General features: G+C 66.5%; 46 protein-coding genes (2 of these 46 cut by a window edge). 18 read left to right on the top strand and 28 right to left on the bottom strand.

Features of this window, described 5'->3' with window-relative positions:
• The 3 genes from VGK20_12270 to VGK20_12260 form a co-directional block, all read right to left on the bottom strand.
• A protein-coding gene (locus tag VGK20_12270; protein HEY2774813.1) for an alkaline phosphatase family protein crosses the window boundary here: on the bottom strand, positions 1–398 show its 5' portion. Its footprint begins 991 nt before the window's first position; 398 of the gene's 1,389 nt are visible here — the first part of the coding sequence; it begins with the start codon at positions 396–398; the stop codon falls past the left edge of the window.
• A 126-nt stretch (positions 399–524) separates the two neighbouring features.
• A complete protein-coding gene (locus tag VGK20_12265; protein HEY2774812.1) occupies positions 525–1,253 on the bottom strand; it encodes a dienelactone hydrolase family protein in 729 nt (242 codons plus the stop codon).
• A gap of 9 nt (positions 1,254–1,262) precedes the next feature.
• Entirely contained in the window at positions 1,263–2,609 is a 1,347-nt protein-coding gene (locus tag VGK20_12260) for a YHYH protein (protein HEY2774811.1), read from the bottom strand.
• A gap of 234 nt (positions 2,610–2,843) precedes the next feature.
• Between VGK20_12260 and VGK20_12255 the strand changes: the two genes are divergently transcribed.
• A complete protein-coding gene (locus VGK20_12255; GenBank protein HEY2774810.1) occupies positions 2,844–3,257 on the top strand; it encodes a hypothetical protein in 414 nt (137 codons plus the stop codon).
• A 23-nt stretch (positions 3,258–3,280) separates the two neighbouring features.
• Positions 3,281–4,318 carry a zinc-dependent alcohol dehydrogenase family protein gene (locus tag VGK20_12250; GenBank protein ID HEY2774809.1) on the top strand — a complete coding sequence of 346 codons (1,038 nt, stop codon included), beginning with the start codon at positions 3,281–3,283 and terminating at the stop codon, positions 4,316–4,318.
• 65 nt (positions 4,319–4,383) lie between these two features.
• Here the strand turns inward: VGK20_12250 and VGK20_12245 are convergent, their stop codons facing one another.
• The gene (locus tag VGK20_12245) at positions 4,384–5,553 is read right to left on the bottom strand and encodes an outer membrane protein transport protein (GenBank protein ID HEY2774808.1); all 1,170 of its coding nucleotides are present in this window, start codon (positions 5,551–5,553) and stop codon (positions 4,384–4,386) included.
• Positions 5,554–5,903: 350 nt separating this feature from the next.
• Here VGK20_12245 and VGK20_12240 point away from each other — a divergent pair, with 350 nt between their 5' ends.
• Positions 5,904–7,562 (top strand): lipase maturation factor family protein, encoded by a 1,659-nt coding sequence (locus tag VGK20_12240; protein HEY2774807.1) that lies wholly within the window; start codon positions 5,904–5,906, stop codon positions 7,560–7,562.
• A gap of 151 nt (positions 7,563–7,713) precedes the next feature.
• Positions 7,714–8,130 (top strand): hypothetical protein, encoded by a 417-nt coding sequence (locus VGK20_12235; GenBank protein HEY2774806.1) that lies wholly within the window; start codon positions 7,714–7,716, stop codon positions 8,128–8,130.
• Between the two features lie 69 nt (positions 8,131–8,199).
• Here VGK20_12235 and VGK20_12230 read toward each other — a convergent pair whose 3' ends face one another.
• On the bottom strand, positions 8,200–10,242 hold the full coding sequence (locus VGK20_12230) for a hypothetical protein (GenBank protein ID HEY2774805.1): 2,043 nt from the start codon (positions 10,240–10,242) through the stop codon (positions 8,200–8,202).
• A complete protein-coding gene (locus VGK20_12225) occupies positions 10,242–10,757 on the bottom strand; it encodes a hypothetical protein (GenBank protein ID HEY2774804.1) in 516 nt (171 codons plus the stop codon). The genes VGK20_12230 and VGK20_12225 overlap by 1 nt, the downstream gene beginning before the upstream one ends.
• Before the next feature lie 577 nt (positions 10,758–11,334).
• Between VGK20_12225 and VGK20_12220 the strand changes: the two genes are divergently transcribed.
• Positions 11,335–11,991: a hypothetical protein gene (locus VGK20_12220; GenBank protein ID HEY2774803.1), complete on the top strand. Its 657-nt coding sequence runs from the start codon at positions 11,335–11,337 to the stop codon at positions 11,989–11,991.
• A gap of 41 nt (positions 11,992–12,032) precedes the next feature.
• Positions 12,033–13,805 (top strand): DUF389 domain-containing protein, encoded by a 1,773-nt coding sequence (locus VGK20_12215; protein ID HEY2774802.1) that lies wholly within the window; start codon positions 12,033–12,035, stop codon positions 13,803–13,805.
• A gap of 12 nt (positions 13,806–13,817) precedes the next feature.
• Here VGK20_12215 and VGK20_12210 read toward each other — a convergent pair whose 3' ends face one another.
• From VGK20_12210 to VGK20_12170, 9 genes are all read right to left on the bottom strand, one after another.
• Positions 13,818–14,816 (bottom strand): HAD family hydrolase, encoded by a 999-nt coding sequence (locus VGK20_12210; GenBank protein ID HEY2774801.1) that lies wholly within the window; start codon positions 14,814–14,816, stop codon positions 13,818–13,820.
• Positions 14,817–14,881: 65 nt separating this feature from the next.
• A complete protein-coding gene (locus tag VGK20_12205) occupies positions 14,882–15,877 on the bottom strand; it encodes a hypothetical protein (protein ID HEY2774800.1) in 996 nt (331 codons plus the stop codon).
• A 34-nt stretch (positions 15,878–15,911) separates the two neighbouring features.
• Complete coding sequence (locus tag VGK20_12200; GenBank protein HEY2774799.1) at positions 15,912–17,450, bottom strand: efflux transporter outer membrane subunit; 1,539 nt, start codon at positions 17,448–17,450, stop codon at positions 15,912–15,914.
• Positions 17,447–20,641: a multidrug efflux RND transporter permease subunit gene (locus tag VGK20_12195; GenBank protein HEY2774798.1), complete on the bottom strand. Its 3,195-nt coding sequence runs from the start codon at positions 20,639–20,641 to the stop codon at positions 17,447–17,449. The genes VGK20_12200 and VGK20_12195 overlap by 4 nt, the downstream gene beginning before the upstream one ends.
• Before the next feature lie 3 nt (positions 20,642–20,644).
• On the bottom strand, positions 20,645–21,874 hold the full coding sequence (locus tag VGK20_12190) for an efflux RND transporter periplasmic adaptor subunit (GenBank protein ID HEY2774797.1): 1,230 nt from the start codon (positions 21,872–21,874) through the stop codon (positions 20,645–20,647).
• Between the two features lie 123 nt (positions 21,875–21,997).
• Positions 21,998–22,903 carry a polyphosphate kinase 2 family protein gene (locus VGK20_12185; GenBank protein HEY2774796.1) on the bottom strand — a complete coding sequence of 302 codons (906 nt, stop codon included), beginning with the start codon at positions 22,901–22,903 and terminating at the stop codon, positions 21,998–22,000.
• A gap of 132 nt (positions 22,904–23,035) precedes the next feature.
• On the bottom strand, positions 23,036–23,689 hold the full coding sequence (locus VGK20_12180; protein ID HEY2774795.1) for a VIT family protein: 654 nt from the start codon (positions 23,687–23,689) through the stop codon (positions 23,036–23,038).
• Between the two features lies 1 nt (position 23,690).
• Positions 23,691–25,025: a DUF4056 domain-containing protein gene (locus VGK20_12175; protein HEY2774794.1), complete on the bottom strand. Its 1,335-nt coding sequence runs from the start codon at positions 25,023–25,025 to the stop codon at positions 23,691–23,693.
• A gap of 48 nt (positions 25,026–25,073) precedes the next feature.
• The gene (locus tag VGK20_12170; protein HEY2774793.1) at positions 25,074–26,597 is read right to left on the bottom strand and encodes an NAD(P)/FAD-dependent oxidoreductase; all 1,524 of its coding nucleotides are present in this window, start codon (positions 26,595–26,597) and stop codon (positions 25,074–25,076) included.
• 155 nt (positions 26,598–26,752) lie between these two features.
• Between VGK20_12170 and VGK20_12165 the strand changes: the two genes are divergently transcribed.
• Together VGK20_12165 and VGK20_12160 are read left to right on the top strand one after the other, a co-directional pair.
• Positions 26,753–27,400, top strand: a complete 648-nt coding sequence (locus tag VGK20_12165; GenBank protein ID HEY2774792.1) for a TetR family transcriptional regulator — start codon at positions 26,753–26,755, stop codon at positions 27,398–27,400.
• Positions 27,401–27,488: 88 nt separating this feature from the next.
• Complete coding sequence (locus VGK20_12160; GenBank protein HEY2774791.1) at positions 27,489–28,214, top strand: Coq4 family protein; 726 nt, start codon at positions 27,489–27,491, stop codon at positions 28,212–28,214.
• Here VGK20_12160 and VGK20_12155 read toward each other — a convergent pair whose 3' ends face one another.
• Entirely contained in the window at positions 28,215–28,712 is a 498-nt protein-coding gene (locus VGK20_12155) for a DUF1043 family protein (GenBank protein ID HEY2774790.1), read from the bottom strand.
• A 325-nt stretch (positions 28,713–29,037) separates the two neighbouring features.
• Between VGK20_12155 and VGK20_12150 the strand changes: the two genes are divergently transcribed.
• Together VGK20_12150 and gluQRS are read left to right on the top strand one after the other, a co-directional pair.
• Entirely contained in the window at positions 29,038–29,565 is a 528-nt protein-coding gene (locus VGK20_12150) for a phosphatase PAP2 family protein (GenBank protein HEY2774789.1), read from the top strand.
• A 26-nt stretch (positions 29,566–29,591) separates the two neighbouring features.
• Complete coding sequence (gene gluQRS, locus VGK20_12145) at positions 29,592–30,623, top strand: tRNA glutamyl-Q(34) synthetase GluQRS (GenBank protein HEY2774788.1); 1,032 nt, start codon at positions 29,592–29,594, stop codon at positions 30,621–30,623.
• A 9-nt stretch (positions 30,624–30,632) separates the two neighbouring features.
• On the opposite strand, the gene VGK20_12140 is transcribed toward gluQRS, so the two are convergent.
• Positions 30,633–31,463 carry an enoyl-CoA hydratase gene (locus VGK20_12140; GenBank protein ID HEY2774787.1) on the bottom strand — a complete coding sequence of 277 codons (831 nt, stop codon included), beginning with the start codon at positions 31,461–31,463 and terminating at the stop codon, positions 30,633–30,635.
• Between the two features lie 253 nt (positions 31,464–31,716).
• Here VGK20_12140 and VGK20_12135 point away from each other — a divergent pair, with 253 nt between their 5' ends.
• Both VGK20_12135 and VGK20_12130 read left to right on the top strand, forming a co-directional pair.
• The gene (locus VGK20_12135) at positions 31,717–32,280 is read left to right on the top strand and encodes a GNAT family N-acetyltransferase (protein HEY2774786.1); all 564 of its coding nucleotides are present in this window, start codon (positions 31,717–31,719) and stop codon (positions 32,278–32,280) included.
• 648 nt (positions 32,281–32,928) lie between these two features.
• Positions 32,929–33,435, top strand: a complete 507-nt coding sequence (locus tag VGK20_12130) for a hypothetical protein (GenBank protein ID HEY2774785.1) — start codon at positions 32,929–32,931, stop codon at positions 33,433–33,435.
• A gap of 301 nt (positions 33,436–33,736) precedes the next feature.
• Here VGK20_12130 and VGK20_12125 read toward each other — a convergent pair whose 3' ends face one another.
• On the bottom strand, positions 33,737–35,461 hold the full coding sequence (locus VGK20_12125; GenBank protein ID HEY2774784.1) for a HAMP domain-containing sensor histidine kinase: 1,725 nt from the start codon (positions 35,459–35,461) through the stop codon (positions 33,737–33,739).
• 16 nt (positions 35,462–35,477) lie between these two features.
• Positions 35,478–36,365: a PhnD/SsuA/transferrin family substrate-binding protein gene (locus tag VGK20_12120; protein ID HEY2774783.1), complete on the bottom strand. Its 888-nt coding sequence runs from the start codon at positions 36,363–36,365 to the stop codon at positions 35,478–35,480.
• A 222-nt stretch (positions 36,366–36,587) separates the two neighbouring features.
• Here VGK20_12120 and VGK20_12115 point away from each other — a divergent pair, with 222 nt between their 5' ends.
• Positions 36,588–37,607, top strand: coding sequence for a hypothetical protein (locus VGK20_12115; protein HEY2774782.1), 1,020 nt, complete (start codon positions 36,588–36,590; stop codon positions 37,605–37,607).
• A gap of 101 nt (positions 37,608–37,708) precedes the next feature.
• Here VGK20_12115 and VGK20_12110 read toward each other — a convergent pair whose 3' ends face one another.
• A complete protein-coding gene (locus tag VGK20_12110; GenBank protein ID HEY2774781.1) occupies positions 37,709–41,092 on the bottom strand; it encodes a DUF4215 domain-containing protein in 3,384 nt (1,127 codons plus the stop codon).
• Between the two features lie 321 nt (positions 41,093–41,413).
• On the opposite strand from VGK20_12110, the gene VGK20_12105 reads away from it, so the two are divergent.
• Positions 41,414–42,553 carry a CaiB/BaiF CoA-transferase family protein gene (locus VGK20_12105; protein ID HEY2774780.1) on the top strand — a complete coding sequence of 380 codons (1,140 nt, stop codon included), beginning with the start codon at positions 41,414–41,416 and terminating at the stop codon, positions 42,551–42,553.
• A gap of 2 nt (positions 42,554–42,555) precedes the next feature.
• Positions 42,556–42,963 carry an OsmC family protein gene (locus VGK20_12100; protein ID HEY2774779.1) on the top strand — a complete coding sequence of 136 codons (408 nt, stop codon included), beginning with the start codon at positions 42,556–42,558 and terminating at the stop codon, positions 42,961–42,963.
• A gap of 159 nt (positions 42,964–43,122) precedes the next feature.
• On the opposite strand, the gene VGK20_12095 is transcribed toward VGK20_12100, so the two are convergent.
• From VGK20_12095 to VGK20_12065, 7 genes are all read right to left on the bottom strand, one after another.
• Positions 43,123–43,788 carry an HAD-IA family hydrolase gene (locus tag VGK20_12095; GenBank protein ID HEY2774778.1) on the bottom strand — a complete coding sequence of 222 codons (666 nt, stop codon included), beginning with the start codon at positions 43,786–43,788 and terminating at the stop codon, positions 43,123–43,125.
• 63 nt (positions 43,789–43,851) lie between these two features.
• Positions 43,852–44,496 (bottom strand): LON peptidase substrate-binding domain-containing protein, encoded by a 645-nt coding sequence (locus VGK20_12090; protein ID HEY2774777.1) that lies wholly within the window; start codon positions 44,494–44,496, stop codon positions 43,852–43,854.
• A gap of 80 nt (positions 44,497–44,576) precedes the next feature.
• The gene (locus tag VGK20_12085; GenBank protein HEY2774776.1) at positions 44,577–45,365 is read right to left on the bottom strand and encodes a DNA-binding domain-containing protein; all 789 of its coding nucleotides are present in this window, start codon (positions 45,363–45,365) and stop codon (positions 44,577–44,579) included.
• 54 nt (positions 45,366–45,419) lie between these two features.
• Positions 45,420–46,310: a DUF692 domain-containing protein gene (locus tag VGK20_12080; protein ID HEY2774775.1), complete on the bottom strand. Its 891-nt coding sequence runs from the start codon at positions 46,308–46,310 to the stop codon at positions 45,420–45,422.
• Between the two features lie 7 nt (positions 46,311–46,317).
• The gene (locus tag VGK20_12075) at positions 46,318–46,596 is read right to left on the bottom strand and encodes a hypothetical protein (GenBank protein ID HEY2774774.1); all 279 of its coding nucleotides are present in this window, start codon (positions 46,594–46,596) and stop codon (positions 46,318–46,320) included.
• A gap of 270 nt (positions 46,597–46,866) precedes the next feature.
• Positions 46,867–47,595, bottom strand: a complete 729-nt coding sequence (locus VGK20_12070; GenBank protein HEY2774773.1) for a hypothetical protein — start codon at positions 47,593–47,595, stop codon at positions 46,867–46,869.
• Between the two features lie 137 nt (positions 47,596–47,732).
• Positions 47,733–48,872, bottom strand: coding sequence for a hypothetical protein (locus VGK20_12065; protein ID HEY2774772.1), 1,140 nt, complete (start codon positions 48,870–48,872; stop codon positions 47,733–47,735).
• A gap of 356 nt (positions 48,873–49,228) precedes the next feature.
• Here VGK20_12065 and VGK20_12060 point away from each other — a divergent pair, with 356 nt between their 5' ends.
• From VGK20_12060 to VGK20_12050, 3 genes are read left to right on the top strand one after another with little or no spacing between them, the layout of a single operon-like run.
• Positions 49,229–52,573, top strand: coding sequence for a transglutaminase family protein (locus VGK20_12060; protein HEY2774771.1), 3,345 nt, complete (start codon positions 49,229–49,231; stop codon positions 52,571–52,573).
• Between the two features lie 50 nt (positions 52,574–52,623).
• Positions 52,624–55,239, top strand: a complete 2,616-nt coding sequence (locus VGK20_12055; protein ID HEY2774770.1) for a circularly permuted type 2 ATP-grasp protein — start codon at positions 52,624–52,626, stop codon at positions 55,237–55,239.
• Complete coding sequence (locus tag VGK20_12050) at positions 55,236–56,108, top strand: transglutaminase family protein (protein HEY2774769.1); 873 nt, start codon at positions 55,236–55,238, stop codon at positions 56,106–56,108. Before VGK20_12055 ends, VGK20_12050 begins: the two co-directional genes overlap by 4 nt.
• A 6-nt stretch (positions 56,109–56,114) precedes the next feature.
• Here VGK20_12050 and VGK20_12045 read toward each other — a convergent pair whose 3' ends face one another.
• On the bottom strand, positions 56,115–57,671 hold the 3' portion of the coding sequence (locus VGK20_12045; GenBank protein ID HEY2774768.1) for a hypothetical protein. The gene runs 69 nt beyond the window's last position; the window shows 1,557 of its 1,626 coding nt (coding positions 70–1,626); the start codon falls outside the window, past its right edge; the stop codon is at positions 56,115–56,117.

Genomic DNA, 57,671 nt, shown 5'->3' with positions numbered 1-57,671 from the left:
TACTCACCCGAAGTGCACATCGTGTTTCCTGCCGACGGCAGATCCTCCGAGTAGCCCGTGAACGTGAAGCTCGCGCCAATGAGCAGGCTGCCGAGGTTGTCGGTCGCGAACGGCCCGACGGAACAGGTATCGCTGGTGACGCCCTGGTTCGAGCCGGAGAACAGCCACAGGTAGTTCGGCTCGCTCGGATGCGTGATCGCGTGCGAAGAAGTCATCACCGCCGATCCGGCTACCAGCGAATTGATGTACGGCGCGTCCGAAGATCCGATGATCGAGGAGTACGAATGGTTCTCCATGATCGCGATGACGACGTGATCTGGTGGGGAAGCCGGCGCCGCCACGGCGGTCATCGAGAACAGCACTGCGAACGCGACAAAAACGAAGTTCCGTCTGATCAAGGCTGGTCCCCTCCCCGGGCATGAGCGCTGCACCGATTGCCTGGCACACGCGCGGCATTCAGCCTACTCCCTGCGCTGTCCTTGCGGCAAGGGGCCATCGGAGGCGCCCATCCTGTCCGGCGCCGTTCAGGCCCGGAAGATTTCGTCGAGGAAGTATTCGAGCGCGGCAAACGAGCGCCGGTCGGCGTTCGCGTCGTAGACCGCGCCCATTGCCGGGTTGTTCGCTCCCGCCGTCGTGAATGCGTGAACGGTGCGCCCGTAGGCATGGAGCTGCCAGTCGGCGCGGGCTTCGGTGAGCTCCGCCGCCAGGCCCACCGTCGCAGGGACGGGTGTGAACGGATCGTCCCAGCCATGGCAGACGAGCACCTTGGCGCGAATCGGCTCCTGCTGGCCGAGACCCGGCGGGGCATAAATGCCGTGAAAGCTGACGGCGCCGATCAGACCCGGTGCGTTGGCCCTTGCAAGGTCGAGCGCACACAGTCCTCCGAAGCAGAAACCGATCACGGCCAGGCGCTGCGCGTCCACTGCCGGATGGGCAGCGCATGCAGCCACTCCAGCCAGCAGGCGGCGGCGAAGCCGCGCACGGTCAGCGAGCAGAGGATTGATGAGCGCCGAATTGTCGGCTCCCTGCTGGCCGCGCTTCCCCTTGCCGTAGACGTCGAGCCCGAATCCGACGTAGCCGCGCGCCGCCATCTGCTCGGCGCGATTTCGCGTCGGCTCGAGGAGCCCGGTCCAGTCGGATGCGATCATCACCGCCGGGGATTTCCTGCCGGCGGCTGCGTCCCACGCGACGAATCCTTCGAATGTCTGTCCGTCGTCCGGGTAGTCGGCGTTCGAGGTTCGAATGTCTGCCATGCGTGATCCTCAGCATCCTCCGGTGCATGTGCCCGGTGATGCATGCCAGGTTCCCGTCGTCAGGAACCACTGATGGTCGGAGGAATTCGCAGGATCGACCTGCTCGTTGACGTGGTAGTGGTAGACGGGCGTCGACGGGCTGTCGACCGTGACGCCGGTGTGACCTCCCTGCGCGTCCAGCGTCGGCAGCGAGTTGTCCGGGTCGCGGCGCCCGTACACCGGATACCCGTCACGCATCACGCCGATGAAGTTCGAGTCGTCGTACGAGATCGCGTACGGCTCGCAGTGGTAATGGTAGATGCCGCTCATCTGCGGATGGGCACCGCAGCGGTCGAACGTCTGCGCCTCCTGGAAAATGTCGTCGCCCGGTGCCGCAAAGTTGCCGAAGATCGGCACGCCGTTGAGCGCCAGCCCGACGACGGCGTGCATCTGCATCGACGTGGCAGAGCCGCTGGGCGTAACCGGAAATCCGACCGTGAAGCTCTGCGCGGCGATCAGGTTCGGGTTCTGGATCGCGCCCGTGTACGTCTCGTGGCACGGATCCGACGTCGCGAAATAGTTGCTGACGTAGTCCGGCTGCCCGTCCGTGTGCGCCGTCACGACTCCTGCGGACAGCGTCAGCGAAACCCGGCACGAGAACTTGAGCCAGTAACCGTCAAGCCCCTGGCTCTGGCGCGCAGACTGGCAGGCGCTGGTGTCGCGGTCGCGCACCGCGCAGCCGGCAGGATTGACATCCGCGGTCAGCGTCGTGTTGTCGTCAAGCGTGCAGGTAGGCGGAGCGGCGTCGGGGATGATCGTCGGGATGCAGCTGTCGACGAGGGCCTCGAGATTGGCCTCGGTGTCGGTGCAGGTGCCGGCGGCGTCGGCAGAAGTGACGGCATCGTGAAATTTCGTCTCGGCGGTCGCGAGGCATCCGGAATCCGCATTGGATCCCGACGTCAGGCCCTTCTGCCAGCATTTCGCTTTCGCGTACGCCTTCTTCCCGACCGCTTTCATCTTGGCCGCCGCACATTTGGCATCTCCACTGATCGCCGAGTCGAAGTTCGAGATGCACGCATCTACCGCCGTCTGCGTCGATCCTTCGTCGCCCGTCGTCGTGCAGCCGCCGGCGTTGTCCGCCTTCGTGTAGGCACTGGAGAGCTTCGCGTCGGCGCCGTCGACGCAGTCCTGGCTGGTGGTCGTCGCGCCTGAAATGGCTTTCTGCTCGCATTTCGACCGTGCCGACACCGCTGCGCCCGCGGCCTTGGCCTTGGATGCCACGCACTTTTCGGCAGGTGTCGGCGAAGCAGCCGCCAACGATGCGATCGAGAGGATCGCGGTCACGACGACCTGAAGAACCAGAGTAGTAGACGTCATGGCAACTCTCCCGCGGACGCGCGCTCCGGCGCACCCGGACCGGTTGCCTAGAGGAGCGGCGTCCGCACGTCAAGGGTACGCGCGGAAACCACGCGTACGTCTCGGCGGCCACCCGGGAATGCGCGGGTCCGGCGCTGCCCGCTCCTGCGCGCGCGCGTCTCGGCCGCGCAGCCCTTCCTGGCCACGTGTGAACTCGCACGCCGATTCATGGCATGGTCGGCATGGAGTGCGCCGATGACCGTCAGCGAGATCGCCCGCAAGACACCGGTCCACGTCGGATCTGCCGTCGTCATCATGGGATCGTGGGCGTTCTTCACGAACCACGCAGCCGGGACTGCGGCTGCGATGAAGGCCGCAGCGGTTCAGGCCTGCGCGTCGGCGCTGTTCACGTTCACGCTCAAGCGCTCGCTCGAATGGATGTCGCAGCGCATGCAGGGAATCGCGGCTTACATCGTGCCGCCGGCGGCCTGCAGCCTTCTCGTGCTCGCGATCCTGCTCGCCGCGCACTGGCTCGCCGGCACCCCGCGCATCTGGGCGACGATTTCCATTCCGTATGTGGCTTCCGCATCGTACGCGTGGATCTACGCCGCCATCGTCGCGTCGTCGCGTCGCGCCGGACAGGCCGGAGCGCCGGCGACTGGGAAGTGAACCGGCGCGCCAGCAACTGGGAAATGAACAGGCGGGACGGCGAAAGGGAAGTGAAAATGCTCGCGATGCAGCTCGAGACGAATGCCGACCTCTCGGCGCGCCCGCTCCGGCTCGTCGAGATTGCGTCGCCGCAGCCGCGCGCGGGAGAGATCCTCGTACGCGTCAGCGCCTGCGGCGTCTGCCGCACCGACTTGCACGTCATCGAAGCGGAGTTGGCTCCGCAGAAGCTCCCGCTCGTTCCCGGGCACCAGGTGGTCGGAACAGTCGAGACGATCGGAGAAGGCTGCAGCCGCTTCCACGTCGGGGACCGCGTCGGCATCGCATGGCTGCGTCACACCTGCGGGGCCTGCGAATTCTGCCGCAGCGGGCGCGAGAACCTTTGTGCGGCCTCGCGCTATACCGGGTACCACGACGACGGCGGATATGCCGAGCTGGCCGTGGTTCCCGAAACGTTTGCGTACGCCATTCCCGATGCCATCGGCGACGTCGAGGCCGCGCCGCTGCTGTGCGCGGGAATCATCGGCTACCGCGCGCTGACCCTCGCGTCGGTGCCAAGCGGCGGAAGCCTGCTGCTGTGCGGTTTCGGATCCTCGGCCCACATCGTGCTGCAGATCGCGCGTCGCCGCGGCCAGCGCGTGCTGGTGGCGACCCGCGGCGCCGGGCACCGCGAGCTTGCGCGAAGTCTCGGCGCCGAGTGGGTCGGCGAGGCCGTCGAAGCGCCGCCGCACCACGTCGATAGCGCGATCGTGTTCGCGCCGTCCGGCGACATCGTCCCGGCAGCGCTGAAAGCGCTCAAGAAAGGCGGCACCTGCGCGCTGGCGGGAATCTACATGACGCCGATTCCGCCGCTCCCCTACGAGGAGTGCGTGTTTCACGAGAAGATCCTTCGTTCGGTCGAAGCGAACACGCGCGCCGACGGGGAAGGGCTGTTTCGCGAAGCCGCAGCAGCAGGCATTCACGCTTCGACGGTGACGTTCCCTCTGGAGCAGGCCAACGAAGCCCTGCAGATGCTCAAAGGCGACGGCATTCGCGGAAGCGCGGTCCTGCTGCCGCCGAAATAGCCGCACAGGCATGCGACGCCGTGCGCAATTCTCGCCGCTCGCTGCCGCGCGCAATGCACGCGCCTTCAGAATTTACGCGTCAGCAGGATCGACAGCAGGTAGGCCGGTTTGGAGTTGTAGCCTCCCGGCATCATCAGCGCCTGGTCGGCCGTCACGTGGTGCGACTCGGCAAAGATGTACGCAAAAGAGCCGTCGATCACCCACCGCTCGGTCTTGCGGCGCGCGCCGATCGACAGGCGCACGTCGTTCTGGGAATCGTAGCTGAGCGGTGTGACACCGCGGTTTCCGACGATTCCATTCGCCCACGACAAGCCGCCGAACACCTTGACGGCATCGGACCACGCATAGTCGATGCCGAGCGCGTGGTGCCATTCGTCACGCGCGTCCGGAAGGAACGGCGAGTTTGCAGACGGCGTCTTCTCGTAACGCATGTAGGACGTTGCCAGCACGCTGGTCTGCACGAAGCTGGCGCCGTAAGTGAGCGCCCAGCGCGGCGTGATGCGGTCCTTGACGCCGACGGAAACGGCCATCGGCCATTCGAGGTCGAGGTCGACGTTCTGTTTTTCGCCCTGGAACTCCGTGTTGCCGTCCGTCCAGATGCGGCCCGGCGGCTTGACGCTGAGTCCGAACGACCAGGACTCGACCGGTCTCCACGTAATCCCCACCATGCCCTGGACACCGAGACCGGAAACCGTGTAGCGGAAGTACGTCGGCGCGGCCGGCGCCTCGGCTACCGTTTCGTCGAAGCGAAGATGCGTCGATCCGTAAAGGGGGCTGATCTCTGCGCCCAGCCACAGCGTGTCGCTCAGCCGGTACGCGGCGCCGATCGGCACTGCGAAGATCGACGACTCGGAGAAAAAACCCTTGTCGATGCCGACCGCCGGGCGCGGGCCGTAGTCGAAGCGCGCTCCCGACGTTCCCATCACGCTGACGCCGAAGGTCCATCGTCCCCACGGCAGGACGGCGAACCCGTCGAGGAACGGAACGATGACGGAGTTGTCGGCGTGGTATTGTCCCGCGCCGGTCTGCGCAGAGACGACGCCGCGCCCGTACGCGAGGCCGAGCCCGCTTCCGGCGGCAGTCTCGCCGAAGCCGGCGAGGCCGGCGGGATTGGCGAATTGGGCTTCGAGCGGCGAAAGCGGTTCAGCGACCGTCGAACCGGCGCATGCAACGTCGGGCGCACCCGATGCCGGGACCACCAGCGAGGAGCCCGCTACCGGACGCGCGACGAGCATGCTTGCGAGAAACAGCAGGCCCGCAGCGAGCGTTCCAGCAGGTTGCGGAAAAACCCCGTACCGCCGGGAAGGGGTTTTCCGCAGCCTGCTCGCGCGCTTTTCGCAGGACTCGCCTGCAGCCGTGCGCGCCTCGGTCGGATGCCGGTCTCGCATCGCATTACCTGCATCCGGGGGGTTGCAAACACCGTGCCCTCGGAATCCCCTGCAAAAACGCGTCGAAATTCGCAGGAACGGAGACGGTGCGGCGGCGTCCTCCCAGAAACCGGAAAATCGCCGAAACGCTCAAATGGACCGCTCGTCCAGACGCGCTTCTGACTGCCTTTCGCACCTGTGCCAGACTCGACGCAGCGATGACGGCAGCGCCCTCGGCAGCAGCGGCTACGCCGCGCCGTGAACCCGGCTCCTGGTCTCCGTGGTGGAGGCATGCCGCCGGCCTCGATCCGGTAGCCGGTGACGGCACGCGCAGCTACCACCTCTCGCGTTTCCTGATGCTCAGGCTGCTCGGCCTCGTCTACCTGACGGCGTTCGTGATCTTCCTGCGCCAGGGCATGCCGCTCCTCGGCTCGCGCGGGCTGCTGCCGATTGCAGACTTCACGTCGCGCGTCGTCGCGCATCTCGGCTCGGAATCGGCCGCGTTCTGGCGGCTGCCGAGCGTGTTCTGGCTCGGCAGCTCCGACGTCGTGCTCATGGCGACAGCGTGGTGCGGCGCATTTCTTTCGCTGCTCGTGCTTCTCGGCGTCACCAACGCCGTCGTGATGGCCCTGCTGTGGGCGCTGTACATGTCCTTCGTGCACGTCGGCCAGGACTGGTACGGCTATGGCTGGGAAATCCAGCTGCTGGAGACCGGTTTCCTTGCGATCTTCCTCGCGCCGGTGTCGTCGATCCGTCCGTTTCCCGCCAGGCGTCCGCCTCCGGTCGTGATCGGCCTGATGCGCTGGCTGATCTTCCGCATCATGCTCGGAGCCGGGCTGATCAAGCTGCGCGGCGATTCGTGCTGGCGTGATCTCACGTGTCTCGAGTATCACTACGAAACGCAGCCCAACCCGAATCCGCTGTCGCGCACTCTTCATTTCGCGCCGCACTGGTTCTCGATGGCCGGCGTGGCGCTCAATCACGCAACCGAAGTCGGCATGCCGTGGCTGATGCTGACGGGGCGACGCACGACGCGGATCGCCGGGATGTTCTTCGTCGCGTTCCAGGTGGTCCTGATCAGCAGCGGCAACTTGTCGTTCCTCAACTGGCTGACGATCGTGCCGGCACTGGCGTGTTTCGACGACGCGTTCCTTGCGGGGATCCTGCCGGCGCGCCTTGCGCGCGCAGCCACGGCCGCCGAGCAGGCCGCGGCGCAGCATGCGGCGTCCCGGCGCTGGAGCATCGATCTTCGCGCGATCCTGCTGGCCGTGCTGCTGGTCACGATCTCGCTGCTGTCGATCCCGGTCGTCGCGAACCTGCTTTCGGGCTCGCAGGTCATGAACACGTCGTTCGAGGCGTACGACCTCGTGAACACGTATGGCGCATTCGGCAGCATCGGGCGGGAGCGGCGCGAGATCGTATTCGAAGGCACCAGCGATGCAGTCGCCGACGAGCACGCGACGTGGCGCGAGTACCAGTTTCCGTGCGCTCCGTGCGACCCCGCTCGCCGCCCCTGCCTGATCTCGCCGTACCACTACCGCCTGGACTGGCAGATGTGGTTCGCAGCGATGTCGCGACCCGAGCGCTACCCGTGGACGCTGCGGCTCGTGTGGAAGCTGCTTCACAACGACGCGCCGGCGCTGTCGCTCATGGACGGCAATCCCTTCCCGGATGCACCGCCGCGATTCGTGCGCGCGCGCCTGTACATCTACCGCTTTGCGCCGCCGGATTCCGGGCGCTGGTGGGATCGCGAGCTCGTCGGGGACTGGATTCCTCCGCTTTCGGTGGACGACAGTCGCCTGCGGTCCTTCCTCACGTCGTACGGGTGGCTCGACTCCGACTCGTCTGTGCCCGCGAAGGTACCCGGCAATCGCTGAATCCCCGTTCGCGGGATCCTCGTACGGGGAAATCCACAGCCATCGTCGATAATCCATCCCCATCGCGCCAGAAGCTCGTAGGCACGAGAGCCGATGTCTGCGAGCCTTTTTGCTGCGCCGAGCGACTCAGACGCTCGCGAAGGAGACCGTTATGAAGACCGTGAAACTGGCTTCCGTCGTGCTCGCAGGCATCGCCGTCGGTTTTCTCGTGCAACAGACACCGAAGGGCTTCGCCGACGAGACCGTGACGACGACGACCAAGACGACGACTTACTCCGGCGTCGTATCCGAGATCGATCCGAACGCCTCGACGATCATCCTCAAGTCCGAAAGCGCGCCGGCACCGGTGACGTACAAGTACACGAAGGAAACGACTTTCGTCGACAGCAACGGCAATGCCGTCTCGTACGAAACCGTGCGCAACGCGCCGGTGACGATCGAGTACGCGCCGGGCGAAGGCGGCCAGATGATCGTCCGCAAGGTGATCGAGACCGGTCCGCCGGTAGCCGTGCCCGCGACGCCGATGATGCACCGCGAGACCACGACCCACACCGAATCGACGCACTGACGCGCATTCCGATGTGTAATGGGGTCAGGCACCAGAGGAATAGTGCCTGACCCCAAATCGACAAATCGATCAGGGCATCGAGCAGCGCACGGCCATGGCGCTCGCGGTGCAGGCGAGGTCCACTGCGAGCACGTCATCGTTGTCGAAAGGAGCTTCGCCCCCGATCGACATTGCCAGATGCGCGCTGCCGCCGGCGACGTCCGCCAGGCCCGCGCCGCCCGCGCGGATGACGCCGCGGAACGTGATGCCCGTGCGCTGGCGAATCTGCACCAGCGTGACGCCGCCCTGGCTGCCCGCGGGGTCCTGCAGTTCGTAGAACGCCGGATCGTGCACCGGATCGCGCGCGATCGACGAGACGTCGGCATGGAACCCGCCGTGACCGGCCTGGGTCAGCGCAAGCGACGCAGTGAGGGAATCGGGAACTTCGGAAGCTGCGTCGAGCAGCGAGAACGCGACCTTGAGCGCCAGCGAATCCGGGCGCCCACTGTTGCCGCGACGCATCCGCAGCTTGACCGATGAGATCGACCCGACCGGCGGCGGTACCGCCGGTGCGCACTCCGCGCAGCCCGTCAGCTCGGGATGCACGAGACACACTCCGTCGCAGCAATCACCAATGCCGTTGTGGTCGCTGTCGAGCTGGCTCGGATTCGTCATGTTCGGGCAGTTGTCGTCGCAGCCGCTGCCGGCGCCGTCACACGGCTTGTCGCTACCGAGGCCGCTTGCGCTGCCGTCGTCCGGCACGCCGTCACCGTCGGTGTCGGCCGCCGCTCCGGCGACGAATGGCAGCGAAGCCACGACCACTCCGCCGACGACCACGTCGATGCGGCCTCCATCGTTGCCGGTCGCGCCGATGGTCACGTCCATGCCGTGCGCATCCGTGAGCGACAGGCTTTCTGTCATCGGGTCGGAGTTGGTGTCCGGCGAGACGATCGCGAGCTCGCCGCTCGCGCGAAGCGTGACCGGCATCGACGATGCGAGGTCGGCGACGTTGCCGAAACGGTCGACCGGAAGAAGACGAAGCGTGCGCTGCGAAGAGACATCGGCCAGCACGACGCGCTCGGGAGCAATGACGACCTGGCGGCCGGGGCCCGACGGCGCCGGCGCGACGCGTGCGATCGTCGAGTGTCGGGCGCCGAACGTCGCATTGGCGGCGGCGACGAAGAAAGCCGCAGAGACTGCCGGACCGCTGTCGACGACCACGTGATCGGTGGTCGGGTCGCTGCCGTCGAGCGCGATCTTGAAGGCATTGCCCAGCGCCGCGTCATCCGGCGGGGGCAGGTACTGCTCGCCGATGTCGAACTCGAGCTGGCTCGGGAAGTTCGGATCCGGCGGATGCGGGTTGGTAAGGTCGAGCACCTTGTTCGGATCCAGCGGAGGCAGGAACGGCCAGTGCGTGAGGATCAGCGTCCCGTCGCTGTCGAGCACGGCGTTGTTGTTGCCGGTGTACGCGCCGGCAACCAGCACGACACCGAGTCCGCCGACGCTGGCAGGCGCCGCGAGCTCCAGCCCGATCGAGGCCTGCAGTCGCGACTGCGAGAACACGCCTACCTGGCGTCCCGCGAACGCCGTCGTCTCCTGCTCTTCGATGTGTCCTTCGGCGGCGTGGTCGGCGAGCGTCGGCCCGATGAACCCGTCGCCGTCGAGATCGGCGAATGCGTAGACGGCCACCGGCCGCGCGTCGAGCTCGGTGTTGGTGATCGCGTTTCCGTAAGTGCCGCTGCCGTCGCTCAGGATGACCGTGAACGGAACTTCGGCTCCCTGACCCGTATCGCCGCCGCCGGCGACGGTGGTCAGCACCGACGCTCCGCCCGGCGGAGGCAGCGTCCCCGGCGCGATGATCCCCGCACGCACGACGATGTCGACGTCGCCGGTGATCGATTTGTCGACCACGTCATCGCCGGTGCCGAACGTCTTGTCCGGCCCCGGCAGCAGCAGCGGAAGACCGGGCATGACCGGATAGGCAAGGCTGGTCGACGGATCGACGGGATCGCCCGCGAAAACCTGCAATGCCGATGCATTGCACGGCGCGAGGACGAGCAGGACAGCCGCAGCGGCGACGGCGCCGAAACCCGTCCGCAATCCACGCGTCATTCCGGTGCGCAGCGAAGTCATCAGGAACCACCGTCGGGAGTCGATTGGGTCCGGTTGCTGAACAGGATCCCCTCGCGCTGCAGCTTCGCGTACATCACGACGGTGACCGGTCCGGGCAAGAAGATCGGCGGAAGCGCCAGCGTCATCTGGTGCGCCGTGAGCTTGACGAGCGACGAGGAGGAATCGGCGCTGCCCGAAGCCTCGAGGTTCGGCACTTCCTGCACCGTCAAACCGTCGGAGAGTCCTGCGAAAGATCCGGAGATGCCGGACGCGGAACCGACGGAGTAACGCACGAACACTTCGCCCTGGCTCACGACGACGTTGAGAGGAAAGTCGACCTGGAGAATGTCGTCGAAGCTCCACGCCCCGACCAGCGACAGCAGCGTCGGCCGCGCCTGTCCCGTCGAGATCGCCTGCCCGATGACGAGGACCGGATCGTACGATCCCGCCTCGGCGCGCCGGGCACCGCCGGCGCCGAGCACGAGCGCGGCGGCAAGCGCGATGCGCGCGACCGTCACGGCGAAACCATTGCTCACGAACGTGTCTCCATCGCGCTGCAACCCGAACGAGTGGATAGGCAGCCGGCGCGCAGTGTCAACGCGCTTTCGCCCGTTTCGCGACAAGCACGCAGGCGGCAACGAAGATCACTGTCGCTGAGAATTCTCATCCCCGAACTCCCGCTTCGGCGCCCGAGGCGCCACGACGATTCGCAATTTGCCCGACGCCGCTGCGCCCGTCGCTGCGATCTCTCGCGACGACGACGTGCCAGCGCCGTGAAAACCCATACTCGATCCCGGGCTTTTACGGCAGCATGCGCAGCGGCCTGCAGGGCTTCCACAGCAAGAACGGGTCCAACCGACCGTGGGCGGGAAACTGGCGTCAATCCGTGCGGTCGGCGCGGCGCAATTCCCACCGGCGGGAGGGATTTTCCCGAATCCGGCAGAGAAGCCCGCGTTCCGGCGCGGGGGAATTCGCGCGCGGGAGCGCGCCAAACGCCGCGGTGCGGGCAGGCGGCATGTTGCAGGCGGGCGAGAATTGACCTTGCGGGGACGTTCGTGGAATAGCCGGTTCTCCCGGAGGTCACGCTCCCCTTTGTTTCGACTGCCCCGCGCCATGCCGCGCTCGACCGTCCACACGGGCGCGCGCGTTTCCCAGCCCGTGCTCGCCGGCCTGCTCGCCGTCGCCGTCGCCGTCGCCGTCGCCGTCGCCGGCTGTTCGGCCCAGGACAGGCCGACGTGGCTCGGCGGGTCGTCGAAGCAGGATTCGAAAAGCGGCGCCGTCATGTACGCCGCCCAGGACGGGCTCAGCGTTCATGCGGATGCGAGCACGTCGTCGAGGACGATTGCCCGCCTCAAGCAGAACGAGAAGATCGTTCGCCGCAACCAGAAGGGCGCGTTTTCGCTGATCGAGGCACGCGGTGGAAGCGTGCAGGGATGGGTCAGCAGCGGCGGCCTGGTCGCTCGCGGCCGCAGCGCGGCGCGTCCTGCAGCGTCCGCTGCCGACTCGGGACAGGGCGACGGTTCCACGCAGGCAACGGCAACTGGCGGCGAAGGCGTCGAGGCGGCAGAGCCCGCACAAGCGCCGCGACCGGAGCCCGTCGATGAGGCGGAGCCGCAACCGGTCGAGGTTCCCGAGCCGAAGCCTGTCGAAGTTCGCCAGCCCGAGCCGGTGCCGGCCGCCGAGCCTCAGCCCGGGCCTGCCCCCGCGCAGCCTGCCAAGGCGCCGTCCTCCAAACGAAAATCCGGCGCGTCGGTCTTCGATCCGTACTGACGCGCGTCGCAAAGGCGTGAGCGTCATCCACCGGGGAATCCTTGACCGAACAGCTTTCCGAGAATTCCGGTGCCTCCCGTCCTTCGGGCGGCGATCGCGCACACGCACGCGACCACTCCTGGCTCGCCGCCGTCTATCACGCGCTCCGCAATCTGACGTCCGTCTCGGTCGAGAGACGCAAGGAGGTACTGGTCGAGACTCAGGAAGGATCGCTTCCGACGCCGATTTATTACGTGCTGCTCGGCCTTTCGGAGTTGATCGCCGGCTTCGCGCTGATGATCAACAGCGATGCGACCTTGATCGGAGCGAACGTCGTCGCGCCGCTGATGACTCCGATCTTCGGCGTCTCGCTCGGGCTCATGCGCAGCGATCTGCGGTTGCTGCGCAACGCCCTCCTTGCCGAATTCGGAGGAGCGCTTCTCGGCGTCGCGCTGTGCTTCGTGCTCGGACTGCTTCCGTTCGCGTTCGAGCCGTCGGCCACGCTGCTGGCGCAGACCAAGCCGACGCTGATCGACCTGGCGGTGGCAGCGCTGGCCGGGTTCGCCGGCGGCCTTGCGATGATCGACGAGCGCGTCAGCCCCGCGCTGCCCGGCGTCGCGATCGCTACCGCGCTCAATCCGCCGATCGCTGCGATCGGATTGTGCCTGGCCTACGGAGCCTACGACGCCGCGTGGGGAGCGACGATCCTTTTCCTGGCCAACGTGCTCGCGATCATGGCGGTAGCCGCGGCGCTGTTCCTCGTCGCCGGGTTCGTCACGCGCGAGGAAATCGGCTCGGTGCGAGGCCTGGCACGCCGCTTCCTTCCGGCAGCGATCGGGCTGGCCGCGGTCACGTTCCTGTTGACCGGGTATCTGCTGGCGATGGTGCGCGATCTTCGCACCACCCGCACGGTCAACGGCGTGATGAGCACGGAGCTGGCGCACGAGCCGGGAACGGCGCTCGTCGGCATCGACACGGTTCGCCGGGACGGGCGACTCGACGTGCTGACGACGGTGCGAACGCCGCGCGTGCTGAGCCCGGACCACGTTGCCGCGATGCAGGACAAGCTGTCCACGGCACTGGGGACGCCGGTGCGGTTGTTTCTTCGCTGCGGGGTTACCAGCGACGTCATCGCCGCGGGCTCCAGGGACTTGAGTCCATTCGTCGGCCTGGCGTCGACGGAGAACCAGCCGACGATGTCTGCCGAGACTCTGCTGCTACAGGAAGCGGAGCAGATTGCACGCGAAGCGGTTTCGGCCCGGCCGGACATCTCGCTGAAGGACGTCGAGCTGCTGTCGCTCGCGACCGGGCCGGTGCTGGTCTTCTCGATCGAGACCCCGCGTGATCCGTCGCCGGCGACGGTGCAGCAGTTCGAGGAGAGGCTGCAGCAAAGACTCGATCGACCCGATGTCCGAGTGGTCGCGCGCACGACGGAGTCCAGCGACACGACCACCAAGGGCCGCATTCTCTTCGGAGAAGCGCACTTCGGCGACCTCGACCGCGAAGACGAGAAGACCCAGGAGCGCATCGAGGAGTCGGTGCGGACCAGCCTCCAGCAGCTTCCGGACGTGTTCGTGTCCGCGGTCGACGCCATCGTTCGCGACGAAGGGTGGACCGTGCGCGCCGAAGCGTCGGCGCCGAAAGCGCTGACACCGCAGGAAATCCAGGCCGCCGAACAAGCGGCAGCGAAGGACTCGGGACAACGGGTGTCGCTGTTCGTCAGGACGCGTGTGGACCTGATGGTCAGCAGCAGCGGTTATCAGCCGCTGGGCGCGCCGGTGGCGGGCCCGGCAGCCGCTGCGACCGAGCCGGCAGTTCCGCCGGCAGCGCACTGACACCGCAGCCTGCTAGTCCGCTTTGTCGTGCCGCGGCCCGAATACCGTCTTCCAGTCGGACTTCATGTCCACGACGGTCCAGCGGCGAGTCTTCGCTTCGTCCAGCCCCTTGTCGAGGCGGCCGATCTTCGACGTGCGGTCGTACGCCCATTCGCGCGCGGCGTCGGTGTGATGGATGTAGACGCAAAGCTCGGGCGCCGCGCCGTCGCAGGTGTACTGCAGCATCGCGAGGTCGCCGTCGGAATTGCCGAAGGCGAGGATCGGGTGGCGGCCGATCGCAAGATAGATGCCCACGGGCTTGCCTCCCTTGTCGTCGGTGAACGCAATCTCGCCTGCGTTGACGATCGCCGGCTTGCCGCCGCGCATCTCGAACTGCAGGCGGTTCGTGCTTCCGACCACCTGCTCGGGAGGGATGCCGTAAAGCTGCTCGGCAAACACGCGCATGAACTCGATGCCGCCGCCGGAGACGATGTAAGTGCGAAACCCGTTCGCCCTGAGGTAACGCAGCACCTCGAGCATCGGCTGGTAGACCATCTCCGAAAGCAGCCGGCCGGTCGTCGGATGACGGGCGCTCGCGAACCACTCGCGGACGCTTTGTTCGAATTCCGGGATCGTCAGCCCCGCCTGGCTCGCCATCGCGATTTTCAGCTCGGGGTCCGGGGTCGATGCGAAGGCCGCGGCAACGTCGCCGCGGAGCAGGGACGCGAACGGCTCCTGCTGCTTCCACTCGGGGTGAGCCGGCGCCAGTGCCTTGATCCTTTCGATCGAGAACATCAGCTGGAAGTACATGGGCTGCTCGGCCCACAGCGTCCCGTCGTTGTCGAATACCGCGATGCGTGCAGGCGGCGGCAGCAAATCCGGACCCGGTGTCGTCACCCGCGAGACCAGGGAGACGATGGCCTTTTTCGCCGCGCCGTCCTTCCACGACGGCATCTGGTCGTCCGCTGCTCCGCGCGAGGCGCCGAAGCAGGTCGCCACGAACACTGCAGCAACGGCCGCTCGGCGAAGCATCGGCAGCGAGGCGATGGAACGCGACGGCGAGCGATGCGCAGTCGGCCTGATGGGCGTCACGAGGCTCAGTGCTCGACCTTCTTCTTCTGCTTGTCGAAGATGGCGCGCAGCTTGCTCTCCATCATGCGCCGCCCGATACCGCGCTTGGCGGATCCGCCGAATCCTGCGACCTGGTCAGTGAAAGTGTGGTTGTTGTACAAGACCACCGTGCCCTCGGCCACCGGCAGAAATCCCGCAACTGCCTGACCGGCGTTGTACCCCGTGCTCACGTAGTACTGACGGTTGACGACCGCGCGCGCATCGCCGTCGGCGACGACCATCGCGTGCGAGAGCACGTACGTTTCGGTGCCGTCGATATCGTACTTGATCCAGCGCATCGTCTGCTGGACACCGGGCGACGTCGCCTGCGGATATCGCGTCACCAAGTTGTAGAACGACGGCAGATACTTCTTCAACCCTGCCGTCGCTTCGGCCGCGGTTTTAAGGTCGGCGCCGGGATCGCTCCTGGAGCCGCCGCGGTCGTACGGAGCGATGCCCGCCAGTCCCGACGTGCGGTAGGCCTGGTAGCGCGCCAGCAGCATCCTCTGCAGCTGGGCCTGCACGCTGGCGACCTCGCCCGCCTTCAGCTGGGACAGCGCGGCGATCTCGGGCGTGGCAAGGTTGAGCGAGCTGCCCGCGCTGGCGCCAGCCAAGGTCTTGGCCGCTGCGGCGTCGATCGTGAGGCCGGCAAGGTCGGCGATCGAGCCTGCGTCGGAGAAAATGCCCGTCTTCTTCACCTGCGAGTCGACCTTGATCAGGTCGCCGGAAGCCACCTGCTTGGCCAGGGAATCGGGGGATGCCTTGACGAGGAACGCGATCGAGACCGACAGGTCCCGGTCGTTCAGCGTTTTCGCATCGTGAGAGACGTACTGTCCGGCAAGCACCTGCTTCTGGTCGTCCGCCGAGAGATTGAGAGCCGTCATCACTTCCGCCGCGGGCGGCAGCGCGAGAGCAGGCATCGCCCGGCCGACGAGAACGACGGCGAGAGCGAGAATTCGAAGCAGGCGAGTGTGGATTGGCATGTGTCTTTCCTTTCTCCGGGGAGTTCGACTCCGCTCAGCTCGAAGCCGGTACGGCGGCGGCAGGGGCCAGGGCGGGGACGGCCGGTGAAGAAGCGTGCGGTGGCGCAGAGTGAGCGTGCGCAGTCGCCGGCGACGTCGCCGCAGCGTTCGCCGGCTCCTCGCCGGCCGGCCAGCCGCCGCCGAGCGCCTTGTAGAGCTGGATCAAGGAAACCATCTGCTCGCCGATCGCGTCGACTTCGTCGAGCTCGGCCGAAAACAGCGACCGCTGGGCATCGAGCACTTCGAGATAGTCGGCGACACCGCCCTCGTAGCGCGCGGTAGCAAGATCGACGACGCTTCTCTCGGCCTGCACGCGCTGGTGCTGCGCAAGGCGCTGCTCGCCCGTCTTCTGATAGCCGATCAGCGCGTCCTCGACTTCGCGGAATGCCTCGAGCATCGACTGCTCGTAGCCGTACAGCGACTGGCGCATCTGCGACTCGGCGATCTCCACTCGGCGCCGGTTGCGGCCGGCATTGAAAATCGGCTGCAGCACTCCCGCCGCCACCGACCATGCCTGCGCGGAGCCACTGAACAGCGAGTTCAGCTCCGTGCTGGACGTGCCGATGTCGGCGGTCAGTGCAAAGCGCGGGAACAGCAGCGCCTTTGCCGCGCCGACGTCGGCGGTCGATGCGTGAAGCTGCTCTTCGGCCGCACGAACATCGGGACGGCGGTCGATGAGCTCGCTCGGGAGTCCCGCGGGGACCGCCATCGACATCGGCGCATCGGCGATGCTCCCGCCGCGGGCAATGTCGCCGGGAATCCGGCCGATCAACGCCGAAATCTCGTTTTCCTTCTGGCGCACCAGCTGCTCGAACTGTTTCACCGTGGCTTCGACGCGGCGATACTCGGCTTCGGCCTGGCGGAAATCCATCTCGGAGGCCACGCCTCCCCGGAAAAGCGAGCGCGTCAGGTCGACCGACTTCGCGCGCGAGTCCAGCGTGCGCCGCGAGATCTCCAGCCGAAGATCGAGGTCACGAAGCTCGGTGTAGGTGCGCGCCACCGATGCGACCAGCGAGATCGTCACCGCGCGCCGGCCTTCGTCGGTGGCCACGAGAATGGCGCGTTCGGCTTCGGTTGCGCGCCGGATGCGGCCGAACACGTCGAGCTCCCACGTGAGGTCGCCGGCGATCTCGTACAACTCGGCGTGCCGGTCGGCAGGCTCGCTCAGGTGTGGAAACGCTTTTCGACTGGCTTCGAAGCTGCTGGCGTTCACGCCGAGGTCCAGCTGCGGAAACAGCGCCGAGCGCACCACTCCGACGCGCGCCTGCTGCTCAATCACGCGCTCGGCGGCGATGCGAAGGTCCTGGTTCCCGGCAAGCGCAATGCGGATCAACTCGTCGAGCGCAGGATCGCGGAACAGATCCCACCACGGCGTATTGGCGATCGTTTCCGCGTCTGGCACCGGCGCGTCGCGCCATGCCTGCGGAACCTCCAGCTGCGGCCGTTTGTAATCGGGACCGAGAGTGCAGCCGGACGCCATCGCGGCCAGCAGCGCCACGCCCGCGGCGACGCGCATCGAGCGCGCTGCGATCATTGGTGGGCACCCGGCGATGGTGCGGAGGTCGCAGCATGGGTGGGCAGCGCTGCGTCAGCGGCGGCCGATGCGGCAGCATGTTTCTTCGCACCGCTTCGCCCTTCGATCAGCACGAAAAACGCGGGCGTCAGCAGGACGCCGACCAGCGTCGCCACCGACATTCCGGCGACCACCGCCGTTCCCATCACCTGGCGCGAGGCCGCACCCGATCCGCTCGCGATCGCCAGCGGAACGCAGCCCATGATGAACGCGAAGGCCGTCATCAGGATCGGCCGAAGGCGCAGCCGCGAAGCTTCGGTCGCGGCCGTGACGACGTCCTCGCCGCCTTCGTAGCGAGCCTTGGCGAACTCGACGATCAGGATCGAGTTCTTCGCCGCCAGGCCGATCAGCGTGACCAGGCCGATCTGCACGTAGACGTTGTTGTCGAGGCCGCGCAGCCACGCCCCGAGCATCGCGCCGAGCACGACGCCGGGCGTTCCGAGAAGGACGGCGAACGGCAGCGACCAGCTTTCGTACATCGCGGCGAGCAGCAGGAACACGAAGACGACGGCCATCACGAAGGTCGGCGTCGACGACGGCGCCGTCTTCTCCTGGTAGGACATGTTCGAGTACGCGTAGCCCATCTCCCGGGGCAGCACTTCGGCTGCGACCGACTCGAGCGCGGCCATCGCCTGGCCCGACGAATAGCCCGCAGCGGGAACGCCGCTGATCTCCACCGAGCGGAACAGGTTGAAGCGGTTGGTGATCTCCGTGCCGGCCACCGGCGTGATCGTGAGCAGCGTGGACAGCGGGATCATTTCCTTGGTCGTCGTGCTGCGCACGTAGAAGGAACCGATGTCCTCGGCCTTCTGGCGGAACTCGGGCTCGGCCTGCACGTAGACGCGGTACAGGCGCCCGAAGCGGTTGAAGTCGTTGACGTACGAGCCGCCGAGGATGGTCGCCAGCGCCGAGAATACCTCGTTGACCGGCACGCCGAGCTTGCGCGCCTTCTCGCGGTCCAGCTCGACACCGAGCTGAGGCACCGTCGGATCGAAGGACGTGAAAAGGTTCGCGAGCTCGGGACGCTTTCGACCCGCTTCGATGAACTCGCGGGTGTACTGCCCGAGATCGGCGACTGTCAAGGTGCCGCTGCGGTCCTGCAACAGGATGTTGAAGCCTCCGGCAGCGCCGAAACCGGAGATCGTCGGCGGCGCGAACGGGAACGCAACCGCTTCCGGGATCGCGGCCAGCTCCTGTTGGAGCTTGCGTGCGATGCCCTTGAGCTGCAGGTCCTCGCTCTTGCGCTCGTCCCAGGGCTTGAGCCGGCAGAAGAAGCTGGCGTAGTTCGAGTTGAACGAGTTCGTCAGCATGCCGAGGCCACCGATGGCATTGCAGCTGTCGATTCCCTCGGTCTTCGCGAGGATGCCCTCGATCTTCGAGACCACCCTGTCGGTGCGCTCCAGCGACGAGGCGTTGGGGAGCTGCACGTTGATCAGGAAGATGCCCTGGTCCTCGTCGGGGACGAATCCGGCCGGAAGCGACTTGCCGAGCAGGCCGCCGCAGACGGCTACCCCCGCGATGGCTGCCAGGGCAAGCACCGTGCGCCTCGTGAAGATGCTCGCCAGCGACACGTAGCCCGTCGTCGTGCGTTCGAAGCCGCGGTTGAACCCGCCGAAGAAGCGCCCGAGCAGACCCTTGCTCCCGCCGGGCGGCGAGGGCTTCAGCAGCATCACGCACAGGGCCGGTGACAGCGACAGCGCGCTGAACGCCGACAGCAACACCGAGATCGCGATCGTCAGCGCGAACTGCTGGTACAGGCGGCCGGTCAGCCCGCCGACGAACGCGACCGGGACGAACACCGCGGAGAGCACGAGCGCGATGCCGATGACCGCGCCGGAGACCTCGTCCATCGCCTTCATCGTCGCTTCGCGCGGCGCCATGCCGTGCTCGATGTGGTGCATGACCGCTTCGACGACGACGATCGCATCGTCGACGACGATGCCGATGGCGAGCACCAGCCCGAACATCGACAGCGTGTTGACCGTGAACCCGAGCATCGGGAAGAAGATGAACGTGCCCATCAGCGACACGGGCACCGTCAACAGCGGAATCAACGTCGCGCGCCAGTTCTGCAGGAAGACGAAGACGACCAGGATCACGAGCACGACCGCTTCGAGCAAGGTGTGCAGGATGCCTTCGATCGAAGCCTCGACGGCAGGCGTCGTGTCGTACGTGATCTTGTACGCCACATCCTCCGGGAAGGAGTGCGAAAGCTCCTCGACGAGGTGGTAGATGCCTTCGGCAGCCTCGAGCTGGTTGGCGCCCGGCAGGAGATAGACGGCCAGCACGCCGGCCGGCTTGCCGTCCAGGCGCGCGAAGGACTTGTAGTTCTCGCCTCCGAGGTCGACCCGGCCGACGTCGCCGATGCGGACGACCGCGCCGGTATCGGAGGTCCTGAGCTGGATGTTCGCGAACTCCTCGGGAGTGGCGAGCTTGCGCGGCGCGGCTACGGTGTACGTGAACTCCTGGCCCGGCGGCGACGGCGGCGCGCCGATCTGGCCGGCCGGCGCCTGGATGTTCTGCTCCTTGATCGCGCTGATGACGTCGGCGGGAGTGAGCCCGAGCTTGGCGAGCTTGTCCGGGCGGATCCAGACGCGCATGCCGTACTCGGCGCCGCCGTAGAGGTCGACCTGGGCCACGCCGGGCACGCGCAGCAACGCGTCGCGCACGTTGATCGTCGCGTAGTTGTTGAGGAACAGAGAGTCGTAGGTGCCCTTCGGCGAATACAGTGACAACACCAGCAGGATGCTCGGATTGAGCTTCTTGACGGTGACTCCCTGCTGGTTGACCTCCTGCGGAAGACGCGAGGTGGCCTGCGAGACGCGGTTCTGCGTCAGCACGTTGGCGGTGTCCAGGTTCATTCCGACCTGGAAGCTGACGTCGAGCAGCATGCGGCCGTCGCTCGTGTTGAGCGACTTCATGTAGATCATGTTGTCGACGCCGTTGAGCTGCTGCTCGATCGGCGTCGCCACCGACTGCTCGACCACTTCGGCCGATGCGCCCTGGTACGTGGTCTCCACGCGCACGGTCGGCGGCGCCAGTGCCGGATACTGTTCGATCGGCAACTTGGACAGCGCAGCGAAGCCGATCAGCACCGCGAGGATCGCGATGACGATGGCGACGATCGGGCGGCGGATGAAGAAATGCGCCACGGGCTATTCCTTGGCGGATCCCGAAGCGGCAGCAGCCGGCGCAGCGGCCGCCGGGCGGGCGCCAGGAGGGGGGGCGGATGCCGGCGCAGCAGCGGCGGCATCGTCGGCGATTGCCACCACCGCCGGCTTGACCGTCATCCCGTCGCGAACCTTCTGCAGCCCTTCGACGACGATCTTGTCGCCGGCCGCAAGTCCGGATTCGATGATCCACAGCGAGCCGATGCGGGCGCCGGGCTTGACGGTGCGCATCTGCACCTTGTCGTCCGCGCCGACCACCGCGACGCTGTAAGTCGCCTGCAGCTCCTTCACCGCGCGCTGCGGGACCAGGATCGCATCTTTTCGCGTATCGACTGCGACGCGCACTCGCCCGTACTGCCCGGGCAACACGAGCCGGTCGGGATTGGGAAACGTCACTTCCACGAGCAGCGTTCCCGTCGTGGCATCGACGGCGTTGTTGGTGAACACGAGGTCTCCGCGTTGGGGAAGCACACTGCCGTCGGCGAGCACGAGCTCGAATCGGTACTGCTGCGCGCGTTCGGGTTTTTCGGCCCTTGCCCGCGAGTATTTCAGGTAGTCCTGCTCGCTGATCGAAAATCGCACGTGAATGGGATCGACGGCGGCCACTTGCGTGAGCAGCGTGTTCTGGCCGCGGCCGACCAGCGTTCCGACCTTCACTTCCGTCTTGCCGATCAGCCCGTCGATCGGCGCATAGATCTTCGTGTACTCGAGATTGGCGGTCGCGTTGTCCACCGAGGCCTGGGCGGCGTCGACGAGAGCCTGCGCGGCGATCTCCTGCGCAACGGCGGTGTCGTACTGCTGGCGCGGGATCGCGTTGATCGCGACGAGCGGCTTGTAGCGCGCGACGTCCTGCGTGGTGCGCGCGTGATCGGCCTTGGCCTTGGCGAGCTGCCCCTGCGCCTGGGCGAACGCGGCCTGCAGGTTCCTCGGGTCGATCGTGTAGAGAAGGTCTCCCTTCTTGACGAGAGCGCCTTCCTTGAACTCGATGGTTTCGAGGAATCCTTCGGTGCGGGCGCGGATCTCGACTTCGCTCGACCCGAGAGTCTGGCCGATGCCCTCGACCATGATCGGAACGTCACGCTGCAGGACGGTCGCGACCTGGACGGCAGGCGGCGCAGGAGGCGGCGCTTCGCTCTTGCTGCAACCCGCCGCGACGGCGGCAGCAAGGACCAGCGTGAGAATGCGAGCGGGGAAGATCAGATAGCCATTTGTCACGCGATCCCCCAGTGCCCGGTGCGCAGCGTTAGAAAGCAGGCGAAGTGTTCCCTTCCCACTCGCCGCAGTCAAAGCGCTGCTGCGCCCTCGATCACCGCGCCGGCCGGCGTTCGTGCAGCACCGTCACTTCTCGGCGCGCAGGGTCTTTTCCGCTTCGGCAAGTCCCGCGCGCTTCTCGTCGCTGACTTTCGGATACTCGAGGTCGAGGCGGTCGAGCGTCTCGATGACCGCCGCGGCGACGACCACGCGGGAGAACCACTTGTTGTCGGCCGGCACGACGTACCACGGCGCGTCCTTGGAAGCCGTGCCGCGGATCATGTCCTCGTAAGCTTCCATGTACTGCTTCCAGTACGAACGTTCCTTCGCGTCGTTCGCCGAGAATTTCCAGTTCTTCTCGGGATTCGTCAGTCGCTCGAGGAACCGTTTCTTCTGCTCGTCCTTCGAGACGTGAAGGAAGAACTTGCAGACCGCGACGCCATTGCGCGCAAGGTAGCTCTCGTAGCTGCGGATGTCGTGGAAGCGATCCTTCCAGATCGATTTCGTCACCAGCTCGGCCGGAATCTTCTGCCCGGCCAGAAGCTCGGGATGCACCCTCACGACGAGGGTTTCCTCGTAGTAGCTGCGATTGAAGATCCCGATGCGGCCGCGCTCGGGAACATAGCGCACGCAGCGCCACAGGTAGTCGTGGTCGAGCTCTTCGGGGCTGGGAGCCTTGAACGAATAGACCTGGCAGCCCTGGGGATTGACGCCCGACATCACGTGCTTGATCGCGCCGTCCTTGCCTGCGGCGTCCATGGCCTGGAAAATCAGCAGCACGGCCCAGCGGTCCTGGGCGTAGAGCCTGTCCTGCAACTCGGCGAGCACCGAGATTCCCATCTCGAGCGCTTCTTTCGCCCGCGGCTTGTCCTCGGACGTCAGGTCGAGGGTATCGCCGGGATCGACGTCCTTTAAGCGGAAGCCGTCGCCGTCGGTGATCCGGAATGGTTTCGCGAAAGTGCGGGCCCTCTTGATCAGCTCTGCAGGCTTCATTTCCGGTTGCCTCCGATGACAGGGCGACCGCAGCGGTCGCACGACACGATCGACAGTGACACGCACCGCGAGGGGAAGGAACCGCTACAGAGACTGCCTGTCGGAACGAGCGGCGAAGCCGAACGCGGCGCATCAACCGCCCAGAGCCACGGCAATCAGCACGAGCACGATGCCGGCGCCGGCCAGAAGGGCGCCGATTCGCAGCGGGTTTCTGCCGACGCTTCTCCCCCAGGCCACGCCGAGCAGGAACAGCATGCTGACGCTGACTCCGTTCGAGACGCGAACCGCGATGTTCGCGCTGGCGAACACCAGAAACGGCGCAACGACGGGAAGAGTCGCCACGACGATCACGAGTGCCACGGCGCCGGCGCTCAGAAGGTCGGAGCGGCGGATGCGCACGTCGACAGGGCTCGCCTGCTGGACGATCGCCAGGATGCGGCGGGCGAGGTCGTCTCGGCCCGGATCCCCGGCGACGAACGGCATTCGTTCGTCCATCTCGGTCGAAACCAGGGCAAGCGCCGCGTCTTGCGAGCGAGCGGCATGCACGTCGCGGACCAGGCGCGCCGCACGCCCGCGCTCGAACAGCTCGGTCATGACGTAGAGGGCGGCATCGATGATGGCCCACGCCACGTTGCAGCCGAGGATCCCGACGAACAACTCGCGGTGATCGGCTTCACCCAGGCCGAGGCGCACCGAGGCCGTGAACCCGAGGGCCATGATCAGCGCGAACAGGATTTCACCGAGACGGACCGACGGATCGAGGTGACGGCGGATGAACGCGAACACTTCAGCCCCGGCCCTGGTCGGGCTTCTGCCCGTAACGGCTGCTCTCCCCGGGCCGCGCTGCCGGTTTCGCGACGCCGGGTCCAAGTTCTTCGTCCGCAGCCTTCGCGATCGCGTCGACGATCGACTGGAAGTCTTCCGGAGTCACGAGGTCGCTGCCCGATTCGAGCGGGATCCCGTTGTCGGTCACGACCTTGGCGGGCTTGATCTCCAGCGTTGCCATGTCGCGAAACGCGGCGCCGCCGATGCGATTGGCGACCGAGAGCGGCAGCGGGCTCCAGTCGCCGTGGCACGCGACGTCGAACTCCTTCGCGTCGCGCCGCAGCACGTCCGAGCTCTGGGCGTCGATCAGCTTCCACGGGCGCAGGAAAGGACCGAGGTCGAGGTTTCGGTGCCGCACCAGCAGGTTGTCGGGAACACGCTTGGTGGAGTCCCACCAGATCCCGTCGACGTACTCGAACGCACGGCGGCTGGCATCCTTCGGCAGCGCGCCGAGCTTGTCGATCGCGTCGTGCAGAAGCGAAGTGACCGACCGGTCGTAATCGATCTCGCTCGCCGCCGACTGGCGCCGGATCGCGATGCCGGCAATCCTCACGCCGAGCAGGTTCGAGTACAGGTCTTCGGGTGAGAACGCCGACGGACGCTCCGAAAAGCCGGTGGCCGACCAGCCGTACCACGTCGCGATCTCGTGCCAGACCGAGAGCTGGTAGTCGAGCCATTCCGCAAGCGCCGCGCCCACCTCGCGAAGTCCGAACTTCTCGACGAGCGCCGGATCGAGCGGTCGCAGGAGAATGTGGCGCTCGCCGCCTTCGTCCGAGAGATGGATCTCGCCGCCGGAGGTGGCCAGGCGTGCGATGCGCGAAACCAGGAACAGCGTGCGGTCGGCGTTGTCGCGCACGTGCGCAATGTCGATGAAGCCGCCGCGGCACGTGTAGAGGATCCCGGACTTTTCGTCAGCGACGATTCCGTCGCCTCCTCGCGGCTGCAGAGCGACAGCGCCGTGGTTGTAGTGGTGGGTGCCGAGCTCGTCGACGCCGATGACGCTTCGCACCTCGTAGCCGGGAACCGTGTACGAACCGACCTGGACGCCGACGTCGTTGGCGAAGATGCAGCAGGGCCTCAGGCTGGCCGGTTCGGGTATGTCCGGCACGATCTCGGAATCGAGGCCGGCGAAGAACTCCGCCTCCAGTGCCTTGTCCTCCGCCGGCCGCGCCGTGATGTCCCATTTCTGGCGGCAGCCGGCACCGAGCGTCGCGAGGGCGAGCACCGCCGCCACGACGGTGATCCGCAACAGCGGGGAACGGCGAAACGAGACCGATGCGAGGGACGGCGCGGCCATGCGCCGCATCTCTTAGCAGCGGCGGCCTTGCGAAGCAGCTTTCGCGGCTCAGGCCGCCCGCGATGCCGGTTCGGCCACGCTCTGGGCGCCGCGTCCCGGCGCAGGAGCCAGCTCGAGCACGCCGTCTTCGAGGCGGCCGTAGCGGATCATCGCAAGGTCGCGGGCATAGTTCTGGTGCAGGCGCCACGGCGCGCGCTTGCCCTGCTTCGGGAACTTTTCCATCGCGCGCACCACGTAGCCCGACGTGAAGTCGAGCCACGGCGCCGTCTCCTGGTCCGGATCGTCGACGCGGGGCGTGGCCGACGCGTATCCGAAGCGTCGCATGTGGCCGAGCAGGCGGCAGACATACTCGCAGGTCAGGTCGCACTTGAGCGTCCACGACGCGTTGGTGTAGCCGAAGGTCGACGCCATGTTCGGCACGTCGCTGTACATCATTCCCTTGTACGAAAGCGTCTTGCTGAAATCGACGTCCTTGCCGTCGACTGCCACCGTCATGCCGCCGAGAAGCTCGAGCACGAGGCCCGTCGCGGTGACGACGATGTCCGCCTGCAGCTCGCGACCGCTCTCCAGGCGAAGGCCGGTCGCAGTGAACGTCGCGATGCGATCGGTGGCGACCGAGGCGGCGCCGCTCCGGATCGCGTCGAACAGGTCGTCGTCGGGAACCAGGCACAGGCGCTGGTCCCACGGGTTGTAGCGCGGCGTGAAGTGCGTCTCGACGTCGTAGTCGGGCCCCAGCGCTTCGCGCACCCGCGCGATGAGCCCTTCCTTGACCTTTTGCGGCCGCTTGCGCGCGAGGTTGAAGAAGAAGAGCTGCAACAGCACGTTCTTCCAGCGCGTGATCGCGTAGGCGGTCTTCGACGACACGTGCTTGCGCAGCCAGTTGGCGAGGCGGTCGTGGCCCGGCCGCGAGACGACGTAGGTGGGCGAGCGCTGCAACATCGTCACGTGCGCCGCGTCCTTCGCCATCGCCGGCACCAGCGTCACGGCAGTAGCGCCGCTGCCGATCACGACGACGCGCTTGCCGCTGTAGTCGAGGTCCTCAGGCCAGTGCTGGGGATGCACGATGCGGCCTCCGAAAGATTCCACACCGGGAAAGTCGGGCGTGTAGCCGGCCGAGTAGCGGTAATAGCCCGAGCACATCAGCAGGAACGAGCACGTGATGCGCACCGGCTTTCCGTCGCGTTCGGCATGCACCGTCCACTGCGCAGCGGCGCTCGACCATTCGGCGCGCGTGACGCGATGGCGAAAACGGATCTTGCGGTCGATGCCGTTCTCTACGGCGGTCTCGCGCACGTACTCGAGAATCGAAGGACCGTCGGCGATGGCCTTGGCGTTCTCCCACGGCTTGAACGCGTAGCCGAGGGTGTACATGTCGCTGTCGGACCGGATGCCGGGATAGCGGAACAGGTCCCAGGTGCCTCCGATCGCCTCGCGCGCCTCGAAGATCGCGTAGCTGGTGCCCGGACAACGCTGTTGCAGGTGCCACGCTGCGCCGATGCCGGACAGGCCGGCACCGACGATGAGGACATCGACGTGCTCTGCTGGCGCGAACGAGCGGGGCATCGGTTGCATCGGCACCTCGGGCGTCGCGGGCTGCCGGGCTCCGCGCGCGCAGGACGGACGCTTGCGCAAGCGCGCCGTCCGGTTTACATAGCGAGACTACGTATACTCCCGCAACGGACCTGTCAACGGCCCATGGCCTCCGTTTGCGGGAACTGGCCTTGCCGATGCCCCGCCGAAGCGCCGCCGACGCCGCCCGCACTCGAAGCGACATTTTGCGCGCCGCGCGCAAGCTGTTTGCCGACCAGGGCTACGCCGCGACGACTACCGGCGAGATCGCCGAGGCCGCCGGCGTCACCGCCGGTGCGCTGTTTCACCATTTCGACGGCAAGACCGCGCTTTTCCGCAGCGTCTGCGAAGCACTCGAGAGCGAGATGGATGCTCACGTACGCGAGGTCGCCGGCGAAACCGGGGGCCTCGAGACGTTCCTTTCCGGTTTTCGCGCCTGGCTCGAGTTCGCGCGCCGCCGTGACTTCCACCGCATCGTGATGTTCGAGGGGCCGGTGGTGCTCGGCGAGGCCGAGTGGCGCGCGATGGGAAGGCGCGTCGGCGCCACCACCCTGATGGAGGGTCTCGAGCTGCTCGTCGCCGAGGGCGTCATCGAGAAGAGGCCGCTTCACCCGCTCGCCCTTCTCCTGCTTGGCGCGATGAGCGAGGCCGGCTTCGCGGCAGCGCGCGGCGGATCCCGCCGCGAAGTCGAGACGCTGGTCGATTCCCTCGTCGATGCGATGCGCTACCTGCTCACGCCGCACCTGCGAAATCGCGAGCAGCCTGTGGGCGCGGCCACAGCGCGCAAGCGCACGCGTCGGGAATAGATTGACAGAAGGCGGGCACGTCTATACATAGCGGCACTATGTATACGCCACGGGACGACTTCGATGCCGTCCGGTTGGAGGTCGTCCGATGAGCCAGCGCGGCGTCGTTTCCCGTCCGGTCCAGCCTCTTGTCGCCCTGCGTGCGGTCCGCCGCCTGCTGGCCCATCCCGATGAGACGGCGCTCGTCTTCCAGATCATTCGCGCGCTGTCGGGCAAGAGCTTCGAGCGTCTCTACCAGCGCGTCCTTCGCGACCCCACGGGATCCGTGGTGCTCAACGAGAGGCGCAATCTCCTGCCCTTGCTGCAGGACCGCGAGCGCCTGCGCGCGCTGCCGGCCGGGACTCTCGGTCGCGAGTACGCGCGCTTCCTCGACACCGAGAACATCAGCGCCGAGGGTCTCGTCGAGGCGAGCAACGACGCGGAAGACGGCGCCGTATTCCTCGACGACCGGGCCCGCGTTCTCAGCAACCGGCTTCGCGACACGCACGATTTGTGGCACGTCGTGACCGGCTATCAGAGGGACCTGTTCGGCGAAGGCGCGCTGCTGGCGTTCTCGTACGCACAGACCCGCAATCCCGGGATCGGCTTCATCGTCGTGATGGCCGCACTGCGGCGCTGGAGAGAGGGTCACACCGACGCGGTACGTCTTAGCTGGCAGGCCTGGCGGCGCGGCCGTCGCGCCAACTCGTTCGTCGCTGCCGACTGGGAGGGAATGCTCGTGCTTCCGCTCGGAGAAGTGCGCACGAAGCTCGGCATCGACGAGCCTCGCGAATACAGGACCCTGTTCTCCGCCGCTGCTGCGGCGGCGCACTGATCAGCTTGCCATCGCCAGAGGATGCGGCGGCTCGCCTGCCGCCTCGGACGTCGCAGCCGGCGCCGGCTGTCCGGCGTCGTCGCTGCTGCCGGGCTGCGCATTGCATGCATCAGTACCCGGCGCGGCATGGATGCCCGCGGCACGCGCGGACTCCGCCTCGATCACCGGAGCGCCCAGTGTTCCCGGAAGCGGGCTGAACGGTACTTCGGCCGCACCTGCGGTGTCGCAGAAATTGCGGGCGCCGCTCGAGAGGTGGTCATAGACGGCCGCGTAGCTGCGCGTCATCTCGGTCACCAGCTCGGCGGTCTTGCGAAAGTGCGAGTTCACCGAGGTGCGGTACTCTTGTTGCTCGCGCCGGTTTCGCTCGAGCTCCTCGCGAAGGCGCCTGGCTTCCTTGATGGCAGGAAACCCGAGATAGCCGCCGCCGACCCCGAGACCGACGCCTGCGAACAGAAATACGAAGTTCCCGATCGAGACCCACGAAGCCGCATCCGCCATCCCGCTTCCTCCAACGTTTGATCGGTTCCTGCGCGAGGCACCGGCGGCGCCTGCGAAACCTCACCACGAATACACGAGGCGCGATGTCGGCGCGACAACCCCGCTGCGCGTCAGTGCGGGTGCGGACCGTACACTTTCGTACCGTCTTGCTGCATCGCCGAATGCGCCGCCGCGCAACTGCGCGCCGCATCATCGACTTCTCTCACAATGCTGACGCAACGTGAACTTCCCCGGCCCAGGATTGCGTACGGCGGAGTGTTCGGGCGCCGAAGCCATGAGTTCACCCGGCCGGAAGCTGGTCACAATGGAAACAAGGGCAGCCGCCATGACGATGAGGAAAGGACTCGACACGGTCCTTCGCTGGGACGCTGCGGCGCTCACCGCCGTGTCGCGCTTCGAAAGGCGCGGCATCCTCCACGTCATGCGCGGCCTTACCCGCGCCGGCGACACACCGGGATGGATCGTGCATGCGCTGGTGCTGCTGGCGCTGCTGCAGATCCCGGTCGTTACGATCGAGACGATGGCGGTCGCCGCGCTGCTGGCAACGCTCACTTCCCAGCTCGCCAAGAGGATCTTCCGCCGCAGCCGTCCCGGCTCGATGATCCCGGGGTTCGCGCCACGCGAGCCGGTGCCCGATCCGTTCTCGTTTCCGTCGGGACACAGCGCCGTGGCCTTCGCGGTCGCGACCGCCGCCGTCTCGGGCAGCATGGTGCTCGGCGGACTGGAAACGGCTCTGGCGGCGGCGATCGCCTCGTCGCGGATCTGGCTCGGGGCACATTACCCGGTGGACGTGCTCGGCGGCATCGCGCTCGGGTTCGCGTGCGGCCTGGTCACCATCGCCCTGTTCGGCTGAGTTCCGATCCGCGCTAGCATGACGGCGTGAGCGACAGCTCTGCCGCTGTGGACGGTGGCGTTCCCTCTCGTGGCGCGAGCGACGTGCGACCGCCGCGCGGACGCTACGCCCCCTCGCCTTCCGGCTTGCTGCACGTCGGCAACGCCCGCACCGCGCTGGTCGCCTGGCTATCGGTGCGTTCCCGCAGCGGCAGTTTCGTCTGGCGCGTCGAGGACCTCGATCCACCGCGCGTCGTCGGCGGTGCGGCCGAAGCGGCTGCCGAGGACCTCACGTGGCTCGGGCTCGACTGGGACGAAGATCCTCAACTCGGCGGTCCTTACGGTCCCTACCTTCAGTCGGAGCGCAGCGACGCGTACGAGGCCGCGCTGCAGGTGCTTTGCGACACTGGTCGCCTGTTCCCGTGCTCGCTGTCGCGCAAGGAGCTGGCGTCGATCTCGTCGGCTCCGCACGGAGAGGACGAAGAGCCGGCGTATCCGCCTTCCGCGCGGCCGCGCGACCTTGCCGCCCACTGGTACGCGCAGTTCCGCCAGGGCCGAAGCAGCGAGGCTGCGCTGCGATTTCGCATCGACGACGCGCCGGTGCGCTTCGTCGATCGTGTCTACGGAGAGATCGAGCAGGCGGTGCCGGGCGATTTCGTGCTCAAGCGCCGCGACGGACTCTACGCCTACCAGCTCGCCGTCGTCGTCGACGACTGGCTGATGAGAATCGACGAAGTCGTCCGCGGCGCCGACCTGCTCGGCTCGACGGCGCGCCAGATCCAGCTTCTGGAAGCCCTCGGCGCGCGGCGCCCCGCCCACGCGCACGTTCCGATGGTGCTCGACGAGCACGGCGAGAAACTCTCGAAGCGGGACGAAGCCTTGACGCTTCGCAGCCTGCGCACGAGCGGCGTGCGCGCTGCCCAGCTCGTCGGCTGGCTCGCGTGGTCGCTCGGACTCATCGACAGGCCGGCGGCGCTGAGCGCAAAGGAACTGGTTTCGATGTTTTCGTGGAGCCGCATCGGCCGCGAGCCGACACGGCTGCCCCGCGAATTCGCGCAGAGCGTTCGCGACCTTCGCTAGCGCGCGGCCTCAGCGCCCGGAGAACCTCGGTTCCCTCTTCTCGACGAAGTGCGCGACTCCTTCCTTGAAATCTTCCGACGAAAGGCTCTCGTGCATCTCGCGCAGCGCGACTTCGACCGAAGTCGCCAGCGTATTGGTCTGGTCTTCGTAGACCTGGCGCTTCATCACGCCGATCGAGCGAGGCGAGGAGCGACGCACGAGGTCGTGGGCGTAGCTTCGCACCTCGCTCGCAAAATCCGCGTCGTCGATTACGCGGCTCACCAGGCCCATGCGCTCGGCTTCGTGCGCCGTGACCAGGCGGCCCGAGAACAGGATGTCGTTCGCGTTGGCCAGCCCCACCAGGCGCGGCAGGATCCAGCTGATTCCGTACTCGGCAATGAGGCCGCGCCGCGAGAAGATCGCGCCCATGCGTGCCGACGAAGCCGCCAGGCGGATGTCGCAGAAGAGCGCGAAGACGAACCCTACACCGGCGGCGGGCCCGTTGATCGCCGCGATGATCGGTTTCGGGATCGACAGCAGGTAGCTGTACTCGGTCTGGAAGTCGGGGCGCGTCGGACCCGGCGGCGGCTCGTGCGTGACCTTCGGAAGGTCGCCGGTCCCGGTCATGCGGCCGGCGCCGCTGAACGCGCCGAGCAGCTTCATGTCGGCGCCGGCACAGAAGCCGCGCCCGGCGCCTGTCAGGACGATCGCGCGCACCGACTCGTCGGCGGCCGCGGTGTACATCGCGTCGCGAAGCTCGATTCCCATGCGCGGCGTGTACGCGTTGAGCTGCTCGGGCCGCGACAGCGTGCAGGTCGCGATGGAGTCGGACACTTCGTAGGTGATGTGCTGGTAGGACATGCGCGGGTTCCTTGCTGGTGGTCGATTGCCGGCGCCGCCGGCGGGCCGCGCATGATGGGTAGCGAAGAACGGTTTCGCAAGCGGCGCCTTCCCGGCGGCGGCAGGCAGGCGCCGGCTTTTCGGCCGGTTTCGCGTTCGACCGCCGGCTTTCCGCCGGCTTCATTCAACCGCCGGCTTTATGGGCCGCGGCGTGATTGCTACACTCGGCGGTCGCGGGGCGCGCCGGACGAGCGCCGGGTGGTGGAGGAGCAAGGTGCAGGACGGTCTCGAGCTCGCCGGTAGTGGCTTCACGCTTCGCAGTTGGCGCATCGACGATGCGTCTTCCCTGGCCGTACAGGCCGACAACCGCAACATCTGGAGCAACCTGCGAGGCCGCTTTCCGCGTCCTTACACCGAACCCGTCGCACGAACGTGGATCTCGCGCTGCATCGGCGGTCACGAGCGAGGGCTGCAGCTCGCGATCGAAGTGGAAGGGCTTGCCGTCGGCGGCATCAGCGTCGACGTCGTGACGGCCAAGGCACCGAGGATCGGCGAGATCGGCTACTGGATCGGACAGCCTTACTGGGGCCGCGGCATTGCCGGCCACGCGGTGCGCCTGGTCTGCGCCATGGTCTACGAGCACCTCGCGCTGGACTGTCTTCGCGCGACCGTTCGCTCTTCGAACGAGGCGTCGCTGAAGATCCTCGAGCGCAGCGGCTTCACGGTCCAGAGCCGCATGCGACGCAGCGATCGCCGCCCGGGCAGCGCAGTGGTCGAGATCGTCTATGTCCGCGACCGCGACGAATCAGCGCCGGTCCTGGCTACTACGAGCATCTGATCCACAGCCTGAGCAACTCAAGGATGGCCAAGTGACATGCTCACCAGGCCGCACGCATCCTCGTTGCATCAGGCGCATTCGCCGCTCCGGAGAGAAATCGAGCAGGCAGGACGTTCGATCGTAGCAACCCCCTCTCAATGCGCGACAATTTCGTATCTTGACCGTACGGTGACTCCCCATTGTTAGCGAACAAGAGGCCTCGAACCATAGCGGTTAGGTGTCCACGAAACCGGGGGAAGTCCAAACAATCGTGTAAGTTACTACTGCCCATGATGTACTCTAGATCAAAAATTGCGGCCGATCCGACACGATTTGCGGACGGCCGTGGACATAGGTCGGAATACGAGGGTAAGAGGCGCTCGCGCGAGCAACTCTGCCTTCCAAACTTGCTCGTGGTCCGCTGAACGCGAACAGTGAACTGCCCCGAACGGTTGGCTGGCGCTGACGCTAGTGGTGGCCTGCGTGCGTGATGAGCAAGCGACCGGAAAACTTGGCCCCGCAAGTGTCACAAGAGGTCGAGCATATGGACAAGTTCAAAATCGCGAATAGCGGATTGTGACTAATACCATGCTCGACTCGAGTTGAGTTGCGGGCTCTGGTCCGGAGCATCTTACTAAATTTACCGCATAGAGCCTTGAAGGAGTTCAGATGAAAGCATTCATACTTGGGTTCGCGATCGTCCTGTTCTCAACTCCCGCTTTTGCAGGCGGAATCTACAATGATTCCTCTTCCCTCGGCCTCGCGACCGGTGCGGCAAACACTCCAACTACCCTTTGGTCCCAGACACTGGCCGGCGGCGCCATTGGCGCCAACAACGCGATATTGATCCATCTAGACTACCAATACTTTATCCAAGTTCCGGGTTCGATCGCCGTGTACCTCAATGGCGTCCTACTTGTTGAGGTCGATTCCGATGAGGCTAGCTTCGGTACAGTCCACGCCGTAGATATAAGGCTGACACGAAACTCGAACTCGACTTCGATCGGGTATCTTAGGTCTACGCTTACGGATGCGGGTATCTCTGAGAGCCCGATAGACTTGGGATGGAGCGCAGTAAGTGGATTTGCTTTCACAGCTTCCCAGACCCTGACTGTGGTAGGGGAAAGCGAGGCCAATGGCGGACTCTCGCTCGTCGACGTTGGGATACAGCGCTGAAACTGAGTCGCCGCTCCTCTGGTGCCGCCTGCGGCGAGGTCTTCACTGAACACTAAGCAGAAAGACGAAGCCGCGCGATCTCGGCCGTCACGGGCACCGACTCCCGGTGGTAACTTGGGACATTTTGAGTTCTGAGCGGCCACTGGGAGCGGTGTTCCCATTCCGATGTCGCCCCTTATCTGCCGCTGAGAAAAATCGAGTTCCTCTTCAACCCGAGGATACCTGTTGAGGTCAGACGGTGCAGACCACCCGCAAAATTTCTGCCGCTCGTCCGGGCGCTACAAATTTTGTAGCGCCGCGCTCACGACGCAGCGATGTCGCCGCCGAGCGCGGCCAGCGACGGGACGACGACGACCATGCGCGTCCCGCCTTCGTCGGGAGTTTCGGCCCAGATCGCACCCGCGTGGTAACGCATCACTTCGCGGCAGATCGCCAGGCCTAGCCCGGTGCCGCGCGGCTTGGCGCCGCCGCTGGCTCCCTGCCGGAACCGCTCGAACACGATCTCGCGTTCCTCTTCCGGAATGCCCGGCCCCGTGTCGGTGACCGTCACGCGCAGCGCCGTCGCTTCGCCGTACGGCGTCGTCCTCGCTTCGATGCGCACGTGCCCCGAGCGCGGAGTGAACTTGAGCGAGTTGCTGCACAGGTTGGCGAACACCTGGATCAGCCGGTCGCGGTCGCCGAAGATCACCGGCAGCTCGTCGTCGCTCACGAGCTCCAGCTCGACGCCGCTTTCATGGTAGAGCGGGCGAAACGTCGTCAGCACGTGCTCGAGCAGCTCGACCGGTTTCTCGATCGGCAGCAGCTTCCACTCGCCGCCTCCCGACTCGATCCTGGACAGGTCGAGCAGGTCGGTGATCAGCCGCGTCAGCCGTTCGCTCTCCTCGATGATGACCTTGCTGAAGCGCTTGGCGCTGCTGATGTCACGGTCGCTGTAGCGCTGGATGATCTTGGCCGCCGACGAAATCGCGGCGATCGGCGTGCGCAGCTCGTGGGAGACGTTGCCGAGGAACTCCGACTTGAGCCGGTCGTACTCGGTCAGTCGCTCGGCCGTGGCCTGCAGCTCGGCGGTGCGCTCGCTGACCTTCGACTCGAGCAGTCTCGAGTGTTCCTCGATCTCGGCGCGCAGCTTCTTTTCCTGGACCGTGGCTTCCTCGGCGCGCTGCTTGGCGATGGTCAGCTCGCCGACGCTGGCGCGCACCGAGCGGCGCATCGCCTCGAACTGCCTCGCGAGCATGCCGATCTCGTCGCTGCTGGCGACGCCCTCGACTTCCTGGTCGAGGTTTCCGCTGGCGATCACGGCGGCCTCCTCGGCGAGCTGCGTGAGGGGGCTCAGCAGGCGCCGGCTCGTCCACACCGACACGCCGAGGCCCACGAGGCCGACCAGGCTTGCCACCAGCATCGCCAGCGTCGTCGAGCGCGCGAGCACGAGGCGGCCACGCGCGACCGCGGCGTCGGCGCGGCGCTGGATCGGCGAGAGGTCGAAGCCGAGAACGAGCCAGCCCCATTCGCGGCCGCCGACGTTGAGAGGATGCGTGATCTCGACGACGGAGCGTCCGTCGCTGGTCTTGACGTAGCGGGGCTTGCCGGTCGGATCGTCGGTGGCGCGGCTTCCGACCTGCCTCGAGTCGGTGTGGACGATGACGACGCGCGCCGCGTTGACGAGATAGGCGTACGCGAGGTTCTCGTTCTTCTCCTGCATCGTGCGGATCGTGTCGGTGAGGAACGCGAAATCGTAGCCGGCAATCGCCGATTCCATGCTCGCGCTCATGCCGTCGGCAAGCAGGCGCCCGCGCTCGACCATGCTGCGCTGGAGCTCGAACGAAGCCTTGTCGATCTCGTTCGACAGCACGTCCGACTGGCGCAGCATCAGCGTCACCGCGAGCACGGCGATGCACAGGAACAGCGAGACGGCGCCCGCGAACGCGAGCTTCAGGTGCAGCCCGTAGCCGCGCCGCAGCCACGCGACGGCACGGGAAATCCCGGGCTGGGTCTGCGTCGGGGCGGCTGCTGCGCTCGTCCTTTCCATCGTTCTCCGTGCGCTCTCAGTGGTGCGGCGCGTGCGAGGAACCGTGCACGGGCGGCGTGGACCGCGGCGCAGGCGGCGCGGCCGGATGCATGTCGGTTGCATGGCTGCCCTGCGGCGGAGCGTCGCGCCATGCGCCGGGCAGAGGATCGGCGACGAAGCCGTCGAAGCCGAGCATCGCGAGCAGCGACTGGCCGTCGCTGTCACGCGAAAGGCCGAGCAGCAGGTCGCGGAAACGACCGAGCAGCTCGGGCGACGCGTCGTCGCGCGCGAACACCGGGGGCAGGCGGATCTCGGGAGAGAACGCCAGCACCGCCAGCCGCGCGGCCTCGGTGGGGTTGCTCCTGGCGAGCTCGTCGTACTGCTCGCTCGTGATCAGCGCGGCATCCACCTGGCCGAAACTGAGCGCGAGCAGGGCATCGACATCCTTCGGCACGGGCACGACCTTGGCTGAGTCCACCGGCAGGTGGAAGGCGTCGAGCACCGCGTCCGCGGTGCCGGGACCCATCGAAAAGAGCGTGGCCGCGATCGAGCCGCGCATGAGGTCGTCGATCGAATCGATGCCGGGGCGGGCCATCAGGGCCTTGCGATAGCTGCTTTTGCCGTGGCGCAGCGGGTGGGCGACCACCGACATGCCCGCCGTGAGGCCATGGCCGTCCTCGCCGCTGATCCACGAGGGAGCGATGACGAAAACCGGCGATTTTTCGGACATTTGCCGCTCGAAATCCTCGTATCGAACGAACGCCTGGAACGAGACCGGCAGCGAGCCTTTGGAGAACACGTCTGCGACGGCGGCCGCGAGCTTGCCGAGATCGGGAGGCCGCCAGTCCGGGCTGAAGAAATAGAGGAGGCTGCCTTCGCGGGGCCCGGCGGCCTGCCCGGCGGCTTCGTCGTCTGCGAAAGCCACGGGTGCCGCGACGGTCGCCGCCGAGGTCGCAATGAAAAGGACCGCCACGAGCGCGGCCGCGACCCGTGTCGGCGACGCAACTCGCGCATAGCCAGCGCAGAGCCGGCCCCCGGGACGAGGCGAAGGAGCAGGCACGGGCGAAGTCTAGCACTGCGGCCGGCGTGATGCGTCGCGCCGCCGACCCCGTCTGGCAGTGAGAATCGCCTCCGGCTAGTAGGTCTCATGCCCGCCGCCAAAGACGATCCATCTGATGGAACCGCCGACGCAACCGCCGACGCAATCGCCGACGGAACCGCCGGATCCGGTGCCCCGCGTCCGCTCGAAGCCGCCGACGAAGGATTCCACGCCTGGCCGACCGAATGCGATACGACGTGGAAGGAGAACTGGTACTGGAACCTCGCCGACCGAAGCGCCGGCGTCTGGGGTTTTTTCCACACGTCGTTCGTCAGGACCGAAGGTAAGGCAGTCTTCGCGGTCTGCCTGATGGCGGGCGGCCGCATTCGCTACCACCGAAACGAGATTGCGATTGGGGACCAAGGCGCGAGCCCGGCGCTCGCGCCTGTGCTGGACGACGCAACGCTGCGGGTCGAGATCGTCGCTCCTCACGAGCAGCATCGCGTGCGCGTACGCACGGCCGACTATTCGCTCGACCTCGACTACCGCGCGCGCTTCGCACCGTTCAGCTATTCGGGCCGCCGCATCGCAGCCAACCGCCAGGCGATCGAGCATCTGCGGCTCAAGCGCTACGAGCAGGGCATGACGGTGCGCGGCACCTGCACGCTTCACGACGACGGACGCGAGGTCGCGATCGACTGTCTCGGCCACCGCGACCATAGCTGGGGACGGCGAGACGAAGGACGCATCGACGGCTGGAACTGGGCCGCGGTGCAGCTTCCGTCGAGCACGATCAACCTGACGCGGTCGTTCAGCGGGGATGTTTTCAACGTCAATGGTTTCGTGTCGACGGCGGCCGGCAACGTCGGAGTCGTCGAGGTCGATTTCGAGACGCTGGAGATGGAGAGCGACGGGCGCACGCCGCTGGCTACCCGCTACACGTTCCGCGACGAGAACGGAGCCGTGCGGCATCTTCGCTCGCGGCGCTTCTCGGATCTTTTCGAGCCGGTGCGCTCGCTCAGGGCGGCCCAGAAGACGGTGATTTTCGAGAATTTCGCCGATTACGAGCTCGAGGAGACCGGCGAGAAGGGCTGGGGCATCGACGAATACCAGCGGCACTACCGCTGACGGCGGGAAAAACGCGAAGAATTGGCCGACCTGGAACAGGTCGGCGACGAATGCGGCAGACAGGTACGGATCTCGTCGATCCGTACCTGTCCGCTCGTTTTTTACTGGAGGCAGCCGCCCACGCCGGGCTGGTACTGCTTGGTGATGTCGCTCGCGCAGAACGTCTTGGCTGTGGCCTGGTTCACGACGCGGCCCGGTCCGGGCAGGCCTGCAGCCAGGTTGATGCCCGAGTTCGACGTCGGCGGGATGCAGAACGTCGACGCGCCGATCGGAGTGCTCGGGCTCGCCTGGCCGGTGCCGACGATCGGATCGAGGAAGCAGTTCGCCAGCTGGCTCAGCGTGCAGTTGCCGGCATCGACACCGATGACGGCCGGCAGGCAGTCGTCGTTGGTGCTGCACGAGAGAATGCCGTTGCCGTTCGACTTGAGCACCTGGTCACAGTACGTCGAATTCGGTCCGTTCTCGCAGACGCCGAGCCCGCCGCCGGTATCGGTGCAGACTGTGTCCGAGCAGTTGTTCTGGTTCGGGAAGCCCTGCCCTTCGTCGGACGAACAGGTGGCCGGATTGCAAGGGCTGACATCCTTGCCGACGCAATCGGTGTTGCTCTGGCACGAGACCGTCGCCTCGAGCTTGCAGCGGTGACTCAGAGTAACGCACGGGCTGGCATCGAAATTGAGGCAGTCGGTGTTGTTCGTGCACGACAATGACGGGTGGGTGGTCTTGGTGCCGTTGCAGATGCCGACCTGTCCGGTGCAGTCGTCGTTGCTCGTGCACGAGACACTCTGATCGCTGCTGCACTGCAGGCACGGGCAGATGTTGCCGGGGACCGCCGGGTACTTGCCGTCGCAAGGCAGGTTCGCCGGCAGCGAAGAAGTGCCGGTCGTCTGCACGAGGTTGATCGCCAGGCCGTCGCCCGAAACGTTCAGGCCGCTGGGGGGCGAGCAGTCGAGGCTGTAGAGGCCGCTGCCGCCGCCCTCGGAAACCGGAATCGCGGGGAACGACGAGTTGAAGGCTGTCGCATCGCACGGCTGCTTGTCGTTGTCGCCGCCGATGCAGAAGCCGCCGCGTACTCCGTCGTTCAGCACGGGGTCGAGGTTGCACTTGCCCGGGGAGACGCAGTCCGTGTCGAAGTCGCAGAACTTGGTTGCGTCGTTCGAGCACTTGCCGCCGCAGGTCGGGCAGGGGTCGGTCGTCGAGAGGCCGAGGAACACGCGTGTCTTCAGGTGTGCGACGATCGTACCGGAGCCCTCGTCCACGTTGGCGGTACCGCTGACGTTCGACGCGAAGCGGTTGAGCACGCATGCCGGCGTGCCGCCCGACGACAGCGGGAACGGCGAGCCGAAGTAGCAGTCGCAACCGGAGTGCCCGGTGCAGGTGCCGAGGCAGTCGGAGTTGCTCGAGCACGTGTGCTTGTTCTCGCACGTCTTCAGGCAGGTGTCGTTGTTCTGCGAGCAGTCCGTGTTCTGATTGCAGGTCTCGAGCGGGTTCTTCTGGCAGCGATTGCCGCAGGTCCCCGCCGTGCAGTCCGCATTGGCCGCGCAGCTGTTGCCGACGAGGCCGCCGACGCAGGCCGGACACCCCGGGTCGCTGGCGGCGAACGGCGAGTTGCAGATCGTGCGTGAATTGTTGTCGCAGCGGCACGCGTTCGTCGAAGAATCGACGCCGATGACGTTGCACTGGCCGCAGACCGGACCGTTGCTGGGGCAGTCGAGGAAACCGCGCGTGATGATCTTGTCGTTGATGTCGGCGTTGTGCGCCAGGCCGTTCCAGCCGCTGTCCAGGCGCGTCACGGTATGGCAGCGGCCCTCGGCGCAGGTGCCGACCGGGCAGTCGTCGTTCGTCGAACACGTGAAACCGACGCCGGCGTAGAGCGTCAGCTCGCCGACCGACGGGCAGGCCAGCTGGCAGGTGCACGGATGAGATGACGATTTAGCGGTGCAGCCTTCGCGTGCGGGGCAGTTTCCGAGCGTGCCGTCGCACTCCTCGCCGAGGTTCGACTCGAGGATGCCGTTTCCACAGACGGCGCCGATTTTGCAGTTGGACTTGCAGCCGTCGCCATCGTCCGTGTTGGCGTCGTCGCACTCTTCGCCCGAGTCAGTGACTCCGTCGCCGCAGCGCGGGTTCAGGCAGTTCGTACGGCAGGCATCGGGAGTAGTGTCGCTGTTTTCCGAACCGTTGTCGCACTGCTCGTTGGTCTGCTGGATGCTGTCGCCGCAGAACTCTTTTCCGCAGAACTGGTTGCAGCCGTCGTTGTTGACAACATTGCCGTCGTCGCACTCCTCGGTGCTGTCCGTGACGCCGTCGCCGCAGCGTTCGACCTTGCAGTCAGGCCGGCACGGGGCATCCGGCGCATTGGAGTTGTTGGCGCTGCCGAGGTCGCACTGCTCGGTGCACTGCCTTACTCCGTCGCCGCAGGCCGGGAGCTTGCAGTCGTTCGAGCAGCAGTCGGTGTCGACGGAGTTGCCGTCGTCGCAGCCCTCGCCGGTGTCCTTCACGTTGTCGCCGCAGTGCGGCAGCTTGCAGTTCGTGCGGCACGCATCCGGGTTCGTGTCGGAGTTCTGGGGGCCGTTGTCGCACTCCTCGTCGCCGTTCTTGTGCCCGTCGCCGCAGACTGCGCCTTGCGGGAACGCGACGTTGAGCGTGTCGAGCGCGTCGTTGCGGTTGACGTCGAAGAAGCAGTCCTTCAGGTCGAAAATCGTGAAGATGCCGCCCGTCGAGTCGATGCAGCTGCTCTGGTAGTCCAGGTCGTTGATCTGCACGTAGACGCACGCCGGCGGGATCGAGCCGAGCAGGCGGATGTAGGAGCGGCTGATCGATGCGTCGGAGCGCGCATCGCCGGTGCCGGGCCCGTAAGGCTGCACGTCGGCGCGGCAGTTGACGCTGTCGGGAATGAACCGCAATTCCTGGTCGATCAGGCAGCGCGAACGCGCGCGGATCTCGCGGATGAAGCTGCCGGAGGCGTCGATCGGTGCGCCGCGCAGGCACTTGGATTCGCCGTCGCGGACGAAATCGACGTTGGGCGGATAGTAGTAGTCGAGCAGGTTCGCGACGACGACGTCCGTGTGGTCGACGACGCACTTCTGGTAGTCCTGGGTATCGAACGGCGTTGCCGGCGTGGAGTCGGTGCAGTTGCCGGGAAATCCGAGCAGCGCCAGGTTGACGCCGGCACAGTCGGCGCCGAGGTTGCTCAGCTTGTCCTGCGCGTTGGCAATGCTGCTTGCGAGACGGGCGTCGGACTGGCCGTGCAGGCAGTCGGTGGTCGCGGGAATCTCGCCCTTGATGATGCGGTTCACGCAGCGGATCCGCGCGAACAGGATCGTGTTCACGTAGCGGTTGTTCGCAGCCGAAAGGCTCTCTCGGCAGCGGACGTCCTGGCCGATCACCTGCTGGGCGCCGGCCTCGTTCGCCGCCAGGGGCACCCCCGCCAGTACGAGCGAGGTCGCGACGAGAAGCTTGGCCAGAAGTCGAGCGCGTGGCTTTTTCATATCGACCTTTCGCAGCCGGTATCCGATTGAGCGTGAAACCATGACTCGCCTTGCCCCCCTGCGATGTCGGACTATGCCCGTATAGTCCGCGCTATGTCAACGCTATATCCGCGGGAATACAAGGGTTTTGCTCCGTCCAGCGGGCGCCTCTCCTGCGTTGCCGGGCTTTGACACCGCTCCCGCGGCAACGTACGCACGCGGCTTTGCCGGCTGACACGAGGCGTCGAGGCGAGGGCGCCACGGGGCGAACTCCCCGGAGTCGTTGCCGGCGCTGCGAACCGCGCGCGTCTCGTTCCGTTTTTCTCCAGTGAGGTCAATACGATGGGACCACTGTCCTCCGTCCGCGTCATCGAAATGGCAGGCCTGGCCCCGGCGCCGTATGCCGGCATGATCCTGGCCGATTTCGGCGCCGACGTGATCCGCGTCGATCGCAGCCCCACCTCGGGCTCGCGTCCCGACCCTACGCGGGATTTCCTTGCCAGGGGCAAGCGCTCGATCGGGATCAACATGAAGGACCCGCGCGGAGTGGAGGCCCTGCTGGCGCTGGTCGAAGGCGCCGACGTGCTGCTCGAGCCGTTCCGGCCCGGCGTCATGGAGAAGCTGGGGGCCGGACCCGACGTCGCGCTCGCGCGCAATCCGCGCCTGGTCTACGCGCGGCTGACCGGCTGGGGGCAGAGCGGGCCGTACGCGTCGATGGCCGGCCACGACATCGACTACATCGCGATTTCCGGTGCGCTCAGCCTGCTCGGCCGCAAGGGGGAGAAGCCGCTCGCGCCGGTCAACCTGCTCGGCGATTTCGCGGGGGGCGGGATGCTGTGCGCGCTCGGCATCGTGCTCGCGCTTTTCGAACGCAACGTCTCCGGCAAGGGCCAGGTGGTCGATGCCGCGATGGTCGACGGCGCCGCGCACCTGAGCTCTTTCCTCTACGGATTCTTTCGTGCCGGCTTGTGGTCGAAGGAACGCGGCACGAACATGCTCGACAGCGGCGCGCCCTTTTACGACACGTACCGGACCGGCGACGGCGAATACATGGCGGTCGGAGCGATCGAACCCCAGTTCTACGCGAAGCTGCTCGAAGGCCTCGGCCTCGACGGCGACAGCCTTCCCCACCAGATGGATCGTTCGAAGTGGATCGAGATGCGCGAGCTGTTCGCGAAGACGTTCGCGAACAAGACGCGCGAGCAGTGGAGCGTGATCTTCGACGGCACCGACGCCTGCGTCGCGCCGGTGCTCGGGCTCGACGAAGCGGCAAGGCACCCGGCCAACGCCGCAAGGCAGGTGTTCGTCGACGGAGTCGGTGGCCACGCGATGCCGGCGCCGGCGCCGCGGCTGTCGCGCACGCCGGGACGCGCCGTTGCAAGTGCACCGATCAACGGCACCGATACCGATGCCGTACTGGCAGAAGCGGGAATGACACCCGAGCGCATCGCCGAGCTGCGCGGCGCGGGCGCGGTGGGATAGCCATGGTACGCATCGACATCCAGTACGAGGGGGGCCTTCGCTGTCACGCCGTGCACGGGCCGTCGGGACGGGATCTCGCGACCGACGCGCCGGTCGACAACCACGGTCGCGGCGAATCGTTCTCGCCGACCGATCTGGTGGCCACGGCGCTCGGCACCTGCATGGCGACGATCATGGGCATCGTCGCCGATCGCAACGGCTGGAACATCGACGGTACGACGATGACGATCGCCAAGGAGATGACGAGCGAGGGGCCCCGCCGCATACGCAGCCTCTCGGTCGACGTGCACGCACCGGGCGCCCTCGACGACGAAGCACGAAAGGCGCTGGAGCAGGCGGCCCACACCTGTCCGGTGCGGCTCAGCATCCTTCCGGCGATCGACGTGCCGGTGAGGTTCGAGTGGGCGTAACGGCTGGTGCCTGCGGTTGGTGCGGTTGGTGCCTGACCCCATTCGCCTGGTGCCTGACCCCATTCGCCAGTGCCTGACCCCATTCCGCTGGTGCCTGACCCCATTCCGCTGGTGCCTGACCCCATTCGCCTGGTGCCTGACCCCATTACACACAATGAACTAAAGGCCGAGGTCTTCCGGGGTGATGTTGGCGTAGGCGTTGATCACCAGGTCGGCGGTTTTGTAAGGGGCGCGGTCCATCGCCCGGTCGGGAATTGCCACGACCTGCATTCCGGCTGCGTGCGCGGCCGCCAGGCCGGCCGGCGCATCCTCGAATACCACGCAATCGGCGGGCGCGACTCCGAGCTCGGCGGCCGCGACCAGGAATACGTCCGGCGCCGGTTTGCCCTTTTTCACGCGCGGATCGTCGCCGACGACCACGGCATCGAACAGCGAGAACCACTCGCCATGCCGGCTCGTCTTGCTCTCGAACAGGTGCTTTTCACTGCTGGTGGCCACCGCGATCGGCACGCCGCGCGATGCGAGCGCGCGCGTCAGCGCCTCGGCGCCGGGAACTTCATCCGACAGCGGGAACAGCTCGTCCAGCCGCACCGCGCGCCGCGCGAGGTACTCCTCCGGCGAGATCGGCAGCGACAGGGTCTCGACGAGATATCGAGCCGACTCGAGCGAAGGGCGCCCGATCATGTGTTTCTTGACGGACCACTCGAAGCGCTTGCCGTACTGCCGGCAGATCTCGTCGGTGACTTCGGTGTAGAAGTGCTCGGTGTCCAGCAGCACTCCGTCGAGGTCGAAGATCACTCCTCGGGCGGGACGGGGAAGTTTCAATGCAGAATCCTCGTGGAAGCGGGAACCAGCCGGACGGGGTCCGGCACAATGGCAGCGCGCGTCCTAGGAGTCGACCGCGCGAGATGCGTCCATCCCGAGCCTTGCCTCGGCAGTCTTGAAGCGCAGGAACTCGGCCAGCCGACGTTCCCTGTCCTCGACGGTCGGGCATTCGAGAAGGCTCTGCTTCTCGAGCACGTCCAGCGGAAGGCTGGCTGCAAGGGCGTTCGTCATCGCGAGGAGATCGACTTTCTCGAACAGCTTCTCGACGGTGTCCTGCTCGCCGGACGCTGCCTGCACGAGCTCGCGCACGCACTCGTGCAGCTCGTCGCGCCAGCCTCGCACCTTGTCCATCGGCGGCGGACCTTCGTACAGGGCCTGGGCCTCGACGATGCGGTACGGCTCGGACGAATCGATTTCACGGCGAATGCGGAACTTGACGGTGCCGCGCAGGACGACGAGCGAACGGCCGTCGGCAAACGGCTTGTGCTCGACGATCGTGCCGGCGCAACCGACCGGGTAGACGCTCGGCGCCGGCGTCGCGTCGGGATCCTTGACGAGCACCATGCCGATCGTGCGGTCGCCGTCGAGCGCGTCGGCGAGCATCCGGCGGTAGCGCGGCTCGAAGATGTGCAGCGGCAGCAGCGTGTCCGGGAACAGCACGACCTCGCTCAGCGGGAAGATTCGGATTCTTTCGGGAAGAGGGATCAACGGCCGCGACCTGGCGGCCACGGTAGCAGCCCGGCCGCCTCGCTCCAATCCGGGGCCCAAAACGCGCCGCGCCGGACCCGTTACGACCGCCGCACGCGGGCTACGATCCCGCAAAGGGCGATGGTCTCGAAAAGGCCGCTTGCCTCTTCGGAGCCGAACGATTCGAAGCGCGCCGCAGCAGCCCCGAGCGCCTCGTCCACCGCCTCGCCTCGCGCGAGCGCCGCGATCACGTCGTGACCGGCGGCATCGATCTCGTGCACCCGCACTTCGGTGTCCTGCTTGAACATCAGCAGCCACTGGGGGCGCTCCAGCTCCACGTCCGGCGCTTCCTCGTCTTCGCGGTGAAGGAAGAGCCCGTGCACCGCCCGCTTCGACGCCAGCAGCCTCACCGAGGGACCGAGCTCGAAGCGCACGCCTGAAAGATCGCCGAGTGCGGCCAGTGCCGCCGCATCCATTCCGCAGTGGGCCGGCGAGTGGAACACGTCGTGGAACGTGCGCTCGAGGCGCGCGAGCTCGGGAAGAAACAACGCGTCGGCCGTCTCCGGCCTTCCTTCGAGGAAATCGCCGAAATCCCGGCCGTAGTCGGAAAGGTTGTACGACGACGAGCGGTGCGCGGCGATGTACGCGCGGCACAGTGCGTGGAAACCCTCGTCACCGAGGGCCCGCCAGATGGTCTGGTACGTCTCGCCGAGCTGCTCGGTGAGCCTCCAGAAATACCCGTCGCGATATACGGCGAGCGCACCGGCAGCATCCAGGGTGCCTCCGGGAACGACGCCGGCGAGCAGATCCTCGGCCCACGACGTTTCCGGAGCCGTCAGCGCCGAGGCCAGCGCCGACTGGACCGATGCCAGAGCGTGCGGCGCGCTCATGCCGGGACATTCCTTGCCGCGGAGTTCATGCCGCTGCATTCCTTGCCGCGGAGTTCATGCCGCTGCGTCCTTTGCCGCCGCGCCTGCGCGAGCGCGGCGCGCGACGGCATCGGCCGTTGCCGCCTCGGCCTCCAGCCTTTCGTAAGCAGGAATGTCGGCGTCCCATTCGATCAGCACCGGAACGCCGGGCATGCGCGCGATCGTGTGCTCGAACAGCGCCCAGACGTCGTCGCACACCGGCGCCGAGTGCGTGTCGAACAGGTGTGTGCCCATGTCGGTGTGGCCGGCGAGATGGATCTGCGCGACGCTCGCGGCCGGGATCGCATCCAGGTAACTGCGCGCGTCGAAACCGTGGTTGCGGGCGCTCACGTAGACGTTGTTGACGTCGAGCAGGACAGCGCAACCCGAGCGACGCGAGACTTCCGCAAGGAACTCTTCCTCGCGCATCGTCGACGCGGACCAAGTCAGATAGCTCGAGACGTTCTCGAGCACGATGCGGCGGCCGAGGGTTTCCTGCACGAACTCGACCTGCTGGACGATCCACGCCAGGGCTTCGGAGGTGAACGGCACGGGGAGCAGATCGTGCACGTTTCCTCCCGGCACTCCGGTCCAGCAAAGGTGATCGGAAACGAGAAACGGCTCGATCCTCTCGATCAGCGCGCCGAGGCGCTCGAGATAGCGCGTGCGCAGCGCGGCCAGCGCGTCGCGCCGCGCGCTGTCCGATGGATCGGGCCTGTAACCGATCGACAGCGAGACGCCGTGCAGCGCCACCGGATGGTCGAGGCGAACTGTTTCGAGAATCGACAGCGGCCGTCCGGCCGTGTCCATGTAGTTTTCCGAGATGGCCTCGAACCACGCGACCGTGGTTCGAGGCCTCTCGAGGAGATGCGGATAGTGCTCGGCGCGAAGACCGACGCCTACCGGATTCCCTGACGGCGGGATCACGTTCGGCTTACTTGTCGGTGAACTTGCCGCCCTTGGCATCGCAGTCGGCCTTGGTCGACTTGACCCAGCCCTGGCCCTTGCACGAGTTCTTGCCGGCGCAGCTGTTGGTGGCGGTGTTGCACGCTCCGGTTCCCTTGCACGAGTTCACGCCGTGGCACTGCCCGGTCTTGGCATCCTTCGGCGCATCCGCGGCCTTCTTCTCATCGGCCGAAGCCGCCGAGATCGTTGCCGCGAGCATCAGCCCTCCGAGAGCAGCCGTCATCAGGGTCCTGTTCCTCTTCGTCATTTCCGTCTCCTTCTGTTGCGGCTTCGGTATTCCGGAGCCGGCTGGGTTGCGGCTTCGGTATCCCGAAGCCGGCTGGATGGGCGCAGTCGCGAGGTCAGACGCCGGGCCGGGGCTCCGGTTACGCCGTTCTTACGAAAATCGCCGGCTTCACGGAAGAGCGGGAGCCGGGGCGGCATACGCGTGCGAGGCCCGGGCAGGCCAGCCCGCGGGCCGCCGGAGCCGGGCATCGCAACATCGCGATACGTCGGTACTGCGTGGACTTACGGTAGTTCAGCACGCCGGGCAGTCGAGTGCGGTGTCGATGCCCACGGCGGTCCTGAGAATGGCCAGGGCGTCACTGGCTCCCACCGCCCCGCTCGAATTGACGTCGCAGACGCAGAGGTTGCAGTTGGAAGCCCCCACGGCGGCCTTCAGCGCGAACAGCGCATCGCTTGCCGTCGGGGTGGTGCCGCCGCTGTTGGGGAACCCGCAGCGGCCACCGCTGGACGGAAGCGTCGTCGTGGTGGTGGTCGGCTCTTCGGTAGTCGTCGTGGTCGTGGGGGTCGGAAGCGTGCCGGGACAATCGACCCGGGTAACCACCACGGTCGGGGTCGGATCGACGTTGTTGTCGTCGCCGTCGCGGCCCGCGTTGCTCACCTGCACCGAGAACAGGCCGGGGTCCGGCGCACTCGAGTCATACAGGATCTCACATGCGGCGAGATCCACCGGAGCCGAGAAATGCGTCAGGCGGATCGTCGCGACCGACAGGTGACCCGCCTCGTCGTCGTGGAAGGCAGCAAAGGCGCGACCGTTGAGCGCGTTGACGCACAGCGGACGCGTCGTCGTCCCTTCGATGATGGAGTCCGAGTTGGCGTAATTGACGACGAAGTCGAGGTTGTTGACGTCCGTTCCCGAAGTCATCGAAACCGTGAACACGCACGACTTGTCCGGCGCCGCCACCGCAAGGTGGGGGGCCGGCAGCAGCCAGGCAATCGACAGTAATACTGCGAAACGGAACATCCACGATCCTCCTCGAGCGGGTGACTGTACCACGCACTTTGGGCGGTGGCATCCCGGTTTCTTCACCAGCCCGTACCCGAAAGGGACGGCCCACGAGGGCGGGGATTCAGTTCCGGCAGCGAAATCCGGCCAGTGAATCAGCCGCCGGCGGCGGCGCTGGCATCGTAGAACGCGCGGCGGTCCTTCAGCGGATCGCCCGGCGCGGGATGGAGCTGCTCGTCGAGCTCGGTGCGCAGCGACGAGACCGACGAGGAGTGCAGGCCGCTTCTCGTCTCGAGCTCGACGTGCGCAACGTCGAGCGACCGGAGGACCAGCCACGCGAGCGAGCTCCCGTGCAACCACGACGGAAGTCGTCCGACCTTGAAGCCGAAGCTCGCCTGGAAGTCGTTGAGGTAGAAACACAGCACCACGACGTCGGGATCGGGCGAAAGGCCGGTCTCTTCGAGGATCGCCAGCTCGTTGGCCATGTTGATCGCACCGACGGCGGAGTTGATCGTCTCGACAGGCCGGTCGGTCTGCCAGGATTTGTGCTCGACCTGCCGCGGAAACGTCTCGGGCTCCTGCAGGTAGTCCCCGCCGGTGATCGAAACCCCCTGCTTGCTCAGCGTTGCCGTCGATTGTGCGACCGCGAGCCAGCCTGCGCAGAACAGCGAATACGCAACGAGCATGGCAGAGACCGTTGCCGCCGCGACTCCCGCTTCTTCGTTGCGCTCGCGCAGCAGCGTCGGGATCGCGATCAACGCGAACGCGGCGAGCACACAGACGAACGGAATCGTCGGCGTGTACCACCGCGACGGCGTGAAGCGGCGGATCAGGATCCACGGCAAGCTCCAGATGCCGATTGCGGCCAGCAGCACGAGCGCCGTCCGCGGCCGCGCGCGCACGAGCAGCACTCCTCCCGCGATCGCCAGCAGCCAGAGCCCGCCGGGCATGTACGAAAGGATCGAGTCGGCAAGCGTCGCAAGGTTGTCGCGCACGAGATCGAACGAAGGCGTGCGCTGCACGTCGGCGTTGTTGACGCGCAGGTTCGTGCCGAGCGGGCTCATCATCAGCCCGCGGTAGCTCATCACGGGTCCGGCCGCGCAGGCGGCTGCATACGCGGCACGGCTCGCCCAGCCGTCACGGCAGGTCGCGAGCATCACGACCGGGAGCGCCGCGGCGGCGACCGCGGGCAGCTTGAACTGCACGGCGGCCACGCCGGTCACCAGCGAAAGCCCGGCCCACGCCCAGGATCGCTCGTCGATCGACTTCCACGCCGACAGGGTCGAGGCGAGCATCAGGACCGAGCAGGGAATAGAGGCGCTTTCGGGCTTCGCTTGCAGTTACGCTTGTCATTTCGAGTGCCTCCGAGACGTACGGCGCCGGAGCAACTCCTGGCCGGGCCTCAGCTGGGCCTGGCGAAGCGGGGGAACTCCAGTCCGTGCCGCAGGGAAGTGGACTTGACCGCGGCGAGCCCGCTCAAAGTGGCGCCATCATGCGCTGCTTACGCAGGCAGCAGTCCCGCGCGCACGCGAAGGAAAAACTGGGACCGACCAGGATTTCGGCTGAAAACCTGGTGTGTCCCGGTTTCTACGGCCGCCCTGCGGGCGGCCTGACATTTGCTTACTTACCGGGCTCAGTCCTGCTGATCCCCATGGCCATCCACGTCGCTCTCCACCATCGCACCAGCTACGGATACGACCGCCGGGTCCAGCTCGGTCCCCAGACCATCCGGCTGCGTCCGGCTCCCCACAGCCGAACCCGGATCCTCAGCTATTCGCTGAAGGTGTTGCCGGCCGCGCACTTCCTCAACTGGCAGCAGGATCCGCAGGCGAACTTTCTCGCGCGCGTCGTGCTGCCGGAGAGGACCGACGAGTTCGTCGTGGAAGTCGATCTCGTCGCCGAGATGTCGGTGCTCAACCCGTTCGACTTCTTTCTCGAACCGAGCGCCGAGCGCTTCCCGTTCTCGTATGACGCCGACCTCGCTCACGAGCTCGAGCCGTTCCAGCGCAAGCTCTCCAGGTCGAGGCTGTTCGACGACTATCTCGACAAGGCGCGCCAATCGCTTCTCCCCGGCGTGGACCGCGGCGGAGAAGCTCCGCGCACGATCGACTTCCTGGTCGGGCTCAACCGGCTCCTCTGCAGCGATATTCAGTATCTGATCCGCCTCGAGCACGGCGTACAGACGCCGGAAGAGACGCTTCAGAAGAGATCGGGTTCGTGTCGCGATTCGGCGTGGCTGCTCTGCCAGATGCTGCGCCATTTCGGGCTCGCGTCGCGCTTCGTCAGCGGCTACCTCGTGCAGCTCGTCGCCGACGTCAAGGCTCTCGACGGGCCCGCAGGCACTACGAAGGACTTCACCGATCTGCACGCGTGGTGCGAAGTCTATCTTCTCGGCGCCGGCTGGATCGGGCTCGACCCGACTTCGGGACTGCTCGCCGGCGAAGGACACATTCCGGTCGCGGCAACCGCCGATCCGCAAAGCGCCGCACCGATCAGCGGCATCGTCGAATCGTGCCGGTCCGAGTTTCATCACGAGATGACCGTGACGCGGATCTTCGAATCGCCGCGCGTCACCAAACCCTACACCGAAGAGCAGTGGGCCGAGCTCGACGCACTCGGCGCGGCCATCGACGAAGAGCTCACCAGCGCCGACGTGCGTCTGACGATGGGCGGCGAGCCGACTTTCGTGTCGATCGACGACATGGAAGGCGCACAGTGGAACACCGCGGCGCTCGGTCCCGACAAAACCAGGCTTGCGTGCCAGCTGATCAAGCGCATGAAGAAACACTTCGCGCCCGCCGGATTCCTGCATTACGGCCAGGGCAAATGGTATCCGGGCGAGTCGCTTCCACGGTGGGCGTACGCCTGCTACTGGCGCACCGACGGCGAGCCGATCTGGACGCACCCCGAACTCTTCGGCGATGCCGAGCGCGACTACGGCCACGGCAATGCCGACGCCGAACGTTTCCTGCACACACTGGCCACGCGTCTCGGCTGCGGCGACCAGTGGGTGATGCCCGCGTTCGAAGACACCTGGTATTATCTCTGGAAAGAGCAACGGCTACCCGGCAACGTCGATCCGTTCCACTCGAATCTGAAGAACGAAGAAGACCGGGTTCGCCTTGCGCGCATTTTCGAGACCGGTCTCGATGCCGTCGTCGGTTATCTCCTGCCGCTACGACGAGTGCCGCGCGGCGTGGAGCACGTCTGGAGCTCGAGCCCGTGGTTTCTCCGACCCGGACGCTGTTACCTTCTGCCCGGCGATTCGCCGATGGGCCTGCGCCTGCCGCTCGATTCGCAGCCCTGGGTCAGGCCCGGCGACTATCCGCATCTGGTCGAGCGTGATCCGGTCGACGCCAGGCCGCCGATCAAGGCTGCCGCTTCGCAGGACGCAAGCAGACGCATTCCCGTAAAGGATACCAAGTCCGGCGCGAAGAATCCCGCTGCGGAGAAACCGCCCGAGCGCGGCGAATCGGCCGACTGGATCGTTCGCACCGCACTGTGCGTCCAGGCGCGCGGCGGCCTGCTGCACGTATTCCTGCCGCCCGTCGAAACAGTCGAGGACTACCTCGACTGTCTGCGTGCGATCGAGGAGACGGCAGTCGAGCTCAACGTGCCGGTCATCCTCGAGGGCTATCCGCCGCCGCACGATCCGCGCCTGAGCGTGCTCAAGCTGACGCCGGATCCGGGAGTCATCGAGGTCAACGTGCATCCCGCGCGCTCGTGGCGAGAGATGGTCGACCTGACCGAATTCGTCTACGAAGAGGCTCGCCAGACGCGGCTCGCGACCGAGAAGTTCCTGCTCGACGGGCGCCACACCGGGACCGGCGGCGGTAACCACATCGTGCTCGGCGGCCCAACGCCGGCCGACTCGCCGATCCTGCGGCGCCCCGATCTGCTGCGCAGCCTCGTCTCGTACTGGCAGAACCATCCGTCACTGTCGTTCCTGTTCAGCAGCCTGTTCATCGGGCCCACGAGCCAGCACCCGCGCATCGATGAAGCCCGCAACGACTCGCTCTACGAGCTCGAGATCGCGTTCGACCAGATTCCCGAGACCACGCCGTGCCCGCCGTGGCTCGTCGATCGTTTGTTCCGCAACCTGCTGGTCGACTCGACCGGCAACACCCATCGCGCCGAATTCTGCATCGACAAGCTCTACGCGCCGGAGTCGGCGACCGGGCGGCTCGGCCTGCTCGAGATGCGCGCGTTCGAGATGCCGCCGCACGCGCGCATGAGCCTCGCACAGCAGCTTCTCCTGCGTACGCTCGTTGCCGCGTTCTGGAAGAAACCGTACAGGCAGAAGCTGGTTCGCTGGGGTAGCGCGATCCACGATCGTTGGATGCTTCCGCACTTCGTGTGGAACGACTTCCGCGACGTGATCGATGAGCTCGCGGCCGACGGTTATGCCGTGCGGCCCGAATGGTTTGCGCCGCATTTCGAGTTTCGCTTCCCGCAGATCGGCGATCTCGACGTCGCCGGCGTACACATGGAGATCCGCACGGCGCTCGAACCGTGGCACGTGCTCGGCGAGGAACCGGGAGGCGCAAGCACGTCCCGTTACGTCGACTCGTCGCTCGAACGGCTGCAGGTCAAGGTGCGCGGGCTGACGAGCTCTCGCCATGTGGTCACGGCCAACGGCTGGACGTTGCCGCTGCATCCGACTGGCACGCACGGCGAAGCGGTCTGCGGGTTGCGCTACCGGGCCTGGCAACCTCCGAATTGCCTGCATCCGACGATCAAAGTGCACGCACCGCTGGTGTTCGATCTGGTCGACAGCTGGAACAGGCGAAGCATCGCCGGCTGCACCTACCACGTCAGCCACCCCGGCGGCCGCAGCTACGACACGTTTCCGGTCAACGCGTACGAGGCCGAAAGTCGCCGCCTCTCGCGTTTCTTCCGTAATTCGCACACACCCGGGCAAATGACGCCGCGTGTCGGCGTGGCCAGCGGCGAAGCGCCGTTCACACTGGATCTTCGTGCGCCCGAGGGCTGCTGAGCACCGCGACCGTTCGCAACAAGCGCGCGATTCAGAAAAAGATGCGCACGATGCAAGCGACGAGCGCGCTGCTGGCCGACTATCGCCGCGAACAGGGCGTCTTCGATGAAGTGCTGGATGCGGCCGGAAACGTGCGTCCGCACTACGCCGGCCTGGTTGCCGAGCTCGACGATCTCGGTGCGGCCGAGCTCGGCCGGCGTGCGGAGGCCGGCCGCCGCATCAGCCACGAGCAGGGCGTCGCGTACAACGTGTACGGCGATCCGCGCGGTGCCGAGCGGGCCTGGGAGCTCGATCCGGTTCCGTTCCTGATTTCCTCCGCCGAATGGAGCGGGCTCAAGACGGCGCTCGTGCAGCGCGCGACGCTTCTCAATCGCATCCTCGCCGACTGCTACGGCTCGCAGCAGCTCCTGCGTTCGCGATGGCTGCCGCCGGCGCTGGTGTTCGCGCAGCCGGATTTCCTGCGACCGGTGCACGGCGTCGGTGTGCCGCGCGACGTGTTCCTGCATTTCTACGCCGCCGATCTCGCTCGCTCGCCCGACGGACAGTGGTGGGTCACCTCGGATCGCACGCAGGTCCCGACCGGCGCCGGTTACGCGCTCGCCAACCGCATGGTCACCTCGCGCATCCTGCCGGAGGCGTTTCGCAACTGCGGAGTGGAGCGCCTGGCCGGCTTCTTTCGCGAGATGCAGACCACGCTCGCCGAGCTCGCGCCGCGCGCCAACGAGAATCCCCGCGTCGTGCTGCTGACGCCCGGCCCGTACAACGATACGTACTTCGAACAGACGTGGCTCGCGCGCTACCTCGGCTACTCGCTCGTCGAAGGCCAGGACCTGACGGTGCGCGACGACCACGTCTATCTGAAAACGCTCGGCGGCCTCGAGCCGGTCGACGTCATCGTGCGCCGTGTGGACGACGACTACTGCGATCCGCTCGAGCTTCGCAATGAATCGGTTCTCGGCGTGCCCGGCCTCGTCGAAGCGCTGAGGGCCGGCAACGTCACCGTCGCCAACCCGCTCGGCAGCGGACTCGTGCAGAGCCCGGCTTTCATGGGATTCCTGCCTGGCCTCTGCCGTCATCTTCTCGGCGAGGATCTCGCGCTTCCTTCGGTCGCCACGTGGTGGTGCGGCCAGCGCGAGGCCGGCCAGTACGTGCTCGATCATCTGGACGAGGTGGTCGTCCAATCCACGTTCCGCTCGCAGCTCCGCGGCAGCGAAGTCGGCCGCGTCATGACCGGCGAGGAACGCGACGCGCTCCGGCAGCGCATCCTTTTCCAGCCGCACCTGTTCGTCGGACAGGAGCGCGTGCCCCTTGCGACTGCGCCGGCGTGGGACGGCGGCGGCGTGCAGCCAAAACCGGTCGCGCTGCGCGTATATCTGGTGGCGACACGCGACGGTTACGCGGTGATGCCGGGCGGTCTGGCCAGAGTGACGCCGGAAGTTGCGGGCAGGCTCGTCTCCACGCAACTGGGCAACTCGAGCAAGGACGCGTGGGTGATCAGCGACGCGCCGGTGCAGGCCGTGAGCCTGCTGCAGAGTGCGCGAGACGTCGAGCTGCGCCGCGTCGGCAACAACCTTCCGAGCCGGCTCGCCGACAATTACTACTGGCTGGGCCGCTACGGCGAACGCAGCGATGCCACCGCACGCCTGCTGCGCGCCGCGCTGCTTCGATTCACGCTCGAGGCCACGCGCGATGTCGGCCCGCTGCTCTCGCTCATCCATCCGGTGCTCGAAGCATTGATGGCGCAAGGCCAGCTGGCGGGGCTTCTCGAGAACCCGTCGCTTCTCGGCGATCCCGAAGCGCTCGAGACGGAGCTGCTCGCGGCGATCTTCGACGGCGAACGCAAGGGAAGCCTCTTGTCGCTGGCGGACCAGCTGCAGCGCCTCGTCATCCTCGTGCGCGATCGTTCGTCGAACGACCTGTGGCGCGCGCTGCGCACGCTCGACGACGGCCTGACTCCGGTCGTGGCCGGCAATGAGCCGATGCTCGCCGGCGATGCGGTGCGCGTGCTGAACCAGGTCATCCTCGGCGTCGCGTCGTTTCACGGCCTGGCCCGCGAGAACATGACGCGCGCTCAGGGGTGGCGTTTCCTGGACATCGGGGTGCGCATCGAACGGGCACTCTATCTGTGCTCGTTCCTTGCGAGCGCGCTGCGCAGTTCCGAAGCCGACAACCCGAGCGTGCTCGAGACGGTGCTAGAAGTTGCCGACAGCACCATCACGTACCGGTCGCGATACAACCTGCTGCCGAACATCGCTGCGGTCTACGACCTCGTGCTGCTCGACGACACCAATCCGCGATCACTCTTCTTCCAGCTGAGCTCGATCCTGCGCCATCTCGAGAAATTGCCTCGCGCGCGCGAGTCGGCGCTGCCGAGCCCGGCCGACCGCATCTTGATCGTGAGCCTGTCGAGGCTGCAGCTGCTGGATCCACGCCCGCTCTCGCGCATGACTGCGGCATGGCACGAGAGCGAGGTCGCGCAGGTCCTTCAAGAGATCCTGGCCGAGCTGCCGCGCTTTTCGGACCTTCTTGCCGCGAGCTACTTCGCACATTCGGAGATCTCGCACGCGGGATGGGCGTCGAGGCGCAGCGGAGACGGCGAAACGAAGGCGAGCCAGATCGCTTCGATGGCGAGGAACGAAGGGCGGACGCCCGGAGCGGTGCTGTGAATTATCGCATCACGCACCGCACCGTGTACGAGTACTCGGACCCCGTGACGGTTTCCCATCACGCCGCGCGTTTCACGCCCCGCATAACGCGCGGACAGACGTTCGAAGATTTCTCGATCCACATCGAGCCCGAGCCGACGCTGCGCAAGATGCGGCTCGACTACTTCGGCAACGGCGTCTGTTTCTTCAGCATCCAGTCGATTCATCAGCGGCTCGAAGTCACCGCCACCAGCGCCGTCGTGATGTCCGGGGGAACGGCGGTCTCGCCGTGGATGTCTCCGCCGTGGGAGAGCGTGGCCGCGATGTTCCGCGATCCGGTCTCGCCGGAAGTCGTCGAGCCGTTCCAGTTCGTCTTCGACTCGCCGATGCTCAGCTCGTCGCCGGAGCTTGCCGCGTACGCATTGCCGTCGTTCCCACCGGGCACGCCGCTGCTCGTCGCCGTGACCGATCTCACTCGACGCATCCACAGCGACTTCAAGTACGATCCGGTCGCGACGACCGTGGCCACGCCGCCGTCAGAAGTGCTCGCCGCGCGCCACGGCGTGTGCCAGGACTTCGCGCACGTCGCGATTGCGTGCCTGCGTTCGATCGGGCTCGCGACCAGGTACGTCAGCGGCTACCTGCGCACGTTTGCCGCGCCCGGACAGCCAAAGCTGATCGGCGCCGACGCGTCGCACGCGTGGTTCTCGGTGTTCAGCCCGGGGCTTGGCTGGGTGGACTTCGATCCGACCAACAACGTGATGCCGGCGCAGGATCACATCAGCGTCGCGTACGGCCGCGATTTCAGCGACGTCAGTCCGCTCAGCGGCATCATCACCGGCGGCGGAGAGCATACGGTGGAGGTTGCGGTCGACGTCGCCGGCGGCTGATCCTCGCTACTCGCTCGCGCGTCCGCGGAGGACGCCGGCCGTGTTGCGTCCGACGTGCTCGTTGAAAGTCGATTCGAAGCACGCGCCGCCGTGATCGATGGTCGCTTGGATTCGAAGCGGTAGCTCGATCGGCGAGTCAGGCAGGCTCTGATAAGGACCATCCCCGGTCTCCGGATTGACGCCGCCCGCGATATCGCCGCTCGATCCGATGAGAAGGACGGAGGATTGGTGATCGGTGCCTGTCGTGATCGCCACAGTCTCTGCCCCGCAACTCGTCCACATTGAGTCATCCGATTTGGTCCAACAGGGGTACCGCGGGTCGCCGAAATTGACCGGTGTCCAGTACCCTTCGAAGACCGGGCTCGAGTTGCCGTTGAAGATGCAGATCTGCAGCCCGCTCCGATCCAGGTCGTAGTCCGTCGAGAGGACGCCCAGACTGGCAGCGGACAGGCCCTGTCCGTCGTTCCAGCGCCAGGCGATCGTGTGAGACCACGAATGCCGCCGGAGACGAAGCGTGCTCTCGACAGGATGGAGCGAGCGCAGGCACCCGTCGCGAGGACCCGGTCTGCACAGTCCGGAAGAGTCTCGCGTCTGGCACGGCGGGCACTGTTCGGGAACGAAATCGCATTCGCCCGTGGCGCACCGATGACCTGTTTGCGAATAGGGCACGCCTGTCGTGCAGAAGGATCCGATACATTGCGAGAACACGGGGATGCACTGCTGAAAGCTTCCTATGCCGCTTCCGGCGAAGGAGCTTCCATCGGCTGTCACGATTCCCGTCCACGCCCCGACGTCGCATGTTGCGGAAGAGCTGTTCACGTTGGGGAATGTGTTCAGGAAGCCTCCGGGGGCCACGCCGGGCAGCACAGCCGACGACAGGTTCAGCGCACGTGTGCTCTGGTCGAATGTCCCCACCTCGGCGGTGAGCTCATCGAGTGGACGCCGGAAGCGGACGATGCCGTCGTGCTGCTCGACGTCACGAACATCGGAGAGCAGGTAGGCCGGCTGATCGTCCGGAGTATCGACGCGCCAGCGTCCTGTCAGGTCGATGCAGGAGGGCACTGCGCTTCCGCCGCCGCAAGTGCCGTTGTTGCAGGCTTCGCCCGTCGTGCAGTCCTGGCGATCGTCGCACGCCGAACCGTCCGCGAGCGGCGTGCAGACGCTCGGGCTGCCCGTGCACGAGAAGCACGGCTCGACGCGGCATTCGTGGTCACATCCGTCGCCGTCGTTGCTGTTTCCGTCATCACACTCACAGCGTGTCACGAGGAATCGGTGCCACGGATTGGCCGAAGGGCCGGCGTGTACGCTAACATAGCCATCGATGAGGTTCCCGGTAATCAGCTTCGCTTCTACGGTGATGCTATCGTGCAGGGAGTTAGGGTTCGGCACGACGCTCCCGTTCAGGGAACTGCCTGAGAACGTGGTATCGAGCGTGGTTCCCCAAGGAGGCGAGGTGGCGAACGGCGAGAGTGGAATCGTAACCGTGTCGCCGCTCTGCGTGAGATCGATGAGCTCGCCGGCGCCGCCGGAATCGAGGTGCCAGCGTCCCGAGAGATCGGTCGC

The organism is Candidatus Binatia bacterium, from assembly GCA_036493895.1.
Classification (GTDB): domain Bacteria; phylum Desulfobacterota; class Binatia; order UBA1149; family CAITLU01; genus DATNBU01.
The sequence above is the reverse complement of the archived record's forward strand: the minus strand, read 5'-3'. Positions and strand labels throughout refer to the sequence as shown.

Coding starts and splice junctions, on each gene's coding strand:
- VGK20_12165 (HEY2774792.1), top strand. CDS start 26,753: ATGCCCCGCCGAAGCGCCGCCGACGCCGCCCGCACTCGAAGCGACATT.
- VGK20_12210 (HEY2774801.1), bottom strand. CDS start 14,816: ATGCTTCGCCGAGCGGCCGTTGCTGCAGTGTTCGTGGCGACCTGCTTC.
- VGK20_12075 (HEY2774774.1), bottom strand. CDS start 46,596: ATGACGAAGAGGAACAGGACCCTGATGACGGCTGCTCTCGGAGGGCTG.
- VGK20_12160 (HEY2774791.1), top strand. CDS start 27,489: ATGAGCCAGCGCGGCGTCGTTTCCCGTCCGGTCCAGCCTCTTGTCGCC.
- VGK20_12150 (HEY2774789.1), top strand. CDS start 29,038: ATGACGATGAGGAAAGGACTCGACACGGTCCTTCGCTGGGACGCTGCG.
- VGK20_12260 (HEY2774811.1), bottom strand. CDS start 2,609: ATGACGTCTACTACTCTGGTTCTTCAGGTCGTCGTGACCGCGATCCTC.
- VGK20_12245 (HEY2774808.1), bottom strand. CDS start 5,553: ATGCTCGTCGCGCGTCCGGTAGCGGGCTCCTCGCTGGTGGTCCCGGCA.
- VGK20_12065 (HEY2774772.1), bottom strand. CDS start 48,872: ATGCTCGCCTCGACCCTGTCGGCGTGGAAGTCGATCGACGAGCGATCC.
- VGK20_12250 (HEY2774809.1), top strand. CDS start 3,281: ATGAACAGGCGGGACGGCGAAAGGGAAGTGAAAATGCTCGCGATGCAG.
- VGK20_12235 (HEY2774806.1), top strand. CDS start 7,714: ATGAAGACCGTGAAACTGGCTTCCGTCGTGCTCGCAGGCATCGCCGTC.
- VGK20_12060 (HEY2774771.1), top strand. CDS start 49,229: ATGGCCATCCACGTCGCTCTCCACCATCGCACCAGCTACGGATACGAC.
- VGK20_12205 (HEY2774800.1), bottom strand. CDS start 15,877: ATGCCAATCCACACTCGCCTGCTTCGAATTCTCGCTCTCGCCGTCGTT.
- VGK20_12155 (HEY2774790.1), bottom strand. CDS start 28,712: ATGGCGGATGCGGCTTCGTGGGTCTCGATCGGGAACTTCGTATTTCTG.
- VGK20_12070 (HEY2774773.1), bottom strand. CDS start 47,595: ATGTTCCGTTTCGCAGTATTACTGTCGATTGCCTGGCTGCTGCCGGCC.
- VGK20_12175 (HEY2774794.1), bottom strand. CDS start 25,025: ATGGCCGCGCCGTCCCTCGCATCGGTCTCGTTTCGCCGTTCCCCGCTG.
- VGK20_12265 (HEY2774812.1), bottom strand. CDS start 1,253: ATGGCAGACATTCGAACCTCGAACGCCGACTACCCGGACGACGGACAG.
- VGK20_12220 (HEY2774803.1), top strand. CDS start 11,335: ATGCCGCGCTCGACCGTCCACACGGGCGCGCGCGTTTCCCAGCCCGTG.
- VGK20_12185 (HEY2774796.1), bottom strand. CDS start 22,903: ATGAAGCCTGCAGAGCTGATCAAGAGGGCCCGCACTTTCGCGAAACCA.
- VGK20_12130 (HEY2774785.1), top strand. CDS start 32,929: ATGAAAGCATTCATACTTGGGTTCGCGATCGTCCTGTTCTCAACTCCC.
- VGK20_12115 (HEY2774782.1), top strand. CDS start 36,588: ATGCCCGCCGCCAAAGACGATCCATCTGATGGAACCGCCGACGCAACC.
- VGK20_12200 (HEY2774799.1), bottom strand. CDS start 17,450: ATGATCGCAGCGCGCTCGATGCGCGTCGCCGCGGGCGTGGCGCTGCTG.
- VGK20_12105 (HEY2774780.1), top strand. CDS start 41,414: ATGGGACCACTGTCCTCCGTCCGCGTCATCGAAATGGCAGGCCTGGCC.
- VGK20_12230 (HEY2774805.1), bottom strand. CDS start 10,242: ATGACTTCGCTGCGCACCGGAATGACGCGTGGATTGCGGACGGGTTTC.
- VGK20_12055 (HEY2774770.1), top strand. CDS start 52,624: ATGCAAGCGACGAGCGCGCTGCTGGCCGACTATCGCCGCGAACAGGGC.
- VGK20_12085 (HEY2774776.1), bottom strand. CDS start 45,365: ATGAGCGCGCCGCACGCTCTGGCATCGGTCCAGTCGGCGCTGGCCTCG.
- VGK20_12125 (HEY2774784.1), bottom strand. CDS start 35,461: ATGGAAAGGACGAGCGCAGCAGCCGCCCCGACGCAGACCCAGCCCGGG.
- VGK20_12170 (HEY2774793.1), bottom strand. CDS start 26,597: ATGCAACCGATGCCCCGCTCGTTCGCGCCAGCAGAGCACGTCGATGTC.
- VGK20_12140 (HEY2774787.1), bottom strand. CDS start 31,463: ATGTCCTACCAGCACATCACCTACGAAGTGTCCGACTCCATCGCGACC.
- VGK20_12110 (HEY2774781.1), bottom strand. CDS start 41,092: ATGAAAAAGCCACGCGCTCGACTTCTGGCCAAGCTTCTCGTCGCGACC.
- VGK20_12100 (HEY2774779.1), top strand. CDS start 42,556: ATGGTACGCATCGACATCCAGTACGAGGGGGGCCTTCGCTGTCACGCC.
- VGK20_12255 (HEY2774810.1), top strand. CDS start 2,844: ATGACCGTCAGCGAGATCGCCCGCAAGACACCGGTCCACGTCGGATCT.
- VGK20_12240 (HEY2774807.1), top strand. CDS start 5,904: ATGACGGCAGCGCCCTCGGCAGCAGCGGCTACGCCGCGCCGTGAACCC.